At 70.0% G+C, this 57,537-nt stretch carries 50 protein-coding genes and 1 riboswitch (2 of these 51 only partly in view); of the genes, 15 read left to right on the top strand and 35 right to left on the bottom strand.

Going from position 1 to position 57,537, the window contains the following annotated elements:
* Positions 1-1,000, bottom strand: the 5' portion of a protein-coding gene (gene rlmN / locus AB0N59_RS05555; RefSeq protein ID WP_363479903.1) for a 23S rRNA (adenine(2503)-C(2))-methyltransferase RlmN. The gene continues 272 nt to the left of window position 1, outside the view; only the first 1,000 of its 1,272 coding nucleotides appear in the window; the start codon lies at positions 998-1,000; its stop codon lies off the left edge, out of view.
* Positions 1,001-1,040: 40 nt separating this feature from the next.
* Between rlmN and AB0N59_RS05550 the strand changes: the two genes are divergently transcribed.
* Complete coding sequence (locus tag AB0N59_RS05550; RefSeq protein ID WP_363479900.1) at positions 1,041-1,796, top strand: sulfite exporter TauE/SafE family protein; 756 nt, start codon at positions 1,041-1,043, stop codon at positions 1,794-1,796.
* Between the two features lie 9 nt (positions 1,797-1,805).
* Here the strand turns inward: AB0N59_RS05550 and AB0N59_RS05545 are convergent, their stop codons facing one another.
* Complete coding sequence (locus AB0N59_RS05545) at positions 1,806-2,636, bottom strand: NAD(P)-dependent oxidoreductase (protein WP_363479897.1); 831 nt, start codon at positions 2,634-2,636, stop codon at positions 1,806-1,808.
* Between the two features lie 104 nt (positions 2,637-2,740).
* Positions 2,741-3,502, bottom strand: coding sequence for an SDR family NAD(P)-dependent oxidoreductase (locus AB0N59_RS05540; RefSeq protein ID WP_363479894.1), 762 nt, complete (start codon positions 3,500-3,502; stop codon positions 2,741-2,743).
* 118 nt (positions 3,503-3,620) lie between these two features.
* Between AB0N59_RS05540 and AB0N59_RS05535 the strand changes: the two genes are divergently transcribed.
* On the top strand, positions 3,621-3,980 hold the full coding sequence (locus AB0N59_RS05535) for a DUF488 family protein (protein WP_363479891.1): 360 nt from the start codon (positions 3,621-3,623) through the stop codon (positions 3,978-3,980).
* A gap of 30 nt (positions 3,981-4,010) precedes the next feature.
* Here the strand turns inward: AB0N59_RS05535 and AB0N59_RS05530 are convergent, their stop codons facing one another.
* The 3 genes from AB0N59_RS05530 to AB0N59_RS05520 all read right to left on the bottom strand — a co-directional run bounded on the left by AB0N59_RS05530 (position 4,011) and on the right by AB0N59_RS05520 (position 6,921).
* Entirely contained in the window at positions 4,011-4,811 is an 801-nt protein-coding gene (locus AB0N59_RS05530; protein WP_363479888.1) for an energy-coupling factor transporter transmembrane component T, read from the bottom strand.
* Between the two features lie 5 nt (positions 4,812-4,816).
* Complete coding sequence (locus AB0N59_RS05525) at positions 4,817-6,271, bottom strand: ABC transporter ATP-binding protein (RefSeq protein ID WP_363479885.1); 1,455 nt, start codon at positions 6,269-6,271, stop codon at positions 4,817-4,819.
* Positions 6,272-6,273: 2 nt separating this feature from the next.
* Positions 6,274-6,921 (bottom strand): ECF transporter S component, encoded by a 648-nt coding sequence (locus AB0N59_RS05520; RefSeq protein ID WP_363479882.1) that lies wholly within the window; start codon positions 6,919-6,921, stop codon positions 6,274-6,276.
* A riboswitch (TPP riboswitch) is annotated at positions 6,914-7,023 on the bottom strand. Its footprint overlaps the gene before it by 8 nt.
* A 73-nt stretch (positions 7,024-7,096) precedes the next feature.
* Between AB0N59_RS05520 and AB0N59_RS05515 the strand changes: the two genes are divergently transcribed.
* Positions 7,097-8,740, top strand: coding sequence for a D-alanyl-D-alanine carboxypeptidase (locus AB0N59_RS05515; RefSeq protein WP_363479879.1), 1,644 nt, complete (start codon positions 7,097-7,099; stop codon positions 8,738-8,740).
* 164 nt (positions 8,741-8,904) lie between these two features.
* Here AB0N59_RS05515 and AB0N59_RS05510 read toward each other — a convergent pair whose 3' ends face one another.
* Together AB0N59_RS05510 and AB0N59_RS05505 are read right to left on the bottom strand one after the other, a co-directional pair.
* The gene (locus tag AB0N59_RS05510; RefSeq protein WP_363481216.1) at positions 8,905-11,067 is read right to left on the bottom strand and encodes an ABC transporter ATP-binding protein; all 2,163 of its coding nucleotides are present in this window, start codon (positions 11,065-11,067) and stop codon (positions 8,905-8,907) included.
* A gap of 83 nt (positions 11,068-11,150) precedes the next feature.
* Positions 11,151-12,878 (bottom strand): ABC transporter ATP-binding protein, encoded by a 1,728-nt coding sequence (locus AB0N59_RS05505; RefSeq protein ID WP_363479876.1) that lies wholly within the window; start codon positions 12,876-12,878, stop codon positions 11,151-11,153.
* Between the two features lie 149 nt (positions 12,879-13,027).
* Between AB0N59_RS05505 and AB0N59_RS05500 the strand changes: the two genes are divergently transcribed.
* Entirely contained in the window at positions 13,028-14,185 is a 1,158-nt protein-coding gene (locus AB0N59_RS05500; protein WP_363479873.1) for a glycosyltransferase family 4 protein, read from the top strand.
* A gap of 118 nt (positions 14,186-14,303) precedes the next feature.
* On the opposite strand, the gene AB0N59_RS05495 is transcribed toward AB0N59_RS05500, so the two are convergent.
* Positions 14,304-15,362, bottom strand: a complete 1,059-nt coding sequence (locus AB0N59_RS05495; protein ID WP_363479870.1) for an enoyl-CoA hydratase/isomerase family protein — start codon at positions 15,360-15,362, stop codon at positions 14,304-14,306.
* Between the two features lie 134 nt (positions 15,363-15,496).
* On the opposite strand from AB0N59_RS05495, the gene AB0N59_RS05490 reads away from it, so the two are divergent.
* Positions 15,497-18,052 (top strand): ATP-binding cassette domain-containing protein, encoded by a 2,556-nt coding sequence (locus AB0N59_RS05490; protein WP_363479867.1) that lies wholly within the window; start codon positions 15,497-15,499, stop codon positions 18,050-18,052.
* Positions 18,053-18,091: 39 nt separating this feature from the next.
* Here the strand turns inward: AB0N59_RS05490 and AB0N59_RS05485 are convergent, their stop codons facing one another.
* The 11 genes from AB0N59_RS05485 to hemE all read right to left on the bottom strand — a co-directional run bounded on the left by AB0N59_RS05485 (position 18,092) and on the right by hemE (position 27,484).
* Positions 18,092-18,544, bottom strand: coding sequence for a hypothetical protein (locus tag AB0N59_RS05485; protein WP_363479864.1), 453 nt, complete (start codon positions 18,542-18,544; stop codon positions 18,092-18,094).
* Positions 18,545-18,725: 181 nt separating this feature from the next.
* Positions 18,726-20,039, bottom strand: a complete 1,314-nt coding sequence (locus AB0N59_RS05480; protein WP_363479861.1) for a glutamate-1-semialdehyde 2,1-aminomutase — start codon at positions 20,037-20,039, stop codon at positions 18,726-18,728.
* A gap of 39 nt (positions 20,040-20,078) precedes the next feature.
* Positions 20,079-21,056, bottom strand: a complete 978-nt coding sequence (hemB, locus tag AB0N59_RS05475) for a porphobilinogen synthase (protein WP_363479858.1) — start codon at positions 21,054-21,056, stop codon at positions 20,079-20,081.
* Positions 21,053-21,850 carry a uroporphyrinogen-III synthase gene (locus AB0N59_RS05470; RefSeq protein WP_363479855.1) on the bottom strand — a complete coding sequence of 266 codons (798 nt, stop codon included), beginning with the start codon at positions 21,848-21,850 and terminating at the stop codon, positions 21,053-21,055. Before AB0N59_RS05470 ends, hemB begins: the two co-directional genes overlap by 4 nt.
* Before the next feature lie 10 nt (positions 21,851-21,860).
* Positions 21,861-22,847 (bottom strand): hydroxymethylbilane synthase, encoded by a 987-nt coding sequence (gene hemC, locus AB0N59_RS05465; RefSeq protein ID WP_363479852.1) that lies wholly within the window; start codon positions 22,845-22,847, stop codon positions 21,861-21,863.
* A complete protein-coding gene (gene hemQ, locus AB0N59_RS05460) occupies positions 22,844-23,521 on the bottom strand; it encodes a hydrogen peroxide-dependent heme synthase (RefSeq protein WP_363479849.1) in 678 nt (225 codons plus the stop codon). The genes hemC and hemQ overlap by 4 nt, the downstream gene beginning before the upstream one ends.
* 69 nt (positions 23,522-23,590) lie before the next feature.
* Positions 23,591-23,938, bottom strand: coding sequence for a hypothetical protein (locus AB0N59_RS05455; protein ID WP_363479846.1), 348 nt, complete (start codon positions 23,936-23,938; stop codon positions 23,591-23,593).
* Complete coding sequence (locus AB0N59_RS05450) at positions 23,925-24,335, bottom strand: phage holin family protein (RefSeq protein ID WP_363479843.1); 411 nt, start codon at positions 24,333-24,335, stop codon at positions 23,925-23,927. The genes AB0N59_RS05455 and AB0N59_RS05450 overlap by 14 nt, the downstream gene beginning before the upstream one ends.
* 3 nt (positions 24,336-24,338) lie before the next feature.
* Positions 24,339-24,737, bottom strand: a complete 399-nt coding sequence (locus tag AB0N59_RS05445) for a hypothetical protein (RefSeq protein WP_363479841.1) — start codon at positions 24,735-24,737, stop codon at positions 24,339-24,341.
* A gap of 114 nt (positions 24,738-24,851) precedes the next feature.
* The gene (locus tag AB0N59_RS05440) at positions 24,852-26,318 is read right to left on the bottom strand and encodes an FAD-dependent oxidoreductase (protein ID WP_363479838.1); all 1,467 of its coding nucleotides are present in this window, start codon (positions 26,316-26,318) and stop codon (positions 24,852-24,854) included.
* A gap of 152 nt (positions 26,319-26,470) precedes the next feature.
* Complete coding sequence (gene hemE / locus AB0N59_RS05435) at positions 26,471-27,484, bottom strand: uroporphyrinogen decarboxylase (protein WP_363479835.1); 1,014 nt, start codon at positions 27,482-27,484, stop codon at positions 26,471-26,473.
* Positions 27,485-27,591: 107 nt separating this feature from the next.
* Here hemE and AB0N59_RS05430 point away from each other — a divergent pair, with 107 nt between their 5' ends.
* The 4 genes from AB0N59_RS05430 to AB0N59_RS05415 all read left to right on the top strand — a co-directional run bounded on the left by AB0N59_RS05430 (position 27,592) and on the right by AB0N59_RS05415 (position 30,456).
* Entirely contained in the window at positions 27,592-28,860 is a 1,269-nt protein-coding gene (locus AB0N59_RS05430; protein WP_363479832.1) for a glutamyl-tRNA reductase, read from the top strand.
* 156 nt (positions 28,861-29,016) lie between these two features.
* Positions 29,017-29,430 carry an NAD(+)--rifampin ADP-ribosyltransferase gene (gene arr, locus AB0N59_RS05425; protein ID WP_363479829.1) on the top strand — a complete coding sequence of 138 codons (414 nt, stop codon included), beginning with the start codon at positions 29,017-29,019 and terminating at the stop codon, positions 29,428-29,430.
* Between the two features lie 28 nt (positions 29,431-29,458).
* Positions 29,459-30,034 (top strand): HhH-GPD-type base excision DNA repair protein, encoded by a 576-nt coding sequence (locus AB0N59_RS05420; RefSeq protein WP_363479826.1) that lies wholly within the window; start codon positions 29,459-29,461, stop codon positions 30,032-30,034.
* Entirely contained in the window at positions 30,031-30,456 is a 426-nt protein-coding gene (locus AB0N59_RS05415; RefSeq protein ID WP_363479823.1) for a DUF1801 domain-containing protein, read from the top strand. The genes AB0N59_RS05420 and AB0N59_RS05415 overlap by 4 nt, the downstream gene beginning before the upstream one ends.
* A 33-nt stretch (positions 30,457-30,489) precedes the next feature.
* Here the strand turns inward: AB0N59_RS05415 and AB0N59_RS05410 are convergent, their stop codons facing one another.
* The 7 genes from AB0N59_RS05410 to AB0N59_RS05380 all read right to left on the bottom strand — a co-directional run bounded on the left by AB0N59_RS05410 (position 30,490) and on the right by AB0N59_RS05380 (position 40,140).
* A complete protein-coding gene (locus tag AB0N59_RS05410; protein WP_182254970.1) occupies positions 30,490-30,963 on the bottom strand; it encodes an adenylyltransferase/cytidyltransferase family protein in 474 nt (157 codons plus the stop codon).
* Between the two features lie 29 nt (positions 30,964-30,992).
* The gene (locus AB0N59_RS05405; RefSeq protein ID WP_363479819.1) at positions 30,993-32,465 is read right to left on the bottom strand and encodes a family 20 glycosylhydrolase; all 1,473 of its coding nucleotides are present in this window, start codon (positions 32,463-32,465) and stop codon (positions 30,993-30,995) included.
* Positions 32,466-32,482: 17 nt separating this feature from the next.
* Positions 32,483-33,685, bottom strand: a complete 1,203-nt coding sequence (locus tag AB0N59_RS05400; protein WP_363479816.1) for an endo-beta-N-acetylglucosaminidase H — start codon at positions 33,683-33,685, stop codon at positions 32,483-32,485.
* A 1-nt stretch (position 33,686) separates the two neighbouring features.
* Complete coding sequence (locus AB0N59_RS05395; RefSeq protein ID WP_363479813.1) at positions 33,687-36,971, bottom strand: glycoside hydrolase domain-containing protein; 3,285 nt, start codon at positions 36,969-36,971, stop codon at positions 33,687-33,689.
* A complete protein-coding gene (locus AB0N59_RS05390; protein WP_204974763.1) occupies positions 36,968-37,894 on the bottom strand; it encodes a carbohydrate ABC transporter permease in 927 nt (308 codons plus the stop codon). Before AB0N59_RS05390 ends, AB0N59_RS05395 begins: the two co-directional genes overlap by 4 nt.
* Entirely contained in the window at positions 37,891-38,778 is an 888-nt protein-coding gene (locus tag AB0N59_RS05385; RefSeq protein WP_204974764.1) for a sugar ABC transporter permease, read from the bottom strand. The genes AB0N59_RS05390 and AB0N59_RS05385 overlap by 4 nt, the downstream gene beginning before the upstream one ends.
* Before the next feature lie 63 nt (positions 38,779-38,841).
* Positions 38,842-40,140 carry an extracellular solute-binding protein gene (locus AB0N59_RS05380; protein ID WP_363479808.1) on the bottom strand — a complete coding sequence of 433 codons (1,299 nt, stop codon included), beginning with the start codon at positions 40,138-40,140 and terminating at the stop codon, positions 38,842-38,844.
* A gap of 142 nt (positions 40,141-40,282) precedes the next feature.
* On the opposite strand from AB0N59_RS05380, the gene AB0N59_RS05375 reads away from it, so the two are divergent.
* Positions 40,283-41,581: a glycosyl hydrolase gene (locus AB0N59_RS05375; protein ID WP_363479805.1), complete on the top strand. Its 1,299-nt coding sequence runs from the start codon at positions 40,283-40,285 to the stop codon at positions 41,579-41,581.
* A 16-nt stretch (positions 41,582-41,597) separates the two neighbouring features.
* On the opposite strand, the gene AB0N59_RS05370 is transcribed toward AB0N59_RS05375, so the two are convergent.
* Positions 41,598-42,623 (bottom strand): LacI family DNA-binding transcriptional regulator, encoded by a 1,026-nt coding sequence (locus AB0N59_RS05370; RefSeq protein ID WP_363479802.1) that lies wholly within the window; start codon positions 42,621-42,623, stop codon positions 41,598-41,600.
* A gap of 93 nt (positions 42,624-42,716) precedes the next feature.
* Between AB0N59_RS05370 and AB0N59_RS05365 the strand changes: the two genes are divergently transcribed.
* Positions 42,717-45,692 (top strand): glycoside hydrolase family 38 C-terminal domain-containing protein, encoded by a 2,976-nt coding sequence (locus tag AB0N59_RS05365; RefSeq protein WP_363479799.1) that lies wholly within the window; start codon positions 42,717-42,719, stop codon positions 45,690-45,692.
* Positions 45,693-46,407: 715 nt separating this feature from the next.
* Here the strand turns inward: AB0N59_RS05365 and AB0N59_RS05360 are convergent.
* Together AB0N59_RS05360 and AB0N59_RS05355 are read right to left on the bottom strand one after the other, a co-directional pair.
* A complete protein-coding gene (locus AB0N59_RS05360) occupies positions 46,408-46,842 on the bottom strand; it encodes a hypothetical protein (RefSeq protein WP_363479796.1) in 435 nt (144 codons plus the stop codon).
* Between the two features lie 355 nt (positions 46,843-47,197).
* Positions 47,198-48,583: a glycine--tRNA ligase gene (locus AB0N59_RS05355; protein ID WP_363479793.1), complete on the bottom strand. Its 1,386-nt coding sequence runs from the start codon at positions 48,581-48,583 to the stop codon at positions 47,198-47,200.
* Between the two features lie 110 nt (positions 48,584-48,693).
* Between AB0N59_RS05355 and AB0N59_RS05350 the strand changes: the two genes are divergently transcribed.
* Positions 48,694-49,107, top strand: coding sequence for a VOC family protein (locus tag AB0N59_RS05350; RefSeq protein ID WP_363479790.1), 414 nt, complete (start codon positions 48,694-48,696; stop codon positions 49,105-49,107).
* 1 nt (position 49,108) lies between these two features.
* On the opposite strand, the gene AB0N59_RS05345 is transcribed toward AB0N59_RS05350, so the two are convergent.
* The gene (locus tag AB0N59_RS05345; protein WP_363479787.1) at positions 49,109-49,798 is read right to left on the bottom strand and encodes a GNAT family N-acetyltransferase; all 690 of its coding nucleotides are present in this window, start codon (positions 49,796-49,798) and stop codon (positions 49,109-49,111) included.
* A gap of 57 nt (positions 49,799-49,855) precedes the next feature.
* Positions 49,856-50,233 (bottom strand): DUF4870 domain-containing protein, encoded by a 378-nt coding sequence (locus AB0N59_RS05340; RefSeq protein ID WP_363479785.1) that lies wholly within the window; start codon positions 50,231-50,233, stop codon positions 49,856-49,858.
* A gap of 147 nt (positions 50,234-50,380) precedes the next feature.
* On the opposite strand from AB0N59_RS05340, the gene AB0N59_RS05335 reads away from it, so the two are divergent.
* From AB0N59_RS05335 to AB0N59_RS05325, 3 genes are all read left to right on the top strand, one after another.
* Positions 50,381-51,169, top strand: coding sequence for a TspO/MBR family protein (locus tag AB0N59_RS05335; RefSeq protein ID WP_363479783.1), 789 nt, complete (start codon positions 50,381-50,383; stop codon positions 51,167-51,169).
* A gap of 51 nt (positions 51,170-51,220) precedes the next feature.
* Positions 51,221-52,690, top strand: a complete 1,470-nt coding sequence (locus AB0N59_RS05330; protein WP_363479780.1) for a peptide MFS transporter — start codon at positions 51,221-51,223, stop codon at positions 52,688-52,690.
* Positions 52,691-52,824: 134 nt separating this feature from the next.
* Positions 52,825-54,267, top strand: a complete 1,443-nt coding sequence (locus AB0N59_RS05325; RefSeq protein WP_363479777.1) for an MFS transporter — start codon at positions 52,825-52,827, stop codon at positions 54,265-54,267.
* 32 nt (positions 54,268-54,299) lie between these two features.
* Here AB0N59_RS05325 and AB0N59_RS05320 read toward each other — a convergent pair whose 3' ends face one another.
* The 3 genes from AB0N59_RS05320 to AB0N59_RS05310 all read right to left on the bottom strand — a co-directional run.
* Positions 54,300-55,235 carry a serine hydrolase gene (locus tag AB0N59_RS05320; RefSeq protein ID WP_363479774.1) on the bottom strand — a complete coding sequence of 312 codons (936 nt, stop codon included), beginning with the start codon at positions 55,233-55,235 and terminating at the stop codon, positions 54,300-54,302.
* Positions 55,236-55,352: 117 nt separating this feature from the next.
* On the bottom strand, positions 55,353-57,317 hold the full coding sequence (locus AB0N59_RS05315; protein ID WP_363479771.1) for a M13-type metalloendopeptidase: 1,965 nt from the start codon (positions 57,315-57,317) through the stop codon (positions 55,353-55,355).
* Between the two features lie 50 nt (positions 57,318-57,367).
* Positions 57,368-57,537, bottom strand: partial view of a TetR family transcriptional regulator C-terminal domain-containing protein gene (locus AB0N59_RS05310; protein WP_363479768.1) — the end only. It continues 472 nt past the right edge of the window; the window shows 170 of its 642 coding nt (coding positions 473-642); the start codon falls outside the window, past its right edge; the stop codon is at positions 57,368-57,370.

Raw genomic sequence — 57,537 nt, 5'->3', positions numbered from 1 at the left:
TCATGTCCTTGATCAGGGCGTACTCGATCGACACGCGGCGCCCGGTCTTGTCGAAGTACTCTCGAGCGGCATCCAGCGCCTCGCCGACCTTCCAGCGCGAGTTCACCGGGATCAGCTCGTCCCGCAGCTCGTCGTCGGGCGCGTGCAGCGACAGCGCGAAGGTCACCGGGATGTCTTCATCCGCGAGCTTCTTGATCGCCGGAACCAGGCCGACGGTCGACACCGTGATCCCCCGGGCGCTCATACCGAGGCCGTCGGGCTGCGGCGCGACCATGATGCGCACGGCGTCCATGACGCGCTTGTAGTTGGCGAGCGGCTCGCCCATGCCCATGAAGACGATGTTCGAGACGCGCTCCATCGAGTGGTCGTTCGCCTTCTTGCCGCCGAGCTCGCCGTTCGCGATGGCCCGGTTGGCGCGCACGATCTGCTCGATGATCTCGGCGGTCGACATGTTGCGGGTCAGTCCTGCCTGGCCGGTGGCGCAGAACGGGCAGTTCATGCCGCAGCCCGCCTGAGACGAGACGCACAGCGTGATGCGACCGGGGTAGCGCATGAGCACCGACTCGACGAGGGCGCCGTCGTGCAGACGCCACAGGAACTTGATCGTGTCGCCCCTGTCGGTCTCGAGGCGCTTCACCTCGGTCATCAGGGGCGGAAGCATGCCGGTGACGAGCTCCTCGCGCTGAGCCGCGGGAAGGTCGGTCATGTGCGCCGGGTCCGAGGTGTAGTGCGTGAAGTAATGGGTCGACAGCTGCTTCGCGCGGAAGCCGGGCAGGCCCAGCTCCTTGACCTTCTCGACGCGCTCGGCGGGCGTCAGGTCGGCGAGGTGGACGGGCGGCTTGCCGCGCTTGGGGCTGGCGAACTGCAGGAGCGGGCGCCCCTCGGCATCCTTCTGCTGCGTCCATCCCTCGGTCGCGGGGCGCACCTGGGTGCCGCGGGCGGGCCCGGTCTTGCGCACGGGCGTGCTGCGGGAGGGCGGCGTCTTGTCGGATGCGGGCATGAGTCAAGGGTACGGCGTGCCGGCTGGGAGACTGGAGGGCATGGAGATCTGGGCGTGGGCGCTGCTGGCCTTCGCGGCGCTCATCGCCGGGCTCGGCAAGACCGCCCTGCCTGGCAGCTCGACCATCGCGGTGGTGATCCTGGCATCCGTCCTGCCTGCGCGCACGTCGACCGCGGCGATGCTGCTGCTGTTCATCGTCGGCGACGTCTTCGCGCTCATCGCCTATCGGCGGCACGCCGACTGGCGCACCCTGCTGCGGCTCGCGCCGGCGGTCGTGGTCGGCCTGCTCGTGGGGGCGGTGTTCCTCGCGGTGAGCACCGACGGGATCGTGCGCCGCACGATCGGCGTCATCCTGCTGGCGATGATCGCGCTCACGCTCTGGCGCCGGCATCGGGCACCAGCGCGACCGGCCGGCGACGATGCCGAGCCCGGCGCACGGGCATCCGGTCGCATCGCCGCCGGCGGATACGGCACCCTCGCCGGATTCACGACGATGGTCGCCAACTCCGGCGGTCCGGTGATGTCGATGTACTTCCTCGCGACCCGCACTCCTGTGAAGGTGTTCCTCGGCACCTCGGCGTGGTTCTTCGCGATCGTCAACCTCACCAAGGTGCCGTTCCTCGCCGGCATCGGACTGCTCACGCCCGAGGTGCTGCTGCTCGATCTCACGCTCGCGCCGATGGTCGTGATCGGTGCGCTGATCGGCATCCGCCTCGCCAGACGGATGCCGCAGCAGCTGTTCGACCGGCTCGTGATCGCGCTGACGATCGCCGGGTCGCTCTACCTGCTGTTCTGAAGGAGCGCCTCAGTCGAGGAAGATGTCGGGGAACAGCCGGTCGTCGGGGGTGCCGGGCACCGCCGCGTACTTCGAGAAGTCGGTGACGCCGTCGGCCTCGAGCACGTCCTCGACGATCAGGGTCTGGCCCGTGTACTCAGCGGCGGGCTTGGTGATCACCGAGTACGCGGCATCGGCGTAGATGTCGGCCGTGCGGCTGGCCGCCATCACCCTGTCGCCGCCCAGCAGGTTCTGCACGGCGGCGGTGGCGATCGTGGTGCGGGGCCAGAGCGTGTTGGCGGCGATGCCGGCATCCGCGAACTCGGCCGCGAGGCCCAGCGTCGCCATCGTCATCCCGTACTTCGCGAGCGTGTATCCGGTGTGCGCGCCCAGCCACTTCGGCGAGAGGTTCAGCGGCGGCGACAGCGACAGGATGTGCGGGTTCGCCGCCTCGCGCAGCACCGGCACGGCCGCGCGCGAGAGCATGAAGGTTCCGCGCACGTTGACGTCCTGCATGAGGTCGTACTTCTTCGCGGCGAGGTCGAGCGAGCGCGAGAGATCGATGACGCTCGCGTTGTTGATGACGATGTCGATGCCGCCGAACTCGCCCTGCGTCTTCATGACGGCCTCGGTCACCTGGTCGTCGTCACGCACGTCGCCGACGATCGGCAGGGCCTGCCCTCCTGCCGCGCGGATCGCCTCGGCGGCCGAGTGCACCGTGCCCTCGAGCTTGGGATGCGGGGTGTCGGTCTTCGCGAGCATGGCGATGTTCGCGCCGTCGGCGGCTGCGCGCAGCGCGATCGCGAGGCCGATGCCGCGGCTGCCGCCCGACATCAGGATGGTCTTTCCGGCCAGTGACATGGTCTCTCCCTTGCTGGGTGGCGCTTTCTGGTTTCGAATCGCGTGAATCGCTGTGTTCCGGCCCGAATCGCCGCAATTCACGCGATTCGAACGGGGGGGGTGGGTTACTTCGGCGCCATGCGGATGGCGCCGTCGAGACGGATCGTCTCGCCGTTGAGGTAGCCGTTGGCCACGATGTGCTCGACGAGCGCGGCGTACTCGTCGGGCTTGCCGAGCCGCGACGGATACGGCACCTGCTGACCGAGCGAGTCCTGCGCGGCCTGCGGCAGGCCGGCGAGCATCGGCGTCTCCATGATCCCGGGGGCGATGGTGCAGACCCGGATGCCGTGGCGCGCGAGCTCACGGGCGATCGGCAGCGTCATCGCGTGCACGCCGCCCTTCGACGCGGAATAGGCGGGCTGGCCGATCTGGCCGTCGAACGCCGCGACGCTGGCGGTGTTGACGATGACGCCGCGGTCGCCGCCCTCGGTCGGCTCGGTCTGGGCGATCACTGCCGCGGCCTGCGAGATGACGTTGAAGGTGCCGACGAGGTTGATGCGGATGACGCGCTCGAACGCGTCGAGGTCGGCCGGGTTGCCGTCGCGGTCGAGCACCTTGGCGGGCGGGGCGATGCCGGCGCAGTTCACGACGACGCGCAGCGGGGCGACGGCATGGGCGGATGCCACGGCCGCGGCGACCTGCTCGGAGCTCGTCACGTCGGCGGGCAGGAAGAGTCCGCCCAGCTCGGCGGCGATCTCCTCGCCGGGGGAGCTCGGCAGGTCGATGATCGCGACCCGCGCTCCGGCCGCGGAGAGCCTGCGTGCGGTGGCGAGGCCGAGTCCGCTCGCGCCGCCCGTGATGAGCGCGCCCTGTCCCGTGATCTGCATCGTGTTCTCCTTCGAACGGCTCGGCGCCGGTCGGACGCCGAATGCGACTGAGTCTCAGCATACGTGGTTCTGAGTCTCCCGCTGGTGCGATGGTCGCGAGCGGGTGGATGCTGAGGGTATGGAACTTCGTCGCAGACGAGCCTACGACAGCGCCTCACCCGACGACGGGTTCCGCGTGCTGGTCGACCGGCTCTGGCCGCGGGGCGTCTCGAAGGAGCGCGCGGCGATCGATCTGTGGGCGAAGGACGTCGCGCCGACGACCGAGCTGCGCCGCGAATGGCATGCCCCCGGGGCCGACTTCGACACGAACGCCCAGCGCTATCGCACACAGCTCGAGGGCGAATCGGCGGAGGCTCTCTCGACCCTCGTCGACGAGCTGCGCGGGCATCCGGTCGTCACCCTCGTCTACGCCGTCAACGACACCGAGCACAACCACGCGATCGTGCTCGAGGATGTGCTCCGGTCGCTTCTCGACTGAGCCTCTCGGCGACGGCCGGCCGGGACCGGATCAGCTCCAGACGAACCTGAAGACGCCTGCGACGACGGCCGCGGCGATCGCGAGCACCATGATCGCGATGCCGCCCGCGAGGGCCACGGCATCCCGCGGGTGCAGGCGCGAGGGGCGCGACCACGTGCGCTCGATGCCCGAGCCGAACCCGCGCGCCTCCATCGCCATCGCCAGCTTCGTGCCGCGGCGCACCGCGAACACCAGCAGCACGAAAGCCATCGAGAAGAACCTCCTGACGGCACCGGAATCTCCCACGCCCCGCGCGCGGCGAGCCAAGGCCATCGTGCGCCAGTCGTCGAGGAACAGACCCAGCATGCGCGTGCCTGCCAGCGCTCCGAGCACGAAGCGGCTGGGCAGGTGCGCCACCTGCGAGAGCGCATCGCCGAGCTCGGTCGGATCCGTGCGCCCGAACAGCAGGATCGTCGGCAGCCCCAGGGCGACCACGCGCAGGGTCACCGCGATGGCCAGCGAGATCGACCCCTCGCTGACCGCGGCGAACCCGAACTGCCAGTAGACCCGCCCCTCCGGCTCGGCGTAGAGCAGCATGCTGATACCAGCGAGCGGTGAGAACACGATGATCGGCAGCATGCGCAGCAGCACCGTGCGCACCGGCAGGCCCGTCAGCGGCAGGCACAGCAGCTGCAGCCCGATCGCCACCAGCGCGCTCACCGGATCGATGGATGCGAAGAGCGGCACCGACAGCACCAGCGCCAGCACGATCTTCGTGACCGGATTCACGCCGTCGAGCCAGGCCGAGCGCTCGCCTGATCGCTCGGCGGAGGCGACGGCCGGCAGATCCATCCGACTCATCGCACCCCCATCGCGTCGAGCTCGAGACGCTGGCCGCCGAGGTGCCGGATCACCTGATCGTCATGGCTCACGGCGATCACGGTGCGACCGGCGGCGATCTCGTTCTGCAGCAGCTCGACGATGCCGATCCAGCCGCGGCGATCCTGCCCGAACGTCGGTTCGTCGAGCACCATCACCTGCGGAGAGGCCGCGAGCACCGTCGCCACCGAGAGCCGGCGCTTCTGGCCGCCGCTCAGCGTGAAGGGATTGGCGAGCCCCAGGGGCGCCAGCTGCAGCCGCTCGAGCAGGTCGTCGACGATCGCCTCCACCTGGCCGGCGGACATGCCGAGCGCCCGAGGCCCCACGGCGAGCTCATCGCGCAGCGTGCGCGAGAGGAACTGATGCTCGGGCTCCTGGAACACCGTGCCGATGCGTGTGAGCAGCTCCCGCGAGGTCCACCTCGAAGGACGGCGTCCGCTGCGACCAGCCAGGTCGGGTGCCGACTCGACGGCTCCGGCGAGTTCGGGCAGCAATCCAGCGAGAGTGAGCGCCAGCGTCGACTTGCCCGCGCCGTTGGGTCCGGTGATGACCGTCGCCATCCCCCGCGGCACATCGAGATCGAGATGCGACTGCACCGGCGTGCGCCGATCGCGGGAGACCGACAGATCGTGCGTCTCGAGCACGGCATCCGCAGCCACCATCCCGCCCAGCACCGAGAGCTCGACGTCGTGATGCGGCACCCACACGCCGGCATCCGCGAGCTCATCGCGATGTGCGCCGAACACCTCGGCGGGAGTGCCGTCGGCGAGCAGTCCGCCGTCGGCGGCCAGCACGATCACCCGTGTGAGCAGGTCGACCCACACCTCGGTGCGGTGCTCGACGACGACCAGCGTGGCGCCGGTGCCGTCGAGCACGCGTGCCACGCTGTCGCGCACGTCGCGCACGCCCTGCGGGTCGAGGTTCGCGGTCGGCTCGTCGAGCAGCAGCAGACCAGGACGCATCGCGAGAACTCCGGCGAGCGCCAGGCGCTGCTTCTGCCCGCCCGACAGCGCCTTGGTCGGCCGGTCGAGGGGAACATCGAGCCCCACGGCCTCCATCGCCTCGGCGACGCGCCCAGGGATCTGCTCAGCCGGCACCGCGAGATTCTCGCAGCCGAACGCGACGTCATCGCCGACCTTCGACAGCACCACACCCGCGTCCGGGTCCTGCAGCACGAGCCCGATGTCGCCGCGACGGGACTCGGGTGTCGCGCCGTCGACCAGCAGCGAGCCGGTGCGCTCGCCTTCCTCAGCGTCTCCGAGGACGCCGGCGAGTGCGGCCAGCAGCGTGGACTTCCCCGCACCGGAGGCGCCGAGCAGCAGCACCCGTTCGCCGGGCTCGATGGTGAAGGAGACATCGCTGACGGCCGGCAGACGCCGTCCGGCGTACCGCCACCCCCACCCGTTCGCGCTGACGCGAGCAGGAGCCGACATCGTCAGACCTCCTGGCGGGCTTCCCGGCCGGCGGCGAACCTGCTCAGTGCTCCCGTCGAGGCGAGTGCGCGCACCAGCAGCCAGCCGACGAGACCGGCCAGCAGCGCCCCCGAGACGACCAGCGTGCCCAGGTAGATCGAGTTGAACTCGACGCTCTTCAGGATGTTCGGAGACGACCCGTAGAACAGCTCGAACACCCAGGCCGCGGCGGCGGCGCCGACACCGGCGAGCATGGCCACCGGCAGGGTGAAGCGGCGGTAGAGGAACAGCGCGAAGATGAGCTCGGCGCCGAGCCCCTGCACGAGGCCCGACAGCACGGTCGAGATGCCCCACACGTTGCCGATCAGCGCCGAGACGATCGCGGCGATCAGCTCGACCACGAGAGCGGCTCCCGGTTTGCGGATCACGAGACCGCCGAGCACGCCGCCCAGCAGCCAGATGCCCACGGCGATGCCGCCGAGACCCGGGGTGAGGGCGTCGGCCGCGCCGAACCACGCATAGCCGGCGCCGTTCCAGGCCCAGAAGATGAGGCCGGTGGCGACTCCGAGCACGGCGGCGACGACGATGTCGACGACACGCCAGTTGAGCTTGCGTGCGGGGGATGCGGTGGTCGCGTTCTCGGTGGCGGAACGGTGCGTGGACGTACTCATCTGAACTCCTCCCTGCGCCGGCATGATCCGGATCAGGTTCGACGGTCGAAGCGCTTTTCGCTTCCTCTCAGCCCGCCCGTGCGGACTCCCGTGGTGATGGCTCGATCATAGCGTCGGTTCCGTGGCCACGGGCGTGCGTTTCGTCCCGTGAAACGGTGGCCTGTAGCGTGGTGAGGTGAGCCCTCCCCCAGAGTCGACGCGCCCTGTCACGCGCCGCGTCATGCGCGAGCGCACGCGCGCACGGGCCGCTCGTGCATCCGGCGATGCGGCGACGCTGCCGAAGTTCGGCGACAGCCTCGGGCCGGAACGGGCCGCGACCAGCGATACTGACGCTGTGGATGTCGAGCGGAAAGCGCCTGCGGACGCGCCCGAGGGCGCTGTCGGGCGCGCCGACGCCGCGAGGTCGGAGAGCACGACCGTCGTGGCGTCCGACGCGCCGGCGGGAGCATCTCCGACCTCGGCTGCCGACGACGCGCCGAAGGCCTGGGCCGACGAGCAGCGCCCGCCCACCGCACTGACATGGCTCGAGGCATCCGCCCTGCTCGACGAGCACCCGGTCGCAGCCGAACCCCGCCCGCTCTTCGAAGGTGCCCGGCTGACACCGGGATGGCGGCGCCCCCGCATCCTGATCCCCCTGAGCATCGTCGCCGCACTCTGCGGCGCCTACGTCTCGACCACGCTGCTGTGGCCGCTGAGCGAGGTCGCCCCGACAGCGCAGGCATCCGCCGTGACGATCGCCCCCGCTCCCGCTGCGGCCGTCACCTGGCCGGCGCAGGGCAGCGCCGCTGTGGGCATCCAGGGACTGGCGCCCGTGACGTCCACGGCGTCGGCAGACGAGATCGCGAGCATCTCGAAGGTCGTCAGCGTGATGATGGTGCTCGACGAGCTGCCCCTGAAGGTCGGCGAGCAGGGCCCGAGCTTCCGCTTCACCTACGCCGACTCCCGCGAGTTCTGGCGCTACCGCGAAGCGAACCAGTCGTCGCTCGACGTGCCCGTCGGCGGCAGCCTCACCGAGTACCAGATGCTGCAGGGGATCATGCTCGGCTCGGCGAACAACTACATCGACCGCCTCTCCGACGAGCTGTGGGGTTCCGACCGGGCGTTCGCCCAGGCAGCGGCGCAGTGGCTCAGCGATCGCGGCATCGAGGGCGTGACGCTCGCCTCTCCCTCGGGGTTCGACAAGCGGAACGTCGCACCGCCCGGCGCGCTCATCCAGATCGCGGAGCTGGCGATGGCGAACCCGGTCTTCGCCGAGATCGTGGCCACCCGCACGGCGGAGATCCCGGGCGTCGGCACCGTGACCAACACCAACCAGATGCTCGATGACCCCGGGGTCGTGGGCATCAAGACGGGCACTCTCTCGCACTGGAACCTGCTCACCGCGAAGGACATCACCGTCGGCGACACCACGGTGCGACTGTTCAGCGCCGTGCTCGGGCAGGACGACAACAAGGCGCGCCTGGCGGCGACCCGCCAGCTGCTCGCCGACGTCGAGAAGAGCCTCACCGAGCAGGCGCCGTCGGTGCCTGCCGGCACCGTGGTCGGGCACGTGAGCACCGAGTGGGGCGACCGGGTCGACATCGTGACCGACGCGGATACGCGCGTGATGCTGTGGAACGGCGCCGGGGCGACCTCGTCGACCTCGTTCTCGCTGGACGAGAAGACGAAGAAGGGCGCCGAGGTCGGCACCCTGACTGCAGAGGGTCCGCTCGACACGGCGACCACGTCGGTCTCCCTCGCCGATGACATCACGCAGCCGAGCGCCTGGTGGCGTCTGACGCACCCGCTCGAGCTCTTCGGGCTCGACGACAACGACTGACCTTCAGGTCGTCGCACGAGTGGACCACGTCGCGCCGAGATCACCATGTGCCGACGCGCATAAGTGGTGAGTTCGGCGGGATATGGTGCGTTCGGCACCAGGACTGCAGAGCGCCCGCCCCGTGATCGGGGCGGGCGCTCTGCAGTTCTGGGCGGTGCTGCCCGTCAGTCGCGTCGGGGGTCGGATGCCGTGGACTCGGCTTCCTTCACGGCTTCGCCGAGCTGCTGCGCATCGGGTGCGGCGACGACCTTCTGCTCGGCGACCGCCTCGGCCTCGTCTTCGGCGTCTCCGGTGACGATCACGGGCACGGAGCCGGTGAGCGCCTCTTCGGCATCGATGTCGGTCGCAGCCTGCTCGAACTGCGACTGGTACAGCCGCCAGTACGCGCCCTGCTTCGCGATCAGCTCGTCGTGGTCGCCCTGCTCGACGATGTCACCGTGCTCCATCACGAGGATGAGGTCGGCGTCGCGGATCGTCGACAGCCGGTGCGCGATCACGAACGACGTGCGTCCTTCGCGAAGGGCTGCCATCGCCTGCTGCAGCAGCAGCTCGGTGCGGGTGTCGACGGCGCTGGTCGCCTCATCGAGGATGAGGATCGACGGCCGCGAGACGAACGCCCGTGCGATCGTGATGAGCTGTCGCTCCCCGGCCGACACGTTCGAGGCGTCTTCGTCGAGCACGGTCTCGTAGCCCTCGGGCAGCGAGTGCACGAACCGGTCGACGTAGGTCGCCTCGGCGGCCGCGATGATCTGCTCGTCTGTGGCCGCGTCGTTGCCGTAGCGGATGTTCTCGCGGATCGAGCCCGCGAACAGCCACGGGTCCTGCAGCACCATGCCGGTGCGGCGGCGCAGATCGTCGCGACGCATCTCGGAGATGTCCTGCCCGTCGAGCAGGATGCGACCCGAGTTCAGCTCGTAGAACCGCATGATGAGGTTCACGAGCGTCGTCTTGCCTGCACCCGTCGGCCCCACGATCGCGACCGTCTGCCCGGGCTCCACGCGGAACGAGAGGTCCTTGATCAGCGGGCGGTCCTCGCTGTACGAGAAGGCGACGTGCTGGAACTCGATGACGCCCTTGCCCTCGGGCGCGTTCGGCGCGTCGTCGGCATCCGGATCCTGCTCATCGGCGTCGAGCAGGTCGAAGACCCGCTCGGCCGAGGCGGTGCCCGACTGCACGACGGCGGCCATGCCGCCCAGCTCGCTGAGCGGCTGACTGAACTGCTGCGAGTACTGGATGAACGCCTGCACGTCGCCGAGGCGCAGGTTGCCGCCGGCGACCAGCAGGCCGCCGAGCACCGCGATGCCCACGTACTGCAGGTTTCCGACGAACATCATGGCGGGCATGATGATGCCCGACAGGAACTGCGCCTTGAACGCGGCCTGGAAGAGCTCTTCGTTCTCGACCTGGAAGCTGTCGAGCGCGTCCTTCTCGCGGCCGAACACCTTGACCAGCGCGTGGCCCGAGAAGGCCTCTTCGACGCGGGCGTTCAGTCGGCCGACCTTGCGCCACTGCTGGCCGAAGGCCTTCTGCGAACGCGGGCCGATGATGCCGAAGATCACGCCCATCAGCGGCAGCGAGACGAGTGCGACGAGTGCGAGCTGCCACGAGATCGAGAACATCATCACGAGCACGCCGACGACGGTGAGCACGCTGGTCAGCGCGCCGGACAGCGACTGCTGCATGGTCTGCGTGATGTTGTCGATGTCGTTGGTGACGCGCGAGATCAGCTCACCGCGCTGCACCTTGTCGAAGTACGACAGCGGCAGACGGTTGATCTTCGCCTCGACGTCTTCGCGCAGGCGCCACATGGTGCGCACCATGATGACGTTGATCACGTAGCCCTGCAGCCAGCTGAGGATCGACGCGACCACGTAGATCGCGAGCACGGCGATGATGATCCAGCGCAGCCGCTCGAAGTCGACGCCGTCGCCGACGGCGAAGTCGTCCATGGCCGAGACCATGTTGGCGAACTCGTCCTGGCCCGCGCCGCGCAGCGCCTCGACGACCTGGTCGCGGCTGGTCCCCTGCGGGAATCCGGGCGCTCCGCCGAAGCCCTGCCCGAGGACGCTCGAGATGAAGCCCTCGTACACGACGTTGGTCGCCTCGCCCAGCACCTTGGGTGCCGCGACGGCCAGCACGACGCCGACGGCGCCGAAGAACGACACCAGTGCGAACCACCATGCCGACGGCTTGAGCAGCCCGATCATGCGAGTGAAGCTCGGCCCGAAGTTGTCGGCCTTGCCCGGTGCGGGGCCGTCGAACATGCCCCCACCCTCGAGGCGGGCCTTCTCGGCGAGCTCGGCCTCTTCCTTCTCGGCGTCGGTCATCTCGACCTCAGCCACCGCGGTCGCCTGAGCGCGCGCGGCGAGTGCGCGCTCACGACGCGACACCTTCTTGTCTGCGTTGCCGCTCATGCGTCCACCCCCAGCTGCGACTCGACGATCTCCCGATAGGTGGCGCTGGTGGCCAGCAGCTCTTCGTGCGTGCCGACACCCACGACGGCGCCGTCGTCGAGCACCACGATGCGGTCGGCATCGGTGATCGTCGAGACGCGCTGCGCGACGACGATCTTGGTGACGTCGGGCAGCTCTCTCCAGAGCGCCTGGCGCAGCCGGGCATCCGTCGTCAGGTCGAGAGCCGAGAACGAGTCGTCGAAGATCAGGATGCGCGGCCGGTGCACGATCGCCCTGGCGATCGCGAGACGCTGGCGCTGGCCGCCCGAGACGTTGGTGCCGCCCTGGGCGATGCGCGACTCGAGCCGGTCGGGCATCGCCTCGACGAAGTCGCGCCCCTGCGCGATCTCGAGGGCCGCCCACAGTTCGTCGTCGGTGGCATCGGCACGCCCATAGCGGAGGTTGGATGCCACGGTGCCCGAGAACAGGAACGGACGCTGGGGCACCAGCCCGAGGTCCTGCCAGAGGGCGTCGAGATCGGCATCCCGCACGTCGACCCCGCCGACGCTCACCGAGCCGCCGGTCGCGTCGAAGAGGCGCGGGATCAGCGAGACCAGCGTGGTCTTGCCCGACCCGGTGGAGCCGATGATCGCCACCGTCTCGCCCGGCTTCGCATCGAAGCTGATGTCGGAGAGCACGGGCACCTCGGCGCCCGGGTAGGTGAACTCGACGTTGCGGAAGGCGACGGCGCCCGGCTCGGGGAACTCGGCGACGCCGTTCTCTGGGCGGCTCATCGACGACTCGGCGTCGAGCACCTCGGCGACGCGCTCGGCCGAGACGGCGGCGCGCGGGATCATCATCGCCATGAAGCTCGACATGATCACGCCCATCATGATCTGGCCGATGTACTGCATGAACGCGAAGATCGTGCCGATCTCGGCGTTGCCCGCGTTGATCTCGACGCCGCCGAACCACACGACGGCGACGATCGTGACGTTGAGCACGAGCATGAACAGCGGGAACATCAGCACGAACAGCGAGCCGATGTTGCGACCGAGCACCATCAGGTCGGTGTTGACCTCGCGGAACCGGCGCTCTTCGATGCGCTCGCGGACGAAGGCGCGCACGACGCGCACGCCCGTCAGCTGCTCGCGCATGATGCGGTTGACATCGTCGAGCTTCGCCTGGTTTCGGCGGAACAGCGGCACCATGCGGCCGATGATGAGCACCGCGATGATCAGCAGCAGCGGCACCGAGACCGCGATCAGCCAGCTGAGGCCGACGTCGGTCTGGATGGCCTTGATGATGCCGCCGATCGCGAGCAGCGGGGCCGTGACGAACATCGTCGCGCCCATCATCGCCAGCATCTGCACCTGCTGCACGTCGTTCGTGTTGCGGGTGATCAGCGAGCCGGCGCCGAACTGCGACACCTCGCGCTCGGAGAAGCCGCTCACGCGCGAGAAGACGTCGGCGCGCATGTCACGCCCGGCGCTCATCGCCATCCTGGCGGCGAAGTAGGTGGCGAAGATGGAGGCGAGGATCTGGCCGAGCGACACGAGCAGCATGAAGCCGCCGCGGCTCCAGATGTAGCCGATGTCGGCCTTCGCGACGCCGTTGTTGATGATGTCGGCGTTGATCTCGGGCAGGTTGAGCGATGCCATGACGCTGGCGAACTGCAGCACGACGATCGTGACGAGCAGCGGCCAGTATCTCTTCAGATAGCGGATGAGGAGTTTTCCGAGCACAGGCGGACTTCCTTGTGAGAATTCGGAGGGCCGAAACGCGGCCATCAGACAGAGTGCCACGAAGCGCCGACATTCGTATCCCCCTCAGGGATGACCTTCGCTGTCAGCGGAAAGAGCCGCGCGAAACGACCCCTAATAGACTCGCAGCCATGCCGTTCGAGACCGCCGCCCCCGTGCTGATGGTGTGCGACTACTCGCTGAAGTACCTCGGGGGCGCCCAGACCGCCTTCGTCAGGCAGGCCGAGGCGCTGGCCGCAGAGGGCGTGAAGGTCGTCGTCCTCGCGCCGGATGCCGATGCGCTGGCCGCAGAGGGGATCATCACGGTCTCGCCGCCCCGACGCGGCACGATCCCGGTGCTCGACCTCCCGCTGCTGGGCCGCGCGCGCGACCTCGAGCCACTGGTCGCCGCGACGATCCGCAGGCACGGCATAGGCGCGGTCGTCGTGCACTCCGAGTTCGCCCTCGCTGCCGCCGCGATCGATGTGGCACGGCAACTGGGCATCCCGTCGCTGCACACGGTTCACACGTTCTTCTGGCGGGCGCCCGCGGCGCTCGCCCCCTTCGCGCCTGTGGTGTCCCGTGTGCACCGGGCGCTCACCGGCATCCGCAGCGGCGGACGCTTCACCGGCAGCCATCCGCTGAACAACGCCCTGCGCACCATGACCCTGCGGATCGCCGAACGGGCCGACATCGTGCTGTCACCGTCGAGGCATCAGGCCGTCGCACTGCGCGACGCCGGGGCGGGGCGGGTCGAGGCGTTCTCGAACGTCGCCCAGCCGCTGCAGGTCGCTGCGCCGCCGGACGGCGGACCGCTGCGTCTGCTGTGGGTGGCCCGCTTCGCGCCCGAGAAGCGCGTCGATGTCGCACTCGACGCGATGCGTCTCGTCGTCGATCGGCTCGGCGAGGGCCGGGTGCACCTCGATGTGGCCGGCGGAACGCACCGGCCGCTGCCGGGGGTCACGTTCCACGGGCCGGTCCCGGGTGAGCGCGTGGCCCAGCTGATGGATGCCGCGGATGCCGCGCTCATCACCTCGCTCGGCTTCGACAACCAGCCGATGGTCGCACTCGAGGCGTTCGCGCACGGGCGCCCCGTGATCGTCAGCGACCCGGTGCTCGCGACGGAGTTCGGCGATGCCGCGCTCGGCACCCCGACACCGGATGCCGAGGGGCTCGCCGACCTGATCGTCAGGCTCGAGGCCGACCGCTCGCTGCTCGCCGCGCCTCGCGAGGGCGCTGTCGCGTACGCGAGCGAGCGCGTCGCATCGGCGCACGTCGCGCGACTGCTCGAGCTCGCCGCCTCGGTCTGAGTCACTCGCCCCTGCCCCTCTTCGCGCCCGCACGTCGCTCAGGTCAGCGCACCACTTCGGGCTGAGTTGCGACCTGACGGTGCAGCACACCGGCCGCCAGTCCGCGCCCACCACCGGCTCAGAACAGCGCGGGCTCCGGCACATAGGCCCGGGCGGGTGCCCCGGCATCGGCGGGCAGCTCGGCGACGGTGGCCGGCTGCCACTTCGGGTCGCGGTCCTTGTCGACCAGCTGCGCCCGGATGCCCTCGACGAGGTCCGGGTGGTGATGACCGAACCACATCACGCGGCGGTACTCGCCCTCGAGCGCCTCGCGCACTCCGCTCATCGCGCGGGCCTCGCGCACGGCATCGAGCGTGACGGCGAGGCCGGTGGGTGCGAGCTCTTCGAGCGCGGCGAGGGCGGATGCCGCATCCGGGGCATCCGAATCCCGCAGCCGCTGCATGATCTCGCCCACCGTGTCGGCCGAGAACGCCTCGTCGATCCATTCGCGGGCGGCCGGCAGCGCCGACGGCTCGGGCGTCTCGTCGAACAGCAGCGTCATCTCGTTCGGGGTGCCGGGATCGGCCCGTGTCGCGAGCGCATCGCGCAGCCCGTCGAGGTTCTCGGAGGGCACGTAGTGATCCGCGAAGCCGAGGTACAGGGCATCTGCCGCGTTCATGCTCTGCCCGGTGAGGCCGAAGTACTCGCCCAGCCGCCCCGGCGCGCGTCCGAGCAGCCAGGTGCCGCCGACGTCGGGGGTGAAGCCGATGCGCGTCTCGGGCATCGCCAGGCGCGAGCGCTCGGTCACGATGCGCACGGCGGCGTGACCGGCGAGGCCGATGCCTCCGCCCATCGTGATGCCGTCGGCGAAGACGACGACCGGCTTGGGGTACTCGGCGATCAGCGCGTTCATCGCGTACTCGGCGCGGAAGAAGTCGGCGATGTGCTCGGCGTGACCGCTCGTGATCGAGTCGTACAGCGCGCGCACGTCGCCGCCGGCGCACAGCCCGCGGTCGCCGGCGCCGTCGATCAGCACCGTCTGCACATCGGTGTCGTCGATCCATGCGGTGAGCGCCGCCGTGATCTGCTCGATCATGCCGAGATCCAGGGCGTTGATGGCCCGTGGCCGGTTGAGCGTGATGCGTCCGAGCGAGCTCTCGGTGCGGGCGAGGACGGTGGCGGCTTCGGTGTCGGTCACGCCTGCCAGGCTACTCCGCTTCGCGTTCTGCCCCCATTTGGGCACCAGGATGGGCGCTTTCGGCAGGTGAGACCACGGTTTCCGCGGATTTCCGAGAAGATGGGAGGAATTGTCCCGAAGACGAGAGGTCGACCATGCCCGAAGGACAGGTGCTCGAGTTCAGCCAGGTCACGAAGCGCTTCGGCGCCGTGACCGCGGTTTCCGATCTCTCCGTGCGCGTCGAGCCGGGCGCCGTCACCGGCTTCCTCGGCCCGAACGGCGCTGGCAAGACGACGTCGCTGCGCATCCTTCTCGGTCAGATCCGACCCACGTCAGGCACCGCGACGATCGGCGGCGCGAGCTACTCCGACCTGCGCCACCCGCTGCGCACCGTCGGCGCGGTGCTCGAGGAGTCGGCCTACCGGCCGCGCCGCACTGCGAGCCGCCAGCTGCTGATCGCCGCGAAGGCGAACGGCATCCCCTCGGCCCGCGTCGACGAGGTGCTGCGCCTGGTCGGCCTGCAGGAAGACGCCGACACCCGTCTCGGCAGCTACTCGCTCGGCATGCGTCAGCGCCTCGCCGTCGCATGCGCTCTGCTGGGCGACCCGGGCGTGCTCGTGCTCGACGAGCCGGCGAACGGACTCGACCCCGAGGGCATCCGGTGGATGCGCCTGCTCATGCGCCGCCTCGCCGATGAGGGGCGCACCGTGCTCGTCTCGTCGCATGTGCTGAGCGAGATCGAGCAGGTCGCCGACAACGTCGTGGTGCTCTCGAAGGGCCGCGCCGTGCACGCGGGCCCGATCTCGGAGCTCGCGGATGCCTCGGGCGGAGCCGTCGTGGTGGATGCCGAGAACCGCGCACCCCTGATCACCGCGCTCTCTGCGGCCAAGCTCGACTTCGACGTGCTGCGCTCGGGCGTCACCGTGCGCGATTCGGACTCCGCCACGGTCGGTGCCGTCGCTGCGGCGGCAGGTGTCGCCCTGACGATGCTGCAGCAGCGTGGGCCGAGCCTCGAGGAGGTCTTCCTCGACCTGGTCTACGGTCGCCGCTCCGACAGCCCGCGGCTCGACACGTCGGCCAACCCGGTCGCCCATGCCCCGTTGACGGCGCCCGCCATCGACGATGCGGGCGACGTCGCGCTGGTCGCGGGCGGCGTGCCGCTCGCCGGTGCCGCCGCCGTCGTGGCCGATGGCGGAATGGTCGCCGCCGCGGGCGCCGGATACGGCGCTGCGCCTCACGATGCCGCGGATGCGTCTGCGGACGACGGCGACGCGACCCCGCAGTCGGACGCCGCGGAAGAGCCGGATGCCGCGGCCGGAGACGACGCGGCCGAGACGGAGCCCGAGGCGGGCGCCAGTGCCACTGACGCCGATGCGGGTGCCGATGCCGAGATCGACGCGATGTCGTCGGATGAGGCCCGTGCCGCCGAGCAGAGCGACGACGATCTCGTCGACGCCCTGGCCGACGCGCCCTCGGACGACACTGACGAGACCGCTGGTGCCGAGGGAAGCGACCAGGATGCTGAGGCGGATGCTGAGGCCACCGACGTCGCCGAGGGCGACAACGCCATCGCCGATCTGTTCGGCGCGGCGGCTGAGGCGTCGGACGAAGACCGTGCCGACGCTCCGCACGAGAACGCAGAGCAGCAGCATGAGGGGTCGGCTGACGGCGTCGAGCCTGCCGATGAGCACGGCGACGACGCGCACAGCGAGCATGGCGACGCCGAGCAGGGCGACACCGTGCAGGACGACACCGCGCAGGGCGACAGCGAGCAGGCTGACACCGTGCGGGGCGAGGCGGTCAGCGACAACGGCGACGACGAGCAGGGCGACACCGCTCAGGGTGAGGCGGCCCGCGACGACGAGCACGGCGACGCCGAGCACAGCGACGCCGACCTCGGCGACGCCGACCAGGGTGACGCCGCACAGGGCGACACCGGCGACAAGGAGCAGGATCACGCCGCTCACGGCGACGCCGAGCAGGAGGGCGATCTTCCGGCCGACGAGCAGCGCGACGAGCTCGCCGTCGACGCACGCGCGGCGGACGGTGAGCATCACGAGCACGACGACGACCACGGCTCCGAGGGCCACGACCCGCAGAACGCCGATGAGCAGCCGTCCTCCCATGAGGACGAGCACGGCGACGCAGATCCCGAGTCACCCGAGCACGAAGGCGCCCCGGACGAATCGCAGAGCCCCGCAGATCACGACGCAGAGTACGGCGACACCGACGAGCACGACGCGGCGGACGAGGAGTCGGCAGACGAGCATCCCGCAGCGGATGGGACCGACTCGAGCGCAGACGAGCCGTCCGACGAGACGCGCCCGCTGATCCTGCCGCTGGCGACCGAGGCCGTCACCCTTCCGTCGGCGACCGTCGAGCCGACGTTCACCGAGCTGATCACGGGCATCCCGGCATCCGTCACCACGGAGGGAGCCGACGGTCCGGTGACGACGACCGAGGCGATCTCGATCGTGACTCCCGAGCTCGCGCACGACGAGGATGAGGATGCCGTCGACGACGGTGACGACGATCCGCGGCTCGCCGCGATGCGCACCTCGCTGTCAGCGGCAGCGAGCCGGTTCTTCGACGGGCCCGCTCCCGACTACCCGTACAGCTCGCGGGCCGAGCGTCGCGAAGACGCCGCCGCCGACGCGTCGTCGAACGACGAGGGCGCCGCGCAGCACGACGAGCGCAACGACCACAGCTGAGCACGGCGGCGCCCGGCGCCGTCGTGGTCTCGCGTCAGGTCAGATGGTGCGCGGCCGCGGACGGATGACCGGACGCTGGCGTGACTTCTGAACCGGAACCGATCCGGTCGCGATGTCGACGACGTCTTCGGGCTGATCGGTCACCTCGAGGCGCAGCGCCTGGGTGAGCGCCAGCCCGTGGCGCGTCGTGAGGATCAGCCGCTGGTACTGCGGATCGCCCTCGAGGTCGATGACCACGCTCGGCTTGCGTCGGCGGATGAGCACGAAGTCCGTCGTCTCTGCCGCCTTCCACGTGCCCGCGGCGAGGATGCCGGGGATGTGCGTGCCGGGTCCGGGCACACCGCGCAGCCAGGTCCAGGCATCCTGTGTCAGCTGCACCTTGGTGATGTGATCGCGCTCGATGCGCACGTTCTCACGGTGGAAGGTCGACGCCCGCTCGATGGGCGAGAGCACGACCTCGAGCCGTGTCTGATCCAGCAGCAGGGTCACCATGCGTCCAGTCTGCCAGCGCGCACGGTCGACACGCCCATGACTTGCTGACAGGACGGCAACGATCCTGTTGTGCCGATCCGGCAACCCGCACGCGGGAAACCTCAGACCGAACGCCCACCCACCGGCGCGCCGCCCCACGACACGCCGCCGGCGCACCGGATCGTCCGAGACTCCCGACCGATCAGGCGGATGCCGCGGCCGCAGCCGCCGCAGGCAGCGCCGCCTCGATGGCGGCGAGCTCGTCTTCGCCGTGCGCGGCCGTGAGGAACCATGCCTCGAAGACGCTCGGCGGCAGCGCCACGCCCTGCTCGCGCATCGAGTGGAAGAACGGCGCATACCGGAACGACTCCTGCGTCTGCGCGGTCGCATAGTTCCGCGGAGCCTCGGGAAGGAACGCGACGCCGAACAGGTTGCCCGCCCGGGGCACGGAGTGCACGACGCCGGCATCCGTCAGAGCGGCGTCGAGTGCCGCAGACAGACGCTCGGCCGAGGCGTCGATCCGCGCGTACACCTCGGGAGTCGCGAGCCGCAGCGTCGCGATTCCGGCCGCGACCGAGAGCGGGTTACCCGACAGGGTGCCCGCCTGGTACACGGGGCCGACCGGGGCCAGCATGTCCATGACCGCCGCGCTGCCGCCGAGCGCGGCGAGAGGCATGCCCCCGCCCACGACCTTGCCGAACGTGATGATGTCGGGGACGTACTGCTCGCCCGCCTGCTGCTGCAGGCCCCAGAATCCGGCGGGGTGCACGCGGAAGCCGGTGAGCACCTCATCGAGGATCATCAGCGCGCCGTGCGCGTGCGCGGTGTCGGCGATCAGCTTGTTGAAGCCGGGCACCGGCGCGACGACGCCCATGTTCGCCGAGGCCGCCTCGACGATGACCGCCGCGATGCGCTCGCCATGCTCGGCGAACACCGCGGCCAGGGCATCCGGGTCGTTGTAGTCGATGACCAGCGTCTGCGCGGCGATCGGGGCGGGCACTCCGGCCGACCCGGGCAGGGCGAGGGTGGCGACTCCCGAACCGGCCGCGGCGAGCAGCCCGTCGGAGTGGCCGTGGTAGTGCCCGGCGAACTTGACCAGCAGGTCTCGTCCCGTGGCGCCGCGAGCGAGCCGGATGGCGGTCATGGTCGCCTCGGTGCCCGTCGACACCAGGCGCACGCGCTCGACGGGGCGCACGTCGCCGTGCCGCACGCGATCGGCGATCAGCTGGGCCAGCTCGACCTCGCCCTCGGTGGGCGCGCCGAACGAGAGGCCCCGGGTGGCAGCATCCTGTACCGCCTGCACGACCTCGGGATGCGCGTGGCCGAGCAGAGCCGGACCCCACGACGCGACGAGGTCGAGGTACTCGTGTCCGGCGGCGTCGGTCACGCGGGCGCCGGAAGCGGATGCCAGGAACCGCGGCGTCCCTCCGACCGAGCCGTAGGCGCGCACGGGCGAGTTCACTCCGCCGGGGATCACGGAGCGGGCGGTGTCGAACAGGGAGTCGTTGCGGTCCATGCATCCAGCCTACGGACACCGGCTATGAGCGGCTCCCGGTCAGCGCAGCCACTGGGCGGCTTCGCTCGCCCAGTAGGTGAGGACCGCATCGGCACCGGCCCGGCGGATCGACAGGAGCGACTCGAGCACGGCGGCACGGCGGTCGATCCATCCGTTCGCCGCGGCCGCCTCGACCATCGCGTACTCGCCCGACACCTGGTACGCCCACACGGGCACGTCGACGGCGTCGCGCACCTCGCGCAGCACGTCGAGAAAGCCCATGGCCGGCTTCACCATGACGATGTCGGCACCCTCGTCCTGGTCGAACAGGGCTTCGCGCACGCCCTCGCGGCGGTTGCCGGGATCCATCTGGTACGTGCGGCGGTCGCCCGTGAGCTGCGAGTCGACGGCCTCGCGGAACGGGCCGTAGAACGCGCTCGCGTACTTCGCCGAGTACGCGAGGATCAGGGTGTCGGAGAAGCCCTCGTCATCGAGCGCCTCGCGGATGATCGCGACCTGGCCGTCCATCATGCCGCTGAGACCCAGCAGCTGCGAGCCGGCGCGCGCCTGAGCGAGCGCCATCGAGGCGTACCGCTCGAGGGTGGCATCGTTGTCGACCGCGCCGTCTGGCGACAGCACACCGCAGTGGCCGTGGTCGGTGAACTCGTCGAGGCACAGATCTGTCTGCACGACGAGCGCGTCGCCCACCTCTGCAGCCAGCGCTGCCGTCGCGACGTTGAGGATGCCGTCGGGATCGTCAGCGCCGGAGCCGATCGCATCACGAACGGCAGGCACACCGAACAGCATGACTCCGCCGACGCCGGCCTCGGCGGCCTCGACCGCCGCGCGACGCAGAGAATCGAGGGAGTGCTGCACGACACCCGGCATCGAGCCGATCGGCGCAGCCTCGGAGAGGCCCTCGCGCACGAACATGGGCAGCACGAGCTGACGCGGCTCGAGCGAGGTCTCGCGCACCAGGTTGCGCACGGGCGCCGACTGGCGCAGGCGGCGCAGACGCGCCTCGGGGAACCGGCTCACGGCGCGAACTCGTCTGCGGCGTGCGGAAGGGTGAAGCGCGACACGGTGTCGATCAGGGCATCCACCGTCTGCTTGTCGGCGATGGCCGTGACCGGAAGACCGGCCTTCTCGGCGTCCTTGGCCGTGCGGGGTCCGATCGCGGCGAGCATCGTCGTGTCGGGGATCTCGGGGAACTGCTCTCGCACCTGCTTGGCGACGGATCCGCTCGTGATCAGGATCGCGTTGATGCGTCCGTTCTCGACGTCGCGGCGGATGCGGTCGGTGACCGGCACGCCGACGGTTCGGTACGCGACGACGCTGTCGACGTCGTGTCCGGCCTCGGTGAGCATGACCGACAGCACGGGCTTCGCGATCTCGCTGCGCAGGGTGAGGATGCGCTGCGCGTCGGGCTCGATCGAGATGATCTTCTCGGCCATGCCCGCCGCCGAGTTGTCGAGCTCAGGCATGAGGGCGACGTCGTAGCCGGCGGCCTGCAGTGCCGCAGCGGTCGTCTCGCCGACCGCGGCGACCTTGGTGCGCGACGGGATCTCGACCCGATGCGCGTAGAGCACGTCGACCGTCGTGGCGCTGGTGATCGTCAGCCAGTCGTACTCGCCGGCCTGCAGGCGGGCGAGGGCGGCATCGAGGGCATCCTGATCGGTGGTCGGGGCGAAGTTGATGAGCGGTGCCACCACCGGCACCGCACCGAGCGCGCGGAGGCTGGCGGCGACGCCGTCACCCCAGGGGCCGCCTCTGGGCACGAGAACGCGCCAGCCGTCGAGCGGCCTTGCGGTCTTGGTATCGGAAGCAGTCATCTGATCACTCTCACGGAAGGAGGTCGGCCGCTCCCTGTTCGAGCAGCCGATGGGCCGCAGAATCGCCGAGCTCACGAGCCGTGCGCATCGGGTCTGCACCATCGGCAGCATCCGCTCCGTTGCCGCTGCCGTTCCGTCGAATATACCCCCTGCTCAGGGACTCGGTGACGTCGAGACCGATCCGGCGTCCGCCGCCGGGTTCGTAGACGACCGCGCGCACCCGGATGCCGTCTTCTGTGACGACCGCGTGGGCAGCCATCGGCGCCTGGCAGCCGGCCTCGAGGCCGGCGAGCACCGCGCGCTCGACCGTCACCGCGATGCGAGTCTCGAGGTGGTCGAGCTGAGCCAGCGCCTTCAGCAGGTCGTCCGGGGCGTCGGCGGTGGTCTCGACCGCGAGGGCCCCCTGACCGGGAGCGGTCGGCCATTCGGTGAGGCCGAGCGACTCGCGGCGCAGCGTCGTCTCGGATCCGAGACGGGTGAGTCCTGCTGCGGCGAGGATCACCGCATCCAGCTCGCCGGACGCCACCCGCTCCAGACGCGAGTCGACGTTGCCTCGGATGTCGACGACCTCGGCGTGCGGAGCCCGGCGCCGCACCTGCGCGATGCGACGGGGCGAGCCGGTGCCCACCGTGCTGCCGTGACGCAGCTCGTGCAGAGGAGTGCCGCCGCGCGTGATGACGACATCCCTGGCATCCGCCCGCCGCGGCGTCGCCGCGATGACCAGCTCGGAAGGCACCGCGGTCGGCAGGTCTTTCAGCGAGTGCACGAGGATGTCGCACTCCCCCGCGATCAGCGCTTCGCGCAGGCGGTTGGCGAAGATGCCGGTGCCGCCTATCTCGGAGAGGGATGCCCGGTTCGTGTCGCCCTCCGAGACGATCGGGACGAGCTCGACGGGGCGCCCTGCGACCGCGGCGAGCGCGTCGGCCACGTGACCCGACTGCGCCTGCGCGAGAGCGCTGCGTCTGGTGCCCAGCCGGATCGGCGCGAGGGTGCTCACTGCAGCACTTCTGCGATCTCGTCGAGGCGCAGGCGGCGCCCGGTGTAGAAGGGCACCTCCTCCTTCACGTAGCGGCGGGCCTCGGTGTAGCGCAGGTCGCGCATGAGATCGACGAGCTCGGTCGGCGAATCCGACTCGAGCGGAAGCAGCCACTCGTAGTCGCCGAGGGCGAAGGCCGCGACGGTGTTGGCGATGACGCCGGTGAACGCGGCACCCTTGCGACCGTGGTCGGCGAGCATCTTGCGACGCTCGGACTCGTCGATCAGGTACCACTCGGGCGTGCGCACGAACGGGTACAGGCAGAGCCAGTCCTTGGGCTCGACTCCCCGCAGGAAGCCGGGCACGTGCTGGCGGTTGAACTCGGCGTCGCGGTGCACGCCCATGACGTTCCACACCGGAAGCAGGTCGCGCAGCAGGTCGGTGCGGCGCAGGCGGCGCAGGGCGCGCTGCAGCTCTTCGACGGTGTCGCCGTGCAGCCAGACCATGAGGTCGGCGTCGGCCTTGAGCCCGCTGACGTCGTAGAAGCCGCGGACCGTGACACCCGAGGTCTCGATGTGATCGACGAGAACCTCGAGCTCGGTCACGTCGGCTTCGATCGCCGGAGCGGCGGGGTTGCGACCCCACACTGCCCACAGGGTGAATCCGGACGGGTGTGCATCGAGCGTTTCGGACATGCTTCCAGTCTGCCCCTTCTCAGCGAGGGCGGCGAACCGGGGCGGGCCTGCGCCCGTGCGAGCCGCGGCTCAGCGCGAGATCGCGCGGGCGATCACCCACACGAGTCCGCCGACGGTCGCGGCCGCGGCGACGACAGCCGCTCCCGCACCCACCGGGTTGCGGTGGGCGAAGGCGCGAGCGCGCACGACGCCGCGCGCCGTCGCCTTCTCGATCCGACGCGGGAAGTTGCCGCGCACCTCGATCGCCGCGAGAGCGGCGCGCAGCTCGGCACGGGCCGACTCCACGGGATCGGCGATCCCCACCGGCACGACGGTGCGCGGCAGCGGGTTCGGCACGATGTCGGCGTTGCGGGCGAGCTCGGCGTTGCGTGCCCGCTCGTCGCGGCGCGCCACCTCGGTGTACTCAGAGTCGGTCATGTTCGGGGGCTCCCTTGATGAGACGCACATCGGTGGCGACGGCCTGGCCGGGGTTCTCGCGCTTGGTCACCTTGCGGAAGCGCGCGATGCCGAGCAGCGCGAAGATCACGATGAAGACGAGCAGGAATCCGAAGACCGCGAGAGCCGAGACCCACGCCGGCCACCACGAGCTCAAGCCGATGATGGCGAACGCCAGCAGCACGGGGATCGCCCAGAACAGCAGGAAGAGGACGATCACGAACCACAGGCTGCCGATACCGGCATCCTTCGCGGTGCGCGAGACCCACGCCTTGGCTGCGTTGACCTCGGCGGTCACGAGGTTGCGGACCAGCTCGGGCAGATCCCCGAGCAGAGTCAGCAGGCTGTCGTCGGCACGATCGCGGTATCCGCGAAGCATCCGTCAGGCCTTTTTCTTGGGCGTGACGCTGTCAGACCCGACCGGCTTGGCGGGAGGCATGGTGCCGCCCGACTTCGCGTCGCTCGAATCCTTGGCGTCGGCCACCTTCTCTGCCGCGTCCTTGGTCGCGTCGATGGCGCCGTCGAGCTTCTCGCCCGGAGTCGTGCCCGACTTCGAAACGGCCTTCACGACCTTGACGGCACCGCTCCAGACGGCACCGGGAACGGCGGCGGCCTGCGACTTGGCGAAGTCCTGCACGCGCGAGACCTGCTCCTGAACCGGGTCGAGGTTCCACACCTTCAACCACTGCGTCTTGATCTGCTGGTAGCGCTCGCGCCCCGCTCGACTGCCGAGGACGTAGCCTGCGCCGAGTCCGATGACGAGTCCGATCTTCCCCTTCATGAGGGCCTCCTGACGTTGGTTGCGGCCTCTTTCGCGTTCCAGGGTAACCGCATATTCCCGATTCGGCATCTGGCCTTGCGCGCCGGGCCCGATAGATGTAGCGGCCGCTCGACTTCAGTCCCAGAGCAGGTCGCCGCGCAGCCTGTCGGCCTCGGCGACGGCATCCGGGATCACCTGCGCCAGCCCCGTGCCCGCGACCCACGCGCCCACGACCGCGAGGCCGGTGATCGCCTTCACCGCGGTGCGCACGGCGGCGCGGCGCTCGGTCGCGCCGATCAGCGACGACGGCTGCGCCTGCACGTGCCTGGCGCGGTGGGCGGCGAGCAGCTGGTTCGGGTGCAGGGAGACGCCGAGCAGGGCGGATGCCTCTGACAGAGCGAGCGCGGCGGCCGCGTCGTCGTCGAGGGTCGCCGTCGCCGCCGGCTCGCCCTGGCTGCCGAACGACACCCGAACGAGGTGACGACCGGCCGCGGCGTCGCGCAGCCAGCCCCATTTCGCGGTCGAGTGCGTGAGCGCCTTGGCGGTGTGGCTGCCGGGAACGGTGAGCACGCCGCTGCCGCGCGGGGTCGCGTCGAGTTCCGGCGCGTCGAGCAGCAGCGTGACGATCTCGATCTCGGGGGCCGCACCGGCGTCCCCGAGCCCTGCGACGTGCGCGTCGATGAGGCGCCGGGCAGACGGCTCGGCGGTGGCGACGATCACGCCGGTGGCGTGCAGGGAGGTCACGGCCGGGGCATCCGGGTTCTCGTCGGCCGGCGGCTCGATCTCGACCGTCCAGCCGTCGCCGGCGCGGTCGAGACGGGTGACCGCGGTGCCGGTCCGCACGTCGGCGCCGTACGCGATGAGGTCTGCGCGCAGCGCGTCGACCAGCCGCCCCATGCCTCCGGCGAGTCCGAGCACGGCAGCGCCGGGCGCCGTGCCCTTGCGCTCGGCGGCGAGCAGGCCGATGGCTCCGCTCAGCGAGCCGATGCGGGTGAGGGCGGCGTTGAGGCCGGGGGCGGCGACATCGGTGTCGACGTCATCCGGGTCGGCCGAGTAGACGCCTGCGGTGACGGGGGCGACGAGCCGGTCGCGCACGCGCGCGCCCATCCGCGAGCCGACGAGCTTGCCGAGGCTGCGCTCGTGTCCGACGGTCAGCGGCGGGCGAAGGCGGTCGACGTAGGCGCGCCATGCACCCCGCCAGCCGATGATGCGCCGCACGTCCTCCTGGAACGGGTTGGCCGGGATGCCGAGCAGGCTGCCGACCGGAAGCGGCGCGTCGGGGGCATCGGGGATTCCGCTGAGCCAGGCCGCGCCGCCCTGCGGCGGAACGACCGCCTCGGCGAGTCCGAGCTCGTCGACCAGCGCGCGCACGTGGCCGCCGCGGGTGGCGAAGCTCTCGGCACCCACGTCGACGACGATGCCGTCGAGCTCGGCTGAGCGGATGCTGCCGCCGAGCGCGTCTGAGGCTTCGAGCACCGTCACGCGCATGCCGACCTTGGCGCACTCGCGTGCGGCGACGAGGCCGCCGATCCCGCCGCCCACGACGACGATGTGCTGCTGCGCCGCGCGCGCGGCGAGTTCGGGCGAGTGCTCGGATGTCATGCTGCGATTCTTCCACCGAGGCCTATGCGCCGGATGCCCACAGCTGACCGTTCACAACTCAGGGGATTCCGGCTGATTCGGGCCGGTTCCGTACCGGGACTCTGCTTCCAGGCCGAGGGCTCCTGAATTATGAACGGGCAAGAGCCGGCGGGTCAGAGCTCGCCGTGAGCGAGCTGCACGATGCGCGTCAGCTGATCGGGATCGGTCTCGGGCGGCACGCCGTGTCCGAGGTTGAGGATGTGCCCCTTGGCGCCCCGGCCGCGGGCGATCACATCGCGCACGTGCGCTTCGAGCACGGGCCACGGCGCCTGCAGCATCGCGGGGTCGATGTTGCCCTGCACCGCGGTGTCGGGCCCGACGATCGAGATCGCCTCGTCGAGCGGCATGCGCCAGTCGACGCCGACCGCCGAGGCCGTGCCGTCGAGGCGCATGTCGGCGAGGAAGGGTCCGGTGCCGACGCCGAAGTGGATGCTCGGCAGGCCGATGCCCTCGAGCGCGGCCTTCGAGTGCGGCGCGATGTGCGCGCGGAAGTCGGCGGCGCTCAGCGACCCGGCCCACGAGTCGAACAGCTGCACGACCGAGGCACCGGCGTCGCGCTGGATCTCGAGGAATCTGCGCGAGATGCGCGAGAGCCATCCGGCGAGCGCGTTCCACGCCTCGGGGTCGGCGTGCATCATGGCGCGGGCGCGCAGATGCTCCTTCGACGGGCCGCCCTCGATCAGGTACGCGGCGAGCGTGAACGGCGCTCCGGCGAACCCGATCAGCGGCGTGCCGCCGAGCTCGGCGACGGTGAGGCGCACGGCCTCGGCGACCGCGGTTCCGTCGAGGTCGGCGGGGTCGATCTGCGTGATCTTCGCGACGTCGTCGGCCGTGCGCACCGGGTTCGCGAAGACGGGGCCGCGGCCGGGCTCGATCTCGACGTCGACGCCGGCCAGGCGCAGCGGGATGACGATGTCGCTGAAGAACACCGCGGCATCGACCTTGTGCCGGCGCACGGGCTGCAGCGTGATCTCGGAAGCCAGGTCGGGGGTGAGGCAGGCGTCCAGCATCCGGGTGCCGACGCGCAGCTCGCGGTACTCGGGAAGCGACCGCCCGGCCTGACGCATGAACCAGACGGGGGTGCGCTCGGGGGTCTCGCCGGCGAGCGCGCGCAGCAGATCACTCATGCCGCCATCCTCGCATCGAGCGCCTATGCACCGGCCGGGCACGGCAGCACCCCGTGGTTAGGTCGCCCTTGGATGCCCTTCTTGAATACCCGGCGTAGACTTGACGGGTGCTGCTCTGCGTGACGGCGAGTCACAAGACCGCCTCTTTCGAACTGCTCGAACGCCTCAGCCGCCACCCCGAGACCGTCGCCCCCAGCCTGATGGCTGCCGGCGTGCAGGGAGCCGTCGTGCTCGCGACCTGCAACCGATTCGAAGCCTACGTAGAGGCCGATGAGGTGGATTCGGAGGCGGTCATCGAGACGGTCGCGCAGGCCACCGGCATCCCCTCCGCAGACCTCTCCGGCTCGTACCAGGTCGTCGACGACCCGCACGTCGCCGAGCACCTCTTCGCCGTCGCATCCGGCCTCGAGTCGGTCGTGTCGGGTGAGGGCGAGATCGCGGGGCAGGTCCGCCGCGCCCTGAGCGGAGCCCGCGAGCAGGGCACCACCTCGCCGCAGCTCGAGCGCCTGTTCCAGCGCGCCAGCCAGGCGCAGCGCAAGGTCAAGAACGTCACGGCCCTGCACCGCGCCGGCCGCTCGCTCGTGCGTCTCTCGCTCGAACTCGCCGACAGCCGCATCGCCGACTGGAGCGCCGAGCGCGTGCTGCTCGTCGGCACCGGCTCGTACGCCGCGGTCACTCTGGCGACGCTGCGCGAGCGCGGCGCCGTCGACATCTCGGTCTACTCCCCCTCGGGCCGGGCTGTGCCGTTCGCCAAGAAGCACGGCATCCGCCCTGTCTCGGCCGACGACTACGCGACCGTCGCACAGCGCTCGTCGCTGCTGATCACCTGCACCGCCACTGAGATGGTGCTGGGGCCGGCGCAGTTCGAGCGCGCGGCCGGTTCGGGTGCCGGATGCCCGGTGCCGGGGCACTCCGCACCGCAGCTCGTCATCGACCTCGGGATGCCGCGCAACGTCGACCCCGCCGTGGCGCAGCTCGAGGGCGTCGCGTTGCTCGACCTCGAGACCATCCGCCTGCACGCTCCGCTCGAAGAGCTGCACGCCACCGATGCGGCTCGCGATGTGGTGCGCGAGGCCGCCGAGAGCTTCCATCTCGACGGCTCGCGTCAGAGCGTGACGCCCGCGGTCGTCGCGCTGCGCACCCACATCTTCGGGCTGCTCGAGGCCGAGATCGATCGTGCCCGCCGCCGTGGTGACGAGAACGGTCTGGTCGAGCAGGCGATGCGCCACCTCGCCGGCGTGCTTCTGCACACTCCGACGACGCGTGCGCACGAGCTCGCTGCCGAGGGTCGTGCCGACGAGTTCCACGCCGCACTCGAGACCCTGTACGGCCTGAGCGCCGACTCCGGCACCGCGTCGGACGCCGCGACCGCCTGATCCGTCCCGCTCGGGCATCCGCTCTCGCGGCACTGTCCCGCGCTGCGCGCTTCGCGCGGAAATGTGCACCTGCCGCGGATCGGATCCGCGAATTCATCCGCGCGAAGCGCACAACTCCGCGCGAAGCGCACGCCGACCCGGTGCGACACTGGGTGCATGGTCCTCGACGACGGCCCCTTCTTCCACGGCACCACCGCTGCGCTGCAGCCAGGGGATCTGCTCACGGCAGGCTTCCCGTCGAACTACCGGCCCGAGATCGTGATGAACCACGTGTACTTCACGGCGCTGCGCGACGGGGCCGGGCTTGCGGCCGAACTGGCTGCAGAACTGGCATCCGGCGACGCCGCGCCGCACGTCTATCGCGTCGAGCCGACGGGCGAGTTCGAGAACGACCCGAACGTCACCGACAAGAGGTTCCCCGGCAACCCGACCCGCTCGTACCGCACCGCTCATCCGCTGCGGATCGTGGAAGAGGTGCACGACTGGACGCGACTGTCGCCGGACGATCTGCAGTCGTGGCGTGAGCGACTGGCGACGCTGCGCGACAGCCGGGCCGAGATCATCAACTAGCGACGGGGGCCTCTGCGAGACTGGACGCATGGCCCTTCACATCACCGGAGACACCGCCGCCGACGACCTGCTCACGAACAACCCGCTGGCTCTGCTGGTGGGCATGCTGCTCGACCAGCAGGTTCCCATGGAGACCGCCTTCGCCGGTCCGCTCAAGATCGAGCAGCGCACAGGAGCGGCCGATGCCGCCGCCATCGCGAGCATGGATCCGGATGCCTTTCTCGAGGCGTTCAGGCAGACGCCGGCCGTTCACCGTTTCCCCGGCTCGATGGCCGCGCGGGTGCAGACGCTCTGCCAGACGCTGGTCGACGAGTGGGGCGGGGATGCATCCGCTCTCTGGACGTCCGGTGACCCTGATGGCCGTGAGGTGCTCACGCGCCTGAAGAAGCTGCCCGGCTTCGGCGAGCAGAAGGCGAAGATCTTCCTGGCTCTGCTGGGCAAGCAGTACGGCTTCACCGGCGAGGGGTGGCGCGAGGCATCCGCCCCCTACGGCGAGGAGGACGCCTACCGCAGCGTCGCAGACATCGTCTCGCCCGAGTCGCTGACCAAGGTGCGCGAGCACAAGAAGGCGATGAAGGCAGCCGCCAAGGCGGCGAAGGCGTGAAGCCCACCGGCGATGACGTCGCGGCGCTGATCGCACGATCGGCTCCCGCGATCCGGCGACGGGATGCCGAGACCCTGACCGCCCTGATGCAGGAGATCTCGGGGCGCGAGCCCGCGGTGTGGGGGACGATCATCGGCTTCGGCCAGGTGCACTACCGGTACCCCACGGGAACCGAGGGCGACACCGGCCTGCTCGCCTTCGCTCCGCGCAAGGCGGCGACGACGATCTACCTGCTCGACGGCGTCGATGCGCACGCCGACGCGCTGGCGCAGCTGGGCCCGCACACCTCGGGTGCCGGATGCCTCTACATCAAGGATCTCGAGCAGATCGACCTCGACGTGCTGCGAGGCATCCTGGCGCGGTCACTCGCCTGGGCGGAGGCCGGCGGCAGCGCAGGGATGCAGCTCACCGTCGTGAGCTGAACCCCGGCTGCGCGCCGCCGCGCCCCCGAAGACTCAGCCTCGGGCGAGACGCTCGGCTTCTTTCGCGGCGACGATCTTGCGCAGACCCGAGCTCGAGAAGCGGTGGTTGCGGCTGTTGAAGTACAGCTCGATGCCGGCCTCTTCGCAGTAGCTGCGGCCGGTGAAGTCGCGGTCTTCGTACTCGTCGCCGACGATGCGCACGTCGAGCTTGAACGAGCGCAGGATGTCTTCCAGGTCCTGCTCGGTCGAATACGGGACGATCTCGTCGACGTACTCGCAGCCGCGCAGCTGGATGTAGCGCTCGACGACCGTCTGGGTCGGAGCGTTCTTCTCGGGGCGGTCGAGCGTGGGGTCCATCTGCAGACCGCAGATCAGGTAGTCGCACTGCCGCTTCGCCTCGGCGAGCATCATGATGTGCCCGGCGTGCAGCAGGTCGAAGGTGGAGAAGGTGATCCCCACCCGCGGCCCGGGGTTGTAGTCCTGGTGCTTCTTGACGGTCTCGCTCATGGCGTCCTTCCGTATGGCTTCAGATGATTCTATGGGGACGCAACCCGGGTAACCGCCGTGCCGACGGCGTCGTCCAGCCGCGAGAACTCCTCGAGGGTGAGCTGCGAGCCGCCGTTCCAGCCGCGTTCGGCCATGGCGCGCAGCGGCGCGCGCACACCGGCCGCGACCTCGACCGGGGTCTGGGCATCGGGGTCGTCCGCCCAGATCGCGAAGGAGCAGCCGCGCAGCTGGGCCGGGTACGGCTGCATGACCTCCTGCCGCTTCCCGCCATGCGGGTAAGAGTCCGGCAACGACGGGAACAGGCCCGGATGCCAGTCCGCATCCCAGATGCGCGCCGCAGTCGGGTAGCGGTAGCCGGCGTTCTCGCCGAGCACGTAGTAGAACACCGCGTCGCTGACGTTCACGATCGCGTGGCCGGCCGCCAGGGCATCCGTCAGCGGGCGCATCTGAGCGTGCCAGTTCGTCCACCACGTCAGCTCGACCTCATGGTCGAGCTGCACGCGTGACCCCCGCAGCATCCCGTCGTTCCAGACGCGCGTCGTGAACCCGCGCCGGCGCAGGTGGGCCGCCATCTCGTTGACGAATCCGGTGAGCAGGTCGAATCCGGTGGCACCGCTGCCGTGCCGTGCGACGGCCTCCGCGGCGAGCGCGGGGTGATCGTCGATGCGGGCGAAGTCGACGAACTCGTCGCCGCCCAGGTTCCACCGCGTGCTGTACGGGAAGTGCGTGATCATGTCGTCGATGAGGGCGCGGGCGAAGTCGACCGCCTCGCTGCGCGTGATGTCGAGCGCGTTCTCGCTGCGCACGAGCGCGTCGGGGTCGTCGGCGGCGGGCATCCGCAGCTCCGGATGCCGGTTCAGCACCCACCCGAGGTGGCCGGGCATGTCGAGGGAGGGGACGACGTCGATGTGCAGTGACCGGGCGGTCTCGACGATGCGCCGTGCCTCTTCTCTGGTGATGTGGTCGGGCGAGACGACCTCGGGAAAGGCGTCGGATGCCAGCCGGAACCCCTCGTTCTCGGAGAAGTGCCACTGCAGGACGTTCACGCCCACGTCGGCGGCGTCGTGCAGCAGAGCGATGATCCAGTCGGCCGGATAGTGCTTGCGGGCCGCGTCGAGGTGGATGCCGCGTTCGGCGACCGCGGGCGCGCTCTCGACGCGTCCGTGCGGCACGTGTCCTTGTGCGCGCAGGTTGTGCAGCAGCTGCCGGGCGGCACGGAAGGCGCCGGCAGCCGTCGGGGCCTCGATGACGATGTCGTCGTCGACGTCGATCGCGAACGCCTCGGGCGAGGGCCGGGTGGTCGACTCGCGCAGTGCGATGCGCGACCCCTCCCCCGACGGGATGCCGAGGTCGGCGAGCTCCTGCTGCAGGCGGGCGGCCTCGTCGGCGAGCGCCGTTGCCCCGGCCTCGACGCTCAGCGAGGTCGGACGCCAGCATCCGCCCTCGGGCACGAAGAGGGACGGCTGCGGCAGCGCGAGCCACGATGCAGCCGTCCCCGTCACGTGTTCCTCCGCAATGATCAGCGGCAGACCGGCACGGCGTACGGCTCGACGAGATCGAGCGTGCCGTCGGGCCCGTTCACGCTGACCGTCAGCTCGCCGTCGGCGGCCGCGCCGCGCTTCGCCTGCTGCACGATGGTGCGGCTCTCGCCGGCGGCGATGCCGTCGACCGTGCGGGTTCCGACCGTCGAGGCGACCGTCGCGCTGAGCTCCGCATCGTCGGCGCTGTCGATGCGCACCTTCAGCTTCACGTCACCGCCGGCGCAGGTGGCCTGCACCTCGACGTCGACGTCGTACCACGGGGCGCGGTAGGCGGTGGCGTGGCCGGTGAGGATCTCGGTGATCTTCGACAGATACGCTGAGTGGTCGCCGGCCGTGAGGTTGTAGGTGACGTAGACGCCGTAGCCCTCGTCGACGGTTCGCTGGGCGAGTGCGGTCGCGCGATCGACGCTGGTGCTGGTCAGATCGACGGCGGCGGCGCCGAACTGGTCCCGGGTCATGCCGGGCACCTGCGGTGGGTTCCACGCACCGTAGTACGGGTTCCACGAGTAGTCGAGATTCTCGCTCGCGCCGGTGCCCTGCCAGTCGGTGAGGTCGTACGACGGACCGATGTTGTAGAGCGTGATCAGCTTGTCGGGGCCGAGGCGGTCACGCAGCTCGTCGAGCAGGTAGGCGAACGAGGTGGGGTTCGGCTGCGCGGTGCCGTTGTTGCCGTAGCCCGACCACTCGTCGTCGAAGTCGATGCCGTCGAGGCCGTAGGTCTCGACCGCATCGGCGAGCTGGTCGGCGAACGCCGCAGCGCTCTCGCGGGAGGTGAAGTTCGCGAACCCTGCTCCCTGGTGGTTGCCGAGCACCGAGAGCAGCACCTTGGTGCCTCGCTCCTGCAGCGGGCGGATCTGCGTGTCGGCCTGCTCGAGCGTCTCGGTCACGCGCTCGTTGAGGTGCAGGTACGCCTGCTGAGAGTCGACGTCGTAGTTGATGTTGGCGGCGAAGATCATCGCCATGTCGAACGCCGGCCGGTTCGTGCCCTCGAGCGTGTAGTCGGCGACGTTCGCCATGTCGTTGCTGTTGACCTCGACGTAGACGACGCGCTTCGGGTCGTCTGCATCCGGTGCCGCGATGGGCGCGGCGGATGCCGCTGCGGGCACGGTCAGGCCTGCGATGGCCAGGCCGATGGCGGCGACGGCGGCGATGCCGGCGCGGCGGGGAGCGGGAGCGTGCATGTCATTCCTTCCGATCTGCTTCTTCGAATTCCGGTGGGGATGCCAGATCGAACAGTTCGATCTGACGCAGGGTGAGGGCGCGTGCGGTGGCGTGCACCCTCAGCATTCGGGCGGTGACGGGTTCCGCGAACGTGAAGGGGGTGGTGCGCTCGGCGGGCAGCGGTTCGCGATGGGTGGTCGCGAGTTCGCGCCAGGTGCGGCCGTCGTCGCTGGCCTGCCAGAGCCAGTCGCCCTCGGCGGCCGGCTCGCCTGCAGTGAGCGTGACATCGGTGACGGTGCGCGGCGCGGGGAAGGCCCAGCCGGCGTCGGCCACGGCGAGCGCCTCGGCACCCGCGTCGTCGAACAGCGCCGCGTGGGCGGCGTCGAGCGGCTCTCCGTGATCGGCGGTGAGATCCGGATGCCATTCCGCGGCGTGCTCGTCGGCATCCCACAGCCCGCGGTTCGCCGCCTCACCGGGGTCTGCGGTGAAGAACAGCTCGAGCACGCGGTCGCCATGGAGGGCGTCGACCGAGAGCGTCGCGTTCTCGAGCGGTGCGGAGTCGAGGGTCGCGGACGCCAGGTACCGGGCATCCGGATTCGAGCGATGCGACACCACCCGCAGACGCGAGCCGTCGGCACGGCGCAGAGTGACGTCGTCGAAGAGCGGGCAGCCGAGGCGCAGCTCGCCCGAGGCGAGCTCAAGGGGATACAGCCCGACGGCGGCCCAGAGCCACCACATGCTCATCTCGCCGTTGTCCTCATCGCCCGGGAAGCCCTGGCCGATCATGGCGCCCGCGAACAGGCGCCCGGCGAGCTCGTTCGCGAGGGCCCCGGCCTGCCATGGCCGGTCGCCGTGCACGTGCATCCACGGGATGTGATGCGCGGGCTGGTTCGAGATCGCGCACATGCCGCTGCGCTGGGCGCGTGCCTCGCGCTGCTCGTGGATGACGGTGCCGTAGCTGCCGCCGAAGGCCTCGTCGCCCGTCTCGGGCTCGGCGAAGAGCCGGTCGAGGTGCGCGCGCAGAGGCGCCCGGCCGCCGTGCAGAGCAGCGAGTCCTGCGCCGTCGTGCACGGCGCTGACCGACATGCCCCAGGCGTTGGTCTCGACGTTGTCGCCGCCCCAGACGCGCGGGTCGAAGTCGTCGGGGAACCGGCCGGACCGGTCGCGGCCGCGGAAGAATCCGGATGCCGGGTCGAACAGCATCCGGTACGACAGCGCCCTGTTGCCGAAGTAGCGGGCGTAGGCGGCGTAGCGGGCCCTGTCGGCGTTCGAATCGCTCAATTCACGGGTGTTCGGCCCGCCAGGCGACCAGGTGAGCGATTCGAAACCGGCGAGACGGCGGGCGAGGCGTGCGATGCCCGCGTCGGACATCGCATTCTCGAGGCTCCAGCTCATGCCCTCGGGCACGTCACGGCTGACGTAGCCCGCGAACCGTCCGCGAGCGATGCCCTTGCGGCCCTTGCGCGGGTCGTCGCTCGGCTCGCAGGCGTTGCGCCAGGCCGTCTCGAACGCGGCCCGCTCGTCGAACGAGACGCCCCACCGCTCGGCGTCGGCGAAGATCTGGTCGCTCGAGGTGCCGACCATCGAGTCGACGTAGCCGGGGGCGCTCCACCGTGCCATCCATCCGCCGCGTGCCGCCTGCTGCAGCAGACCGTCGAGCATGCGGCCGGCCCGCGGGGCGTCGAACAGCGCCAGCGCCGGCCAGGCGGTGCGATAGGTGTCCCAATAGCCGTTGTTGACGAACAGCTCGCCGTCGGCGATCGGTGCGCCGGTCGCGTCGTCGCCGTGCTCGGCGGCCGGCACGGTCGGGTCGGCGAACTGCAGCCGAGGCTGCCCGACGGTGCCGACGTTCTCGGCGGTGGTGTTCGGGTACAGGTGCAGGCGGTACAGCGCGGAGGCGATCTGCGCCCGTGCCTCATCATCGGCGAGGCCGCGGAACGGCCGATCTTCGGGATCGATGGCGGGGATCTCGACGGCGCCGAGCAGCGTGTTCCATTCGTCGCGCAGATCGTCTCGCAGGCTGTCGAACCCGCGTTCCGGCGGCAGCTCCTCGGCCAGCGCCCGCCCGGCCTGCTCGACCGAGAGGAACGACTGCGCGATGCGCAGCTCGAGGCCACCTGCCGCGCTCAGCACGAGGGAGGCGCCGGTCTCGGCCAGCTCCACGGCGGCCTCCCCGCCGACGACACGGCCGGCGAAGTACGCGCGGGGCGGGTTGCCCCAGTCGGCCGAGCCCTCGGGCGTCCAGCCGTCGAAGGTTCCGTCGGGGTGGATGGTGACGCGGCCCTCACCGTCGGGCGACCCCACCGCGAAGCCGACGGTCGTGCGCGGATCGTCGGCGAGCAGGCGGAACGCGCCGCCGTGAGATGTCGCGGTCATCTCGGCCCTGCCGCCGCCGACCAGCCCGGCCCGATACACGTGCGGGCGGGCGTGCTCGGTGCCGGGGACGATACGCAGCGGCTCGTGGCCTGCGTCGTCGGCCGCGCCCACGAACGGTCGCAGCTGCAGCACGCCGCGGTCGCCGATCCAGGGACTCGGCTGATGAGAGAACTGCAGCGCGGCGAGCGGACGCCCGCGGGCGTCGTCGTGCACCGACCAGCGGTACGGCCACCGGGTGTCGGCCACCTGCGTCGCCGGGGTGAGGAAGCAGAAGCCGTGCGGCACGGCCGTGATCGGAATCGTGTTGCCCCGCGAGAAGCGGTCGCCCGAGTGGCTGCCGCGGCGGGTGTCGACGCGATCGGCCGCCGTGAGGTCGTCTTCGGATGCGGTCGGCGGAGCCAGGGCATCCGTCGTGGTGCCCAGCACGAGCTCGACGAAACCCTCGACGATCCGCTCGTCGTCATCGGAGGCTGCGGCGAGCGCCGGCGAGCCCAGCACCACCTCGACGCGAGCGACCCACCCCGCCCACGGCTCGAGAGACACCGAATCGGCGTTCCACTGCTCGGGCATCGACCAGGCCGCCGCGAACTGCGCCTCGGCCGTCAGGCCGAAGCCGTAGCGGTCGCGCACCCGCAGATGCTCGCTGAGACGCTGCTCCGGCGTGCCGGCCGCGCGCTCGAAGACGACGTCGACGGTCACGGCGAGTGCCTCGTGCGGCGCATGCACGGCAGCGGGACCGTCCGCGTAGAACGCCCAGTGCAGCACGGCATCCGGAGCCACCTCGAACGCGCCGGGCAGCGGCACCCGCTGCACCCCGGCGGCGGGGTCGAATCGGAACGCGTGCACCTGCCCGCCGAGCACGCCGGCGAGAGGCCGGGATGACGGCGGGTCCGCAGGACCGTCCGCCCTCCTCAGCTCGGCCGAGGTCATCCCTTGACCGCTCCCTCTTGCACTCCCTGGAAGAAGAAGCGCTGCATGACCGAGAACAGCACGATGATCGGGATCAGCGCCACCATGGTGCCCGCCGCGATCATGCGCGGGTCAGGCGAGAAGTTGCCGTTCAGATACGCCATGCCGACCGTCAGGGTGTACTTGCTCGGGTCGGTGAGCACCATCAGCGGCCACAGGTAGTCGTCCCACTGGCCGATGAAGGTGAAGATCGCGACGACGCTCGCCATGCCCTTCACGTTCGGCCAGACGATGTGGCGGATGCGCTGCCAGGTCGTGGCGCCGTCGACGGTGGCGGCGTCGAGCACGTCCTGCGGGATCATGCGGCAGGCGGTGGCGATCAGCAGCACGTTCATCGCGCCGATCGCACCGGGCAGGAAGACTCCCCACAGCGAATTGGCGAGGCCGAGCGAGTTGATCGTGAGCAGGTTGGCCGTCACGGTCACCTCACCGGGCAGCAGCATGGTCGAGACCAGGATGCCGAGGGCGATGTACTTGCCGCGGAACTTCATGCAGGCGAGGGCGTAGCCGCCGAACAGCGAGAGCACGACGTTGGTGATCACCGAGCCGACCGCCACGAGCAGCGAGTGCCAGGCGTAGGTGTACACCGGGATCAGGTCGGTGACCTTGATGTAGTTCTCGATGGTCGGGTCGGTCGGGATGAAGTTCGGCGGGAACGTGTAGAGGTCGTCGGCCGGGCCCTTGAAAGAGGTCGACAGCTGCCAGACGAACGGCCCGATGACGAGCAGCAGGACCATCGTGAGCAGCACGTACCGGCCGATCAGGCCGCCGATGGTCGGCTTGCTGAAGTCGCCCGACCCCTTGCGGCGGAACCGGCGATCCGGACGCAGCTGCTGGGGCTGGGTCTGCTCGGGGGACGCGGGGAGATCCTGCAGGACGCTCATGCCGGCACCTTCGCCTTCTTCTCGCGGTTCATCAGGGCGATCGCGACCAGAGGGATCAGCGTCAGCAGGAACAGGGCGACGCTGATCGCGGCGGCGTAGCCGAGGTTGCCGTTCAGGCCCGACCCGACCTGGCGGATGAGCATGACGATCGACATGTTGTAGCCGCCGGGGCCGCCCGTGCCGTTCGAGAGCACGTCGAGCTCGGTGAACACGCGCATCGCCGAGACGGCGACGAGCACCGAGATCAGCAGCATCGCGCCCCGGACGCTGGGGATGGTCACGCTGACGAAGCGGCGGAAGCTGCCGGCGCCGTCGAGCATGGCCGCCTCATGCAGATCCTTGCCGACGTTGCCCAGCGCGGCGAGGTACACGACCATGTAGTAGCCGAGACCCTTCCACACGGTGAGCAGGATCGAGACCCCGAGCATCCACCACCGGTCGACGAGGAAGGCGACGGGCTGGTCGGTAACCCCCATCCACTGCAGGCCCTCGTTGATGATGCCGCGGCTGTCGAACAGCCAGCCCCAGATGAGCGCGACGACGACGACCGAGGCGATCACCGGGAAGTAGTACGTCGTGCGGAAGAGCGCGATCCCGGGGATGTTCTTCTCGACCAGCAGGGCGAGCAGCAGCGGCAGGATCGTCAGCAGCGGCACGCAGACGACCACGTAGATGAGGCAGGTGACCAGCGCGTAGCGGAACTGCTCGTCGGTCAGCAGGCGCTCGTAGTGCTCGAACCCCACCGGCTGCACCGGCTGCAGGGGCCGCGCGTCGGTGAAGCTGAGCACGACCGTGTTGAGGAACGGCCAGAGCGAGAACACCAGCACCCAGATGACGGCGGGCGCCAGGAGCAGCCAGGGTGTGAACCACCTGTGCGACTTCATGTGTGCTGCCTCTCCTCGGGTGCTGGTGTTCTGCGCTGGTGTTCGTCGATCAGACGCGGTGCGTCACTGATCGATGCGGTTGTCGTTGGCGTACTTGACGATCTTGTCGAGCGTCTCCTTCGCCGGAGCGTCGCCGCGGATCGCGAGCGCCATCTGCTGGTTGAGGTAGTCGGTCATGCCGCCGGTCCACTGGAACGGGGTCGCCTCGGCGTTCGGGATCGCGTCGAACATGACCTTCATCGCCTTCGCCTGTGCGGGATCGAGGTCGCCCTCGACGGCGCTGACGACCTCATCCGCGCCCTCTGCCGTGCCGGGTGCGAAGCCGACCGCGATCTTCACGAACTCGACCTGGTTCTCCTGGTTGGTGACGAACTCGGCGAACGCGAGAGCGGCGGCCTTGTTGTCGGAGTCGGCGGCGACGTTCACGCCCTGCACGAACAGCGGCGGGATGCCGGGGCGCGGGGTCGCGACGGTGGTCTCGAGCAGCGAGGGAGCCTTGGTGCGCAGGTCGCCGGCGAAGCCAGAGCCGCCGGTCGAGTACGCGACCTTCTCCTGCAGGTACATCTCGGCGTTGCCGCCGTAGCTGCCGGTCAGCGACTCGGGCGGCATGGCACCGGCTTTGTACGCGTCGGCGTACTGCTGCACGATCTCGACGGCCTCGGGGGTGTTGAAGATGAACGTGCCGTCGTCGTCCATGATGTCGATGTCGGCCGACACGAAGGTGTCGAGGCCCGGCATCGACGAGACGAGCTTGACCTTGCCGTTCGAGTCGGCGGCGACCTTCTTGGCGAGCTCGAGCCATGCGTCGGTCGAGGTGGGGAGGTCGGCTTCCTTCACTCCGACCTCGCCCAGCTGCTTCATGTTCCACCACGACTCATCGCTGCCGAGGTACCAGGGCAGGCCGTAGGTGCCGTCGACGCCGGTGAAGCTGCTGTACGCGTCCCAGCCGCCCTCGTTGTACTTGTCTTCGAGCCCGGGGTCGGCCTCGTCGAGGTCGAGCAGCTTGCCGGCCTTGACCAGCGGGAACGCGATGTCGGGCGGCAGGTTGAGCACGTCGGGCAGGGTGTTCGAGTTCGCCTGGCTGAGGATCTTGTCCTGGTAGCCGTCGCCGGGCTGGTCGAGCCACTCGACCTTGACCTTGGGGTGCTCCTTCTCGAAGTCCTCGATCAGCGCCTCGAAGTAGGGCGTGAACTTCTCGTTCTTCAGCGACCAGGTCTGGAACTGGATCTCGCCGCTCAGCTCGCCCTTCGTGTCGACCGCTCCGCCGCCTCCGGGTGCGGGCGCGGCGCCGCCGGTGCAGCCCGCGAGGGCCAGCGCGGTCACCGCGGCGAGTCCGGTAGCGAGAGTCGTTCTGATCCTCATGGACGTTCTCCTTCGAAGTGGTCCGGGATGTTCGCCCCTGCGGGTGGCATCCTCAACTAAACCGTTATAGTGTCCATAGCATTGCACATGACGGGCGTCCCGTCCAGCGAGACCCGGATCCATCCATCACGAAAGGACAGCGATGTCCGCGCCATCCCCCGCCGCACCCCTTCGCTTCGGCGCGAACTACACGCCGTCGACGAACTGGATGCATTCCTGGCTCTCGCTGAACCTCGACGACGTGCGTCGCGACTTCGACGGGCTCGCCCGTCTCGGGCTCGATCACGTGCGCATCTTCCCGCTCTGGACGGTGCTGCAGCCCAATCGCTCGCTGATCCGCGCCGAGGCCGTCGACGACGTGCGCGCGGTGGTCGACGTGGGGGCCGAGTTCGGTCTCGACGTGAGCGTCGACGTCATCCAGGGGCATCTGTCGAGCTTCGACTTCATCCCGTCGTGGCTGTACACCTGGCACGACAAGAACATGTTCACGCACCCCGACGCGCTCAGCGGCCAGGTGGCGCTGGTCGAGCGCCTGGGCGAGGCGCTCGACCAGGCGAAGAACTTCCTCGGGTTCACGACGGGCAACGAGACCAACCAGTTCTCGGCATCCGTGCATCCCTCTCCCTGGCCGGTGACGACGGCCGAGGCGGCGAACTGGATCACGGCCCTCCTCGATGCGGCCGACCGCACCGCGCCCGGCCGCGAGCACGTGCACAGCGAGTACGACGCCGCCTGGTACCTCGACGGCCACGGCTTCACGCCGGCCCTCGCCGCCCGCCTCGGAGCGATGACGACGGTGCACTCGTGGATCTTCAACGGCACCGCGCAGCGCTACGGCGGCAGATCACAGGCATCCGACCGCCATGCCGAATACATGATCGAGGTCTCGCGCGCGTTCGCGACCGATCCGCATCGCAGCACCTGGCTGCAGGAGGTCGGCGCCCCCTCGAACTGCCTCACCGACGACGAGACGCCCGGGTTCCTCGAGGCGACCGTGCGCAACGCCGCCCGCACCGAGAACCTGTGGGGCGTCACCTGGTGGTGCTCGCACGACGTCAGCCGCACCCTGGTCGACTTCCCCGAGCTGGAGTACTCGCTCGGCCTGATCGACCAGTCGGGCGCGGCCAAGCCCATCGGCCGGCGCTACGCCGAGATCATCCCCGAGCTGCGCGAGCGCGGCCCTCACGTGCCCCGATCGGTGGGGATCGTGATCGAGGTCGACGCCGACGACACCCCCGTCAGCCGCGGAGCCCTCGCACCAGGCGGACCGATCTTCGATGCGTGGGTGCAGGCGTGCGAGAGCGGGGTGGATGCCGCGTTCGTCACGTCGAAGATCGCGGCGGATGCTGCCGCACTGGCCTCACGCGGGATCACAGAGCTTCTGCATCCCGACCTGTCGAAGCCCGTCGCGACCTACTCGTCGAACAACACCGTCGTCTGACGGGCGGGGCGCGCGCTCAGCTCACAGGGCGACCGGTGCTCTCGCGCACCGTCAGCGTCGGCACGGGGCCCATGCGGTCGGGCAGCACCTCGGAGGCGTCGAGCTGCTCGAGCAGGAAGTCGGCCGCCCGCTCCCCCAGCAGGAACGTGTCTCGCGTGAGGCAGGTGATCGACGGATGCACGAGGCCGGTGACGATCGAGTCGTCGAACGACGCCAGCGACAGCTCGCCCGGCACGCGCACGCCCATCTCCTGCGTGACCCGGAGGCCTGCGATCGCCATCATGTCGTTGTCGAACACGACGGCTGTGGGCAGCTCGGCGCGGCTCAGCAGCGAGCGCATGACGGTCGAGACCTGCGACGGCGAGTAGTCGGTCTCGACGACCTCGCCGCGCACGCCGCGCGCCGACATCGCGTCGAGCACTCCCCGGCGCAGGCGCACGTGCTCGTGCGCCGCCGCACCCGAGATGTAGACGATGTGCCGATGGCCGAGGCGGGCGAGATACCCGAACACCGTCTCGGCGGCAGCGGAGTCGTCGAGCCAGAGCGTCGCGTGCTCGCCGTCGGGCGACGGCTGTCCGCCGATCGTGATCGATGGCAGCCCCAGCGTGCGCAGCAGCTCGGGGCGCGGGTCGTCGACGCGCGGATCGAGCACGAGAACGCCGTCGACCTGATTCGCGCGCCGCCACCGGCGGTACGTGTCGAGCTCCTCCTCGAGCGTGGGGACGACGACCAGCTGCATGCCGATGCGCCGGGCCGCGAGCGACGACTGCACACCGGCGATGAGATCGGTGAAGAACGCCTCTGTGCCCAGGGTGCGCGCCGGACGGTTGACGGCGAAGCCGATGACTCCGGCGTGCGCGCCGACGAGGGCGCGCGCGGTCGAGCTCGGGCGCCAGTCGTGCTGGTCGGCGATCGCGAGGATGCGCTGCCGGGTCTCTTCGCTCACCCCGGGGCGCCCGTTGAGGGCGAAGGACACGGCACCAGGAGACACACCTGCCTGCCTCGCGATGTCCGCGATGGTGACACGCTTGGACCGTGGCATAGACTCACCGTACTAGATCGTTTTAGTTGCGATCGTCCCCCTGGCCCCCCACGGCCGATCGCCCTCATTCTCCCACCGCGAAGGAGCGCCCCCGTGCACGAAGAGACCTCGCTCACCGTCGGACGCGTGAACCGCGTGCTGCTCGAACGAGTCCGCCCGGCGGTGCACTCCGCCCGGGTGCCGCTCGAGATCACCGCGCATCAGCTGCCGGGTGAGCCGATCAGCCCGGCCGAGGGCCTCGCCCTCGACTTCCAGCCCTTCGAAGCCGGCACCATGTGGGGCCCGGCCTGGGGCACCACCTGGTTCCGCCTGCGCGGACAGGTGCCCGCCGAATGGGCCGGCCGCAAGGTCGAGGCGCTGATCGACCTCGGCTTCGACATCAACATGACCGGCTTCCAGTGCGAGGCGCTCGCGTACCGCCCCGACGGCACGCCGATCAAGAGCATCAACCCGCGCAATCAGTGGCTTCCGGTCGACGTCGCTTGCGGCGGAGCCGTCGAGTTCTACCTCGAGGGCGCCTCGAACCCCGTGCTGCTCGACTACCACCCCTTCCTCCCCACGCAGGAGGGCGACATCCGCACCTCGTCCCCCGAGCCGCTGTACCGCGTGCGCCATATGGATCTCGCGGTCTTCGAGCCCGAGGTGTTCGACCTCTCCCTCGACCTCGAGGTGCTCATCGAGCTGCAGGCCGAGCTGCCCGAGACCAGCCCGCGCCGCATGCGCATCCTGCAGGCGCTCGACAACGCTCTCGACGCCCTCGACCTGCAGCGCATCGTCGAGACCGCACCCGACGCCCGCGCCCAGCTGGTCGACGTGCTCGCCTCCCCCGCCGACGCCAGCGCGCACCGCATCGCAGCCGTCGGCCACGCGCACATCGACTCGGCCTGGCTGTGGCCGGTGCGCGAGACGATCCGCAAGGTCGCCCGCACCACCTCGTCGATGACCACCCTGATCGACGAGCAGCCCGACTTCCTCTACGGCATGTCGAGCGCGCAGCAGTACGCCTGGATCAAGGAGCACCGCCCCGAGGTCTTCGAACGCGTGCGCGATGCGGTCAAGGCCGGCCGCTTCCTGCCGCTCGGCGGCATGTGGGTCGAGTCCGACACGGTCATGCCCACCGGCGAGTCGCTCGTGCGCCAGTTCTCGCACGGTCAGCGCTTCTTCGAGCGGGAGTTCGGCATCCGGTCGAAGGGCGTGTGGCTGCCCGACAGCTTCGGCTACTCCCCCGCGCTGCCGCAGCTGATGCGCCGAGCCGGATTCGAGTGGTTCTTCACGCAGAAGATCTCGTGGAACCAGCGCAACGTCTTCCCTCACCACAGCTTCCTGTGGGAGGGCATCGACGGCTCGCGCATGTTCACGCACTTCCCGCCGATGGACACCTACAACTCGCAGCTGAGCGGCATGGAGGTCGCGAAGGCCTCCCGCCAGTTCAAGGAGAACCGCGTCGCGACCATGTCGATCGCGCCCGTCGGCTGGGGCGACGGCGGTGGCGGCACCACCCGCGAGATGACCGGCAAGGCCCAGCGCATGGCGTCGCTCGAGGGTGCCGCGCAGGTCGAGTGGAAGCATCCGGATGCCTTCTTCGACGACGCCAAGGCCGAGCTGACCGACCCGGCCGTCTGGGTCGGCGAGCTGTACCTCGAGCTGCACCGCGGCACGCTCACCAGCCAGCACGCCACCAAGGCGCTGCACCGCTGGGCGGAGCAGGCGCTGATCGAGGCCGAGCTGTGGGCGGCGACCGCCGCCGTGCAGCTCGGCGCCGAGTACCCGCACGACGAGCTCGACCGGCTCTGGCAGCTCGTGCTGCTGCACGAGTTCCACGACATCCTGCCCGGCACGTCGATCGCCTGGGTGCATCGCGAGGCCGTCGAGGTGCTGTCGGGTGTGCTGACGGATGCCCGTGACCTGGCGTCGACGGCACGTGCGGCGCTCGCGGGCGAGGGCGAGCGGGAGCTCGTGTTCGACCGGATGACCGCGGGCGCATCGGCCGCTGTCGCGACGGGCGCATCGGTGACCCTCTCCGACGGCGAGAACGGCGCATTCGTGCTGTCGAACGACCTCGTCACCGTGACCGTGTCGGGCGAAGGCCTGATCACCTCGGCGATCGACAGGGCCACCGGCCGCGAGACGATCCCGGCGGGCAAGCCCGCGAACCTGTTCCAGCTGCACCAGGACTTCCCGAACATGTGGGATGCATGGGACATCGACCGGTACTACAAGAACCGCGTCGACGACCTCACGGCGGTCTCGTCGATCGAGGCGTCGATGGTCGACGGCGCAGCCGTCGTGGTCGTGAAGCGCCAGTTCTCGGCATCCGCCCTCACCCAGACGATCAGCCTGCGCCCCGGCTCCCGCACGGTCTCGCTGCGCAACGACATCGACTGGCACGAGACCGAGAAGCTGCTCAAGCTCGCCTTCCCGCTCGACATCTTCGCCCGCGAGACGCTGGCCGAGACGCAGTTCGGCTTCCAGCGTCGCGTCACGCACGTGAACACGAGCTGGGAGGCGGCGAAGTTCGAGACCTCGATGCACCGCTTCGTGCTCGCGCAGGAAGACGACGGCTTCGGCGCCGCACTGATCAACGACTCGATCTACGGCTACGACACCTCGCGTGACGTCGACGGCGACGACGTCACGACGACCGTGCGCCTGTCGCTGCTGCGCGCTCCGCGGTTCCCCGATCCCGACACCGACCACGGCCGTCACCGGATCGAGGTCGGGCTCGTGATCGGTGCGGATGCCGAGATCGCGACGGCGGAGGGCATCCGCCTCAACGCTCCGGCGACCGTCGTGCGCGGCGGTCAGGACGTGCGGCCGCTCGTGTCGGTGAGCGGCAAGGGCGTCGTGCTGTCGTCGGTGAAGCTGGCCGACGACCGTTCGGGCGACGTGATCGTGCGCGTCTACGAGGCACTGGGCCGTCGCACGACCGGGTCGCTGACCGTCGGGTTCACGCACTCCGGGATCCGCGAGGTCTCGCTGATCGAAGACGAGCTCGACGACGCCCGCACGGGTGGCGAGCTCGTGCTCAAGCCATTCGAGGTGCGCACGCTGCGCATCGCGCGCGCCTGACGCGCAGCGGACGCGCGGTTCGTCGCCGCCCCCGTTGAATCGCGTGATTCGGCGGGGGCGGCGGCGTTGAGAGGGGGCGAGGTCAGGGATTAACGTTCCGCAAAGATTCGATGTTCTTTCGGTCGAATTGGCCCGCAAGAGTGAGGATCGATGCCGGATGCTGGATTCAACCCCCAGACATCCGCGCGAAGGAGCCGCACATGGACCGCGAGAACGACCTCATCGACACCGACGCCCTGCTGCACATCGGCCGCCCGTACTGGTTCGACCGTCACCCGTCGCAGGCCGAAGGCGAAGACTTCTGATCACCCACTGATCTGACGAACGGGCCCCTCAGGATCACCGCGATCCGGAGGGGCCCGTTCGTGCGTCCGGTCGGAGCTCTCGGACCATTCGGTGCATGCACGGCGCGCCGGATGCTGACACGCCGCGCCACGAGCATCCGGTCCGTCAGTTCCGACCGGCGCCCCCGCGGGTGGGAAGTCTCGGACCGTTCAGTCCCCAGTCGGCGCGCCGGATACCGACACGCCGCGCCACGAGCATCCGGTCCGTCAGTTCCGACCGGTGCCCCCGCGGGTGGGAAGTCTCGGACCATTGAGTCCGCAGACGGCGCGCCGGATGCCCACACGCCGCAGCCCGGGCATCCGGTCCGTCAGTTCCGACCAGCCCCGCGTGCAGGCATCCGGCACGGCGGTCCCGACCGAAGGTCAGGCTCTCACCGCATCGCCGCGTGCAGCCAGATGACGAGCCAGCCCAGCACGAGAAAGAGCAATGCCACGCCAGGGAGCAGACGCTGCATCGGAGTGGACCGCCGCCAACGGGACCAGGCGATGACGACGGCGATGAGGCACACCACCGTGCCGGCCACGGCGACGAGTGAGATGGCCTGGCCCGTCTGCACGGTGATCGTGCCGCCTGTTGTGGCGTCGAAAACGCACGCACGGCCGACCGGGAGGAACGTGATGTCGGCTGCGAACCGGGGCATCTCGCCGGTCATGACTGCGGTCTCGGGCACGCTGCCGAGGCACGCACCGTCGATCTCACGAGAGTCCCCATACTGAGAGAGGACCGCGACCCAGACAGCCACCTGTCCGATGAAGCCCAGAATGATCAGCCAGGCCGTGTGCACCGCCTGTGTCGCCCGCGTCATCCGGCCAGTGTTCCAGCGCCTCGCTGAGAGGTCACCGCATCGCCCATGCCGCTCGCGATATGACGTCGGAAGTCTCGGACCATTCGGTCCCCAGACGGCGCGCCGGATGCTGACACGCCGCGCCACGAGCATCCGGTCCGTCAGTTCCGAGCGGCGCCCAGCGCCCAGCGGAGTCAGCGAACGGCCGGCAGTCGGAAGTCTCAGACCATTCCGCCCCCAGACGGCGCGCCGGATGCTGACACGCCACGGCACGGGCATCCGGTCCGTCAGTTCCGACCGGCAGACCATCCCCCCCACCCCCACACACGACGAAGCCCCGACCCCCAGGAGGGAATCGGGGCTCCGTCGAACCGGGTCAGGCGCCGCGCAGGCGCTCAGCCAGGTAGGCCTCGAGGTTGCCGAGCGGCACGCGCTCCTGGCCCATGGTGTCGCGGTCGCGCACGGTGACGGCGCGGTCGTCGAGCGAGTCGAAGTCGACCGTCACGCAGAACGGGGTGCCGACCTCGTCCTGGCGGCGGTAGCGGCGGCCGATGGCGCCGGCGTCGTCGAAGTCGATGGTCCAGTTGCCGCGCAGCGTGTCGGCCACCTCGCGGGCGAGCGGCGAGAGGCGCTCGTTGCGCGACAGCGGCAGCACGGCCACCTTGATGGGCGCGAGGCGCGGGTCGAGCTTGAGCACGGTGCGGGTGTCGGTGCCGCCCTTGGCGTTGGGCACCTCTTCCTCTTCGTACGCGTCGACGAGGAAGGCCATCATGGCGCGGGTGAGTCCGAACGACGGCTCGATCACGTAGGGCGTGTAGCGCTCTCCGGATGCCTGGTCGAAGTACGTCAGCGACTGGCCGGAGGCCTCGCTGTGCGACGACAGGTCGTAGTCGGTGCGGTTGGCGACACCCATCAGCTCGCCCCACTCAGAGCCCTGGAAGCCGAAGCGGTACTCGACGTCGATGGTGCCGGCCGAGTAGTGCGCGCGGTCGTCTTCGGGAACGTCGTACTGACGGATGTTCTCGGGGTCGATGCCGAGGTCGATGAACCAGTTCCAGCACGCCTCGACCCAGTGGTCGAACCACTCCTTGGCCTCGGCCGGCGGCACGAAGTACTCGATCTCCATCTGCTCGAACTCGCGGGTGCGGAAGATGAAGTTTCCGGGGGTGATCTCGTTGCGGAACGCCTTGCCGACCTGGCCGATGCCGAACGGCGGCTTCTTGCGCGAGGCGGTGAGCACGTTCGAGAAGTTCACGAAGATGCCCTGTGCGGTCTCGGGGCGCATGTAGTGCAGGCCCGACTCGTCGTCGACGACGCCGAGGTAGGTCTTCACGAGACCCGAGAACGACTTCGGCTCGGTCCACTTGCCGCGGGTGCCGCAGTCGGGGCAGACGATGTCGGCCAGACCGTTCTCGGGCTGGCGGCCCTTCTTGGCGACGAACGCCTCGACGAGGTGGTCTTCACGGTGGCGCTTGTGGCACTGCAGGCACTCGACGAGCGGGTCGCTGAAGGTCGCGACGTGGCCCGACGCCTCCCACACGCGCTTGGGCAGGATGATCGACGAGTCGAGGCCGACCATGTCGCCGCGTCCGCGCACGAACGTCTGCCACCACTGGCGACGGATGTTCTCTTTCAGCTCGGTGCCGAGGGGGCCGTAGTCCCATGCAGAACGCGAACCGCCGTAGATCTCACCCGCTTGGAACACGAACCCGCGGTGGCGGGCGAGGGCGATGACCTTGTCAAGACGGGACTGTTCGGCCACGGTGGCTCCAATGGTCGGATGCTGCGGGTGAGAAGCCCGTGAACACGGGCATCCCAATCCTACCCGCGACGCCCTTCCGGCATGTCGGATGCCGGTGGGATGCTGGGGCCATGGAACAGCGCGTGAGCTTCATCACCCTCGCCGTGGCCGACGTCGCCCGCACCCGGGCGTTCTACGTCGACGGACTCGGCTGGAAGCCGATCTTCGAGTCCGACGACGTGATCATGCTCCCGGTCGCCGAGCGCCTGATCCTGTCGCTGTGGGGCGTCGACGGCTTCACCGCCGAGATCGGCGCGGCACCCGCATCCGGGATCGCACCGATCACCCTCGCGCACAACCTCGCGACCGAAGCCGAGGTCGACGCGGTGCTCGCCGAGGCGGCGGCGCTGGGCGCGACCGTCTCACCCGCGACGACGCGCGAATGGGGCGGGTACTCGGGGTACTTCGCCGACCCTGACGGCTTCCGGTGGGAGATCGCGGTCAACCCCGGCGACACCGGGGCGTTCGTGCTGCCGCCCGCGTGAGCTACTCGGTGAAGAGGTAGCCGCGCGCGTTGTCGAAGCCGGCGATCTTCAGGCCGCGACCGAGCAGCTCCTCCATCTCGCCGCGCAGGCGCAGACGCCACTCGTGCGCGGCGTCGGGGTCGCTGACGCGCATCGCCTCGATGTCGTCGGGGATCTCGAGGGTCGCGACGACGGATTCGGATGCCGGAGGCTTGGCGATGTCGGCCAGCGCCCACTGCACGTCGAGGCGGTCGCTCTCGTCTCCCGCGTCGCCGCCGCCGAAGATGCCGTAGCGGTTGACCGAGTAGCCGCTCACCCGTGCGCCGAGCACCGTGAGGAAGAAGTGCGCGTTGCGGGCGACCAGCGGGTCGTACGTCCACGTGATGCTGCCGACCTCGCGCGAGAAGGCCCACTGACGCTGGTGCTCTTTGAGCTCGCGACCCCAGCCGCGGCCGCGGTACTCGGGCAGCAGGGCGGTGATGTGCGAGTGCATCGTGCGCTTGCCGGGCTCGCCGAAGAAGGCGATCGAGGCGCCGACCATGCGCTCCTGGCCGTCGCTGTCGTCGAACAGTCCGACGACGTAGTTGCCCGAGTGCTGCAGGGCACGCAGCGTGCCGGCGTCGATGACGCGGTTCTCGCCGCGGATCGAGTCCAGCAGCTCCTGGGCGTCGATGATCAGTTCAACGGTGTCGAGATCTCGGATCGTGCGCACGATGTCAGTCTTTCCTTCTCGGAGCGATTGCGAAAACGCCGGATGCCCTGGGGCGCGTCAGCGGACGAAGCGGATGCTCATCGGGTACTCGTACGGCCAGCCGCCGTTCGACTTCACGGCCGCCATGATGCTGAAGACGATGTTGAGCACCCATGCGGCGAGCATGATGAGCAGGCCGATGCCGATGATCGACAGCAGGCTGCCGACGAAGTAGGCGATCAGCAGAGTCAGCTGGAAGTTCAGGGCGGTTGCGGTGTGCGCCCGCACGAACGGTCCGCGCTCCTTCAGCACGAGGTAGCCGATCAGCGCCGGCAGGAACTGGAACAGGATGCCCCCGACGTGCACCAGTGTCGACCACATCTTCTCGTCGGACGGGCTCATCGGCTGCGGTGCTGCCGCGTAGGGCCCGGGCTGCGGCGGGGGAATGTTGCTCATGCGGCCAGCGTACCGGGGCTGTCAGCGAGCCGGAAAGATCAGCGGGCAGGGAAGACTCCGCCTGCGGCGAGCGCGTGCTCTGTCGGGTGGCGTCGCCCCTGTCAACCCACCGCCACCCGGCCACCCCGCGCCGGTAGGGTCGGCGGCATGCAGAGCACCGGACGCGACATCGCGAGGCAGTCGACCATCATCGCCGCGGCGGTGTTCATGATCATCGGGGCGGCCGTCGGCGGCGGCGCGTTCGGCGGCGAGTCCGTCGCCGAGCTGCAGAACGGCGCGCTGTCGGCAGAGGGCTCGTACCTGGCTCCGGCGGGTCCCGCGTTCGCGATCTGGTCTGTCATCTATCTCGGGCTCGCGGCGTACACGGTCTGGCAGGCGCTGCCCGCGCAGCGAGACAGCACCCGTCAGCGGGCGATCGGGTGGTGGGTCGCGGCGTCGATGGTGCTCAACGGCCTGTGGCTGGTCACAGCCCGCTACCTGAACCTCGTCGCGACCGTGATCGTGATCGCCGCTCTTCTCGCCGTGCTGGCCCGCATCATCGTCACGCTCGGGCGCGATCGGGCATCCGGCGTTCTGGATCTCACTCTCTTCGAGGGCACCATGGGTCTGCACTTCGGCTGGGTGACGATCGCGACGGTCGCGAACACCGCCGCCTGGCTGACGCAGACGCTGCCGGCCGAGCTCGGCGAGCAGGCGGATGCCTGGGGCATCGGCGTTCTCGTCGTGGTCGCCGTCATCGCCGTGGCGAGCGCTCTCGTCACCCGCCGGCTCGCGCCGGCGCTCGCCACGTCATGGGGGCTCGTCTGGCTGGCGGTCGGCCGGCTCGGGGGCGAGCCGCAGAGCACGCCGATCGGCGTGACGGCGCTGGTCGTCGCCGCGGTGATCGTCGTGGCGGGAGTGATCGGGATGCTGCGAGCCCGGCGCGCCGTGCGCTGACAGGCATCCGGGGGCCGGGGACCGCAGAGAGGCGAAGCGTAGGCTGGAACGATGCCTTCCCCAGAGACCCCCTCCCCCACGACCCCGGCGGAGAAGCACTTCCTCGGTCAGCCACGCGCACTGGCCCACCTCTTCGGCGTCGAGATGTGGGAGCGCTTCAGCTTCTACGGCATGCAGGGCATCCTGCTGATCTACCTGTACTTCAGCGTCACCAAGGGCGGACTGGGGCTCGACGAGGCGGTCGCGGGCGGCATCGTCGGCGCCTACGGCGGATCGGTCTACCTCTCGACGATCCTCGGCGCGTGGCTCGCCGACCGCCTGTTCGGCTCGGAGCGGGTGCTGTTCGGCAGCGCGATCGTGATCGTCGCGGGTCACCTGGCGCTCGCCCTCATCCCGGGCATCGCCGGTGTGGCCGTGGGCCTGGTTCTCGTCGCGCTCGGATCGGGCGGGCTGAAGGCCAACGCGACGGCCGTCGTCGGCACGCTGTACGCAGAAGACGACACCCGCCGCGACGCCGGTTTCTCGCTGTTCTACCTGGGCATCAACCTGGGCTCGTTCTTCGGTCCGCTGCTCACCGGCCTGCTGCAGAAGTCGGTCGGCTTCCATTGGGGCTTCGGCCTCGCCGCGGTCGGCATGACCGCCGGCCTGATCCAGTACAGCTTCGGTCGCAAGGAGCTGCCGGCGGCGGCCCGCGAGGTTCCCAACCCGCTGCCGCGCGGCCGCTACCCGCTGTTCGCCGGCATCGCCGTCGGCGCGATCGCCGTGATCGCCGTGCTCGTGCTGGTGGGCGTGATCCGCGCCGACAACCTCGCGAGCATCGTGATCTTCTGCGCCCTCGGTGCGACGATCGCGTACTTCGCCGTCATCCTGTCGAGCCGCCACATCGACTCGACCGAGCGCTCGCGGGTGTGGGCGTTCGTGCCGCTGTTCATCACCAGCGTCGCGTTCTGGTCGCTGTACCAGCAGCAGTTCACGGTGCTGACGGTCTACAGCGACAAGCGACTCGACCGCTCGCTGTTCGGCATGGAGCTGCCCGTGTCGGCCGTGCAGTCGATCAACCCGGTGTTCATCATCGTCTTCTCGGGCATCTTCGCGGCCCTGTGGACGCGCCTCGGCTCCCGCCAGCCGTCGACCCCGGTCAAGTTCGCCCTCGGCACCGCACTCATGGGCGGGGCGTTCCTGCTGTTCCTGCCGTTCGCGAACGGCGGCGAGGGCTCGACCCCGCTGCTCGCGATCGCCGGCATCCTGTTCGTGTTCACGGTCGCCGAGCTGCTGCTGTCGCCCATCGGCCTGTCGGCGGCGACCAAGCTCGCGCCTGCCCGCTTCAAGACGCAGATGGTGGCGCTGTTCTTCCTGTCGATCTCGCTCGGCACCGCGATCTCGGGCTGGCTCGTGCAGTTCTACGACCCGACGAACGAGGTGCCGTACTTCACGGTGCTCGGCCTGATCGCGATCGCGGTCGGCGTCGGCCTGTTCGCGTCGGTGAAGCCCGTCCTGAAGCTGATGAAGGGCGTCAGCTGACGAGTCCGGCTTCGGCGACGCGGCGGTCGCCCCGAGATCCGGATGCCCGGCACCCGGGCATCCGGATCATGGCCGCGCTGCTGGATCTCGGGCGATCGCGCCGGTGCCCCTCGGGGCACCGGTAGCCTCGTTCGGTGGGCAATGCGGATGACAGAGCGAGGAAGCGGCTCTCCCGCACCCCCTCCCGTGCAGCGATCATCGCGGTGCTGGCGTTCGTCGGGCTCTGCTCGGCGTTCATGTTCACGCTGGTCGTGCCGCTGCAGGCCGAGCTTCCGCGGCTGCTGAACGCCTCGCGCGAAGACACCAGCTGGGTCGTGACGATCACGCTGCTCGTGGCCGCCGTGGCGACTCCGATCTCGGGGCGCCTCGGCGACATGTACGGCAAGCGCCGCGTCGTGATCGCCCTGCTCGCCCTGCTCGCGGTCGGCTCGATTGTCGCGGCGCTGTCGTCGTCGATCATCGGCGTGATCATCGGTCGTGCCCTGCAGGGCGCGACGACCGGCGTCGTTCCGCTGGGCATCGCGATCATGCGCGACGTGCTGCCGCCCGAGCGCCTCGGCACGGCGGTCGCGCTGATGAGCGCGACGATGGGCGTCGGCGGAGCGGTCGGCATGCCCGTCGCCGCGTTCGTCGCCGAGAACGCCGACTGGCACGGGCTGTTCTGGCTCGCCGCCGGTCTGGGCGTGATCGGCCTCGTGCTGGTTCTGCTGGTGGTTCCGGATGACGTGCTGCTCGCTCCCGGGCGGCTCGACGTCGTCGGCGCGCTCGGCCTCGCCGCGGGACTCACCGGACTGCTGCTGTACGTGTCGCGGGGGGCCGAATGGGGCTGGACCTCGCCCTTCGGCCTGACGTGCCTGATCGGCGGGCTCGCCGTGCTGGGCGTCTGGGGCTGGTACCAGCTCAGGGCGAAGGAGCCGCTGCTCGACCTGCGCGTCGCCGCGCGCCCGGCCGTGCTCTTCACGAACATCGCCGCAATCGGCATGGGCTTCGCCCTGTTCTCGTCGAACGTGACCTTTCCGCAGATGCTCGAACTGCCCCGCGAGACGGGTTCGGGGCTCGGCCTCGACATGTTCGCCGCGGCCATGATCGTCGCCATCTCGGGCGTCATGATGATGATCATCTCGCCGCTGTCTGGTTGGCTCGAGCGCACTGTGGGCCCGCGCCCGCTGTTCACGGTCGGCACGGCGGCGATCGTGCTCGCGTATGCGTTCGTGCTGATCTGGTCGACCGAGGTGTGGCACTTCGTCGTCACCAGCGTGCTGATCGGAATCGGCATCGGGTTCGCGTTCGCCGCCATGCCGATGATCATCATGCGGGCCGTGCCCGCGCACGAGACGGGAGCCTCGAACGGCCTGAACGCGCTGTTCCGCTCGGTCGGCACCTCGACCGCATCAGCGGTCATGGGCGGTGTGCTGGCCGCGATGAGCATCGAGGTCGGCGGGCGCGCGATCCCGACGCGCGATGCGTTCGAGGTGTGCTTCTGGCTGTCGATCGTCGCTGGGGTCGTCGGCTTCGCGCTGACGTTCCTGATCCCCCGGCATCCGGCCGCCGAGGCGCATCCGGCACTCCCCGGCTGACCGCGCGTCGCCGGCCCCCGCGCCGTCGCGCTCTAGTGCGTGTACTCCATGAGGTCGGTGCCGAGCACGCGGAAGGCGTCGTGGGCGCGCAGACGGTGGCTGATCGACAGGTCGTCGAAGCACACGGTCAGGGCGTAGGCGACGCCGGCGCGGGGACCGACGAGCACTCCCGCCTCAGCACGCACGCCGCGGTCGCGTCCGGTCTTGTTGACGAACAGCAGCCGGTGCGCGTCGTTGTCGTGCTCGAACGGGTCGAGCCCCGTGGCCGACGCGACGAGGCTGAGGTCGTGGTTGAGGCTGAGCCACTCGGCGACCTGCGCGCTGACGGCCGCATCGACGGCCTTCGAGTCGACGAGGGCGGCGAACAGCCTCGCGAACTCGCGGGTCGTGCCGACCGCGACGTGCGGAGCGTCGTCGGGGCCGCGCCTGTCACGGAATCGGTCGAGCACCGCGCTGCGCGGCATCCCCAGAGACACCATGCGCGCACGCACCTGATCGTGACCCACGGCGTCGAGAAGCACGTTCGCGGCGTTCGGGTCGCCCGCAGCGGCGGCGAGCACGGCGAGGTCGATGAGCGGCAGCGCCGGCGCGCGCAGGTGACGCCACAGGCCGGCGCGAGTGACCAGCGAGTCGTCGGGACGGTCGACGATGCGCAGCGGGTCGAGCGTGCGCGATTCGAAGCCAGCCGCCGCCTCGACCAGCACGGGAACGACCCCGAGACCGGCGATCGGCAGGGGAACGTGATCGTCTCCCGAGAGCACGACGCACCCCGAGTCGAGCTCGGCGACGTGCACCGAGACCTGCGCACCGCTCTGCGCCAGCTCTTCGAGCCGGTGCAGACTGGGGGCGAACGACCGGCGGTCGACCGCCGCCCGGCGCGGAACGCGGCGCCCGCCGCGGGGCGCACGGCGACGGATCGCGGGCGCGCCCGATGCGGGCTCGGAGCCGGGAGCGGAGGACGGAACCACGCGCAGAGTCCTAACAGGAGTGGTGGAAGCAGCGCCCGTGAAGATCAGACCCCTCCAGCCGATCCCCCGTACGCGTAGGTCAGCATAGTCGCGCCACCTGCGCCCGGTAACCCGGCCTCACCAGATCGTGACCCGCTGCTCCTTCGGCAGGTGCAGTCGGTCGCCCTCGTTCACGTCGAACGCCTCGTAGAAGGCGTCGATGTTGCTGAGGATCTGGTTGCAGCGGAACTCGTTGGGCGAGTGCGGGTCGATCGTGAGCAGGCGGATCGTCTCGGCGTCGCGGCTCTTCTGCTGCCACACCTGGGCCCACGACAGCAGCAGGCGCTGCACGCCCGTGTAGCCGTCGATCACCGGCGCCTCGGCGCCGTCGAGCGACAGCTCGTACGCCTTCAGGGCGATGCCGAGTCCGCCGAGGTCGCCGATGTTCTCGCCGATCGTCAGCGCGCCGTTCACGGTGTTCTCGTCGCCGAGGCCGAGCGGCACGAGCACGTCGTACTGCTCGATGAGCGCCTTGGTGCGCTCGTCGAACGCCGCGCGATCAGCATCCGTCCACCAGTCCTGCAGGCGGCCGTCGCCGTCGTACCGGCTGCCCTGGTCGTCGAAGCCGTGACCGATCTCGTGGCCGATCACCGCGCCGATGCCGCCGTAGTTGGCTGCCGCGTCGCGGCCGGCGTCGAAGAACGGGTACTGCAGGATCGCCGCGGGGAAGACGATCTCATTCATCAGCGGGTTGTAGTACGCGTTGACCATCTGCGGCGGCATGTGCCATTCGTCGCGGTCGATGGGTCCGCCGACCTTCTTGACCTGACGGTCGTGCTCGAACACCGTCGCGCGCCGGGCGTTGCCGACGAGGTCGGCCGGGTCGATCTCGACGCCGTCGTAGTCGCGCCACACGTCGGGGTGGCCGATCTTCGGACGGAAGGTGTCGAGCTTGGCGAGCGCCTTCTCTCGCGTCTCGGGGCTCATCCAGTCGAGCTTCCGGATGCTCTGGCGGTACGCCTCGATGAGGTTCGCGACGAGCTCGTCCATGGCGGCCTTCGACTCCGCCGGGAAGTGGCGCTCGACGTAGATCCTGCCGACGGCGTCGCCGAGCGAGCCCTCGACGAGCGAGACGCCGCGCTTCCAGCGCTCGCGGATCGACGGGGTGCCGGTGAGCTCGGTGCCGTAGAACGAGAAGTTCTCGTCGATGAAGTCGTCGGTGAGGTAGGCGGCCATGCCGTGCACGACCTTGGCGCGCAGCCACGCCTTCCAGTCGTCGAGGCGCTCGTCGATCAGCAGGGCGCCGAGCCCCTCGAAGAAGCTGGGCTGGTAGACGACGAGCTCGTCGAAAGCGCTCGGGTTGGCGACGGCCACAGCATCGCGCCACGGCGCGAGGTCGACGCCGACGAGCGCCTGGAACTCATCCCACGACTGCAGGTTGTAGGTCTTGACGGCGTCGCGCGAGGCGACGTTGTCCCAGTGGTGGCCGGCGATGTCGTGCTCGAGGCCGAAGGCGCGGTCGGCCTGACCCGCCGGGTCGTCGATCGCGGCGAGGGCGAGGATGCGCTCGAGGTGCGCACGGTACGCGGCGCGGGTGCCCTCGAAGCTCTCGAGACGGTAGTAGCTCTCGTCGGGCAGCGAGAGACCGGCCTGCACGGCGAACGGCACGTAGCGCTCGGGGTTGCCGGGGTCGGGCTCGATGAAGACGCCGATCAGCGCGGCGATGCCGTCGCGGTCGAGCGTGCCGACGGTCTGCAGGAACGACGGGATGCTGTCGATCGCGTCGACCTTGGCGAGCTCGGCCTTCAGCGGCGCGAGGCCGATCTCGGCGATGCGCTCGGTGTCCATGAAGCTGCGGAACAGGTCGCCGACCTTGCGCTCGAGGGTGCCTGCTGCCGCGTCCTGCGACTCGACGATGATCTCGCGGACGTCTTTCTCGGCCTGCTCGGCGAGCATGTGGAATGAGCCCCAGCGCGCCTTGTCTGCGGGGATCTCGGCGGCCTCGAGCCACGCGCCGTTGACGTGGCGGTAGAGGTCGTCCTGCGGACGGATGTCGGAGCTGAACTCGCTGATGGCAAGGCCGGAGGGCAGAACGTCAGTCATGCCCTCAGCCTATGCGGCGCCGACGACGTCGCGCTCGGATGCCGGACCGCTCAGCCCCGCGGGCTGAGTTCGGCCACAATGGTCCCGGCCCGCGCGCCCACGAGCGTCTCGCACGCCTGAGCCAGGCGCTCGGCGAACGCGGCGCCGTCGGTGCGGCGGGTGAGGGCGTGCGCGGCGATGCCGTCGATCATGGCGAGGATCTGCCATCCGACGGCCAGGG

It is taken from the genome of Microbacterium sp. NPDC089321, from assembly GCF_040684935.1.
Lineage (GTDB): Bacteria > Actinomycetota > Actinomycetes > Actinomycetales > Microbacteriaceae > Microbacterium.
This window is presented reverse-complemented; position numbering and strand designations above follow the sequence as displayed.

Coding starts and splice junctions, on each gene's coding strand:
- AB0N59_RS05550 (WP_363479900.1), top strand. CDS start 1,041: ATGGAGATCTGGGCGTGGGCGCTGCTGGCCTTCGCGGCGCTCATCGCC.
- AB0N59_RS05545 (WP_363479897.1), bottom strand. CDS start 2,636: ATGTCACTGGCCGGAAAGACCATCCTGATGTCGGGCGGCAGCCGCGGC.
- AB0N59_RS05540 (WP_363479894.1), bottom strand. CDS start 3,502: ATGCAGATCACGGGACAGGGCGCGCTCATCACGGGCGGCGCGAGCGGA.
- AB0N59_RS05535 (WP_363479891.1), top strand. CDS start 3,621: ATGGAACTTCGTCGCAGACGAGCCTACGACAGCGCCTCACCCGACGAC.
- AB0N59_RS05530 (WP_363479888.1), bottom strand. CDS start 4,811: ATGGATCTGCCGGCCGTCGCCTCCGCCGAGCGATCAGGCGAGCGCTCG.
- AB0N59_RS05525 (WP_363479885.1), bottom strand. CDS start 6,271: ATGTCGGCTCCTGCTCGCGTCAGCGCGAACGGGTGGGGGTGGCGGTAC.
- AB0N59_RS05520 (WP_363479882.1), bottom strand. CDS start 6,921: ATGAGTACGTCCACGCACCGTTCCGCCACCGAGAACGCGACCACCGCA.
- AB0N59_RS05510 (WP_363481216.1), bottom strand. CDS start 11,067: ATGACCGACGCCGAGAAGGAAGAGGCCGAGCTCGCCGAGAAGGCCCGC.
- AB0N59_RS05500 (WP_363479873.1), top strand. CDS start 13,028: ATGCCGTTCGAGACCGCCGCCCCCGTGCTGATGGTGTGCGACTACTCG.
- AB0N59_RS05490 (WP_363479867.1), top strand. CDS start 15,497: ATGCCCGAAGGACAGGTGCTCGAGTTCAGCCAGGTCACGAAGCGCTTC.
- AB0N59_RS05485 (WP_363479864.1), bottom strand. CDS start 18,544: ATGGTGACCCTGCTGCTGGATCAGACACGGCTCGAGGTCGTGCTCTCG.
- AB0N59_RS05480 (WP_363479861.1), bottom strand. CDS start 20,039: ATGGACCGCAACGACTCCCTGTTCGACACCGCCCGCTCCGTGATCCCC.
- AB0N59_RS05470 (WP_363479855.1), bottom strand. CDS start 21,850: ATGACTGCTTCCGATACCAAGACCGCAAGGCCGCTCGACGGCTGGCGC.
- hemQ (WP_363479849.1), bottom strand. CDS start 23,521: ATGTCCGAAACGCTCGATGCACACCCGTCCGGATTCACCCTGTGGGCA.
- AB0N59_RS05455 (WP_363479846.1), bottom strand. CDS start 23,938: ATGACCGACTCTGAGTACACCGAGGTGGCGCGCCGCGACGAGCGGGCA.
- AB0N59_RS05450 (WP_363479843.1), bottom strand. CDS start 24,335: ATGCTTCGCGGATACCGCGATCGTGCCGACGACAGCCTGCTGACTCTG.
- AB0N59_RS05445 (WP_363479841.1), bottom strand. CDS start 24,737: ATGAAGGGGAAGATCGGACTCGTCATCGGACTCGGCGCAGGCTACGTC.
- AB0N59_RS05440 (WP_363479838.1), bottom strand. CDS start 26,318: ATGACATCCGAGCACTCGCCCGAACTCGCCGCGCGCGCGGCGCAGCAG.
- hemE (WP_363479835.1), bottom strand. CDS start 27,484: ATGAGTGATCTGCTGCGCGCGCTCGCCGGCGAGACCCCCGAGCGCACC.
- arr (WP_363479829.1), top strand. CDS start 29,017: ATGGTCCTCGACGACGGCCCCTTCTTCCACGGCACCACCGCTGCGCTG.
- AB0N59_RS05420 (WP_363479826.1), top strand. CDS start 29,459: ATGGCCCTTCACATCACCGGAGACACCGCCGCCGACGACCTGCTCACG.
- AB0N59_RS05410 (WP_182254970.1), bottom strand. CDS start 30,963: ATGAGCGAGACCGTCAAGAAGCACCAGGACTACAACCCCGGGCCGCGG.
- AB0N59_RS05400 (WP_363479816.1), bottom strand. CDS start 33,685: ATGCACGCTCCCGCTCCCCGCCGCGCCGGCATCGCCGCCGTCGCCGCC.
- AB0N59_RS05395 (WP_363479813.1), bottom strand. CDS start 36,971: ATGACCTCGGCCGAGCTGAGGAGGGCGGACGGTCCTGCGGACCCGCCG.
- AB0N59_RS05390 (WP_204974763.1), bottom strand. CDS start 37,894: ATGAGCGTCCTGCAGGATCTCCCCGCGTCCCCCGAGCAGACCCAGCCC.
- AB0N59_RS05385 (WP_204974764.1), bottom strand. CDS start 38,778: ATGAAGTCGCACAGGTGGTTCACACCCTGGCTGCTCCTGGCGCCCGCC.
- AB0N59_RS05380 (WP_363479808.1), bottom strand. CDS start 40,140: ATGAGGATCAGAACGACTCTCGCTACCGGACTCGCCGCGGTGACCGCG.
- AB0N59_RS05375 (WP_363479805.1), top strand. CDS start 40,283: ATGTCCGCGCCATCCCCCGCCGCACCCCTTCGCTTCGGCGCGAACTAC.
- AB0N59_RS05370 (WP_363479802.1), bottom strand. CDS start 42,623: ATGCCACGGTCCAAGCGTGTCACCATCGCGGACATCGCGAGGCAGGCA.
- AB0N59_RS05360 (WP_363479796.1), bottom strand. CDS start 46,842: ATGACGCGGGCGACACAGGCGGTGCACACGGCCTGGCTGATCATTCTG.
- AB0N59_RS05350 (WP_363479790.1), top strand. CDS start 48,694: ATGGAACAGCGCGTGAGCTTCATCACCCTCGCCGTGGCCGACGTCGCC.
- AB0N59_RS05340 (WP_363479785.1), bottom strand. CDS start 50,233: ATGAGCAACATTCCCCCGCCGCAGCCCGGGCCCTACGCGGCAGCACCG.
- AB0N59_RS05335 (WP_363479783.1), top strand. CDS start 50,381: ATGCAGAGCACCGGACGCGACATCGCGAGGCAGTCGACCATCATCGCC.
- AB0N59_RS05330 (WP_363479780.1), top strand. CDS start 51,221: ATGCCTTCCCCAGAGACCCCCTCCCCCACGACCCCGGCGGAGAAGCAC.
- AB0N59_RS05315 (WP_363479771.1), bottom strand. CDS start 57,317: ATGACTGACGTTCTGCCCTCCGGCCTTGCCATCAGCGAGTTCAGCTCC.